Below are 57,671 nucleotides of genomic sequence, written 5' to 3'. Positions count from 1 at the left end.
CGGCTCGGGCACGGGCTCGACCTCCGGGCCGGGCTGGAGGTCGAGGACGCGGCCTGGCGCGCGGTGGCCTTCTCCGGTGACCGCGCGGAGGGCGTGGCCGCGTTCAACGAGAAGCGCCGCCCCGAGTGGCCGGGGGAGTGACCGGCCCCACGGGCGCGGTGCGGGCGGCGGGGCGGTGGTCTCGGGGGTGACTTCGTGGTCGCCCCGCGCTGCGGCGTCCGGGGCGGCGGGCTCGTGGGCGGCTGACGCGGCCGGGCCGGGCCACGCCGCCTCCGGGTCCGGGATCCGCGTTCCCGTCGGGTCCGTCAGGGTGTCGGCCGGGGCCGTCCCGGTGTGCGCCGGGGCCGGCGGGGCGGGTGTGGCCGAGGGAAGCCGGGCCGCTCGGATGGCCTCGGGAGGCACCCCGCTCCCCATTCGCATCATCAATGTCCACATTTTCGTTAAAGCTCCCTAGCCTGGAGTGATGGGTGAGGACAGGCGGCTCGCGGCCGTCGTGGCGTTGGCGCAGGGCATGGCCGCCGCGCACACTTCGCACGAGGTGTGGCGGGCGGCGGCCCTCGGCGCCAGCCGCGCGCTGGGCGGCGGCTTCGCCGCGCTCTCGGTGTGGGAGCGCGAACTGGGCCGCCTCCGGGTGCTGGTGAACGTCGGGGAGCGGGCCGAGGACGAGGAGGAGTTCCCGGAGGACGAGTCCTACCCGGTCCACCAGTTCGCGGAGATCACCGAGTTCCTGCACGAGCGCTGGGCCGGCGGCGGCGAACCCAACGCCTGGGTCGAGACGGCCGAGGGCCCCGCCACCGGGCGCCCCGGCTACGTCCACCAGCGGGTCGCCGCCCTGCGCCGCCGGGGGCGCGGCTGCTGCGTGGTCGCGCCGGTCGTGCTGCACGGGCGGGCCTGGGGCGAGCTGTACGTGGCCCGGCCGGCCGGCGCCCCCGTCTTCGAGCGGGCCGACGCCGACTTCGCCACCGTCCTGGCCGCCGTGGTCGCCGCCGGGATCGCCCAGACCGAGCGGCTGGAGGAGGTCAGACGGCTCGCGTTCACCGACGCGCTGACCGGGCTGGCCAACCGCCGGGCCGTGGACACCCGGCTCGACGAGGCGGTCGAGCGCCACCGCGCGGAGGGCGTCACCGTCAGCCTCGTCGTCTGCGACCTCAACGGGCTGAAGCGGGTCAACGACACCCACGGGCACGCGGTCGGGGACCGGCTCCTCGAACGCTTCGGCTCGGTGCTGTCGCTGTGCGGCGCCATGCTGCCGGGCGCGCTCGCGGGGCGGCTCGGCGGCGACGAGTTCTGCCTGCTGGCGGTCGGCCCGCCGGCCGAGGCCGTGATCAAGGCCGCCGACGAGCTGTGCCGCCGGGCCGCCGAACTGGCGCTGGGGGACGGCGTGGCCTGCGGGGTCGCGTCCACCGAGATCACCGTCGAGCCGGTGCGCTCCGCCCGGCGGCTGTTCCGGCTGGCCGACGCCGCCCAGTACCGCGCCAAGGCCGAGCGGGCGGCCCGTCCCGTTGTCGCGGGGCGGGAGGGGCCCTGCGACCCGGTCGTACGGCTCGCGGACGAGCCCGCCCGCGAGGACGGGGAGCGCCGCCGCTTCCGGGGCCGCCACGCGCCCCACGACGGACCCGAGCCGCCACGCCCCGCGGGGCCGTCCGGCACGGCGGCCCGGTCCGGCCCCGGGCACCGGGAGCCCCGCGGCGGCCCCGACGGCACGCCCGCCCCCGGAGGCGGCGAGTCTCTCGACGGCCCCGAAACCGAGCCCGCTCCCGGGGGCCACGAGTTTCCGGGCGGTCCCGGCGGCACGCCCGCCCCCGGAGACGGCGAGTCTCTCGACGGCCCCGAAACCGAGCCCGCTCCTGGGAGCCACGAGCCCCGCGGCGGCCCCGGCGGCACGCCCGCCCCCGGAGGCGGCGAGTCTCTCTGCGGCCCCGAAACCCCACCCGCTTCCGGGCCCCCGGACGCCCTCGGCCCTCGGAAGGCCCCCGAGCCTTCCGACTTCCCTTCCGACCCCGAGGTCCCGGACGCCCCGGACGCTCCGGGCGGCCCCGGCACCCCCGACGGCCTCGTGACCCCCGATTACCCCTACGACCCTGACTCCCCTTACGACTCTGACTCCCCTTACGGCCCTGATTCCCCTTACGGGCCTGAGACCCCGTACGTCCCCGAGACGCCTTACGGGCCCTCAGCTCCCCATGGCACGGACGCCCCCCCGCACCCCTGAGATCCCCTACGGCACCGGAACCCCCTACGGCTCCGGCAACCCCTACGGGCTCTTAGCCCCTCGCGGGACCGAGGCCCCCCTCATCCCCCCCGGCCCCCCACACCCCTCCCGGCCGTCCCGGAGAACCGGCCGACGCTCCCGGCGCTCCCGGCCGCGCCGGGGATCCGCTGCCCTCGGACCTCCGCGTCCCCCCGGCCGCCGCTCCCCGCCGCCCGCAGGGCCCCCGCCCCGGGCGGCCCCGTCAGGTCTGACGCGTTGCCGCCCCGCGGACGCCGAATCCAGTGGTGACATCATTGAATTCACTGCGTACGCTCCTGAATATGGATATGCACACTGTGGTGGTGGGGACGTCCGGTGTCACCGCGTCCGACGTCCTCGCCGTGGCGCGCGGGGGCGCCCGGGTCGAGCTCTCCGAGGCGGCGGTGGCGGCCCTGGCCGCGGCGCGCGGGATCGTGGACGCGCTGGCCGCCAAGCCGGAGCCCGTCTACGGCGTCAGCACCGGCTTCGGGGCCCTGGCGACCCGGCACATCAGCCCGGAACTGCGGGCCCGGTTGCAGCGCAACATCGTCCGCTCGCACGCCGCGGGCATGGGGCCCCGGGTCGAGCGCGAGGTCGTCCGCGCGCTGATGTTCCTGCGGCTCAAGACGGTGTGCTCCGGGCACACCGGTGTCCGTCCCGAGGTCGCGCGGACCATGGCCGACGTGCTCAACGCCGGTATCACCCCGGTCGTGCACGAGTACGGCTCCCTCGGCTGCTCCGGCGACCTCGCCCCGCTGTCCCACTGCGCGCTCACCCTCATGGGCGAGGGCGACGCCGAGGGCCCCGACGGCACCGTCCGCCCGGCCGGGGAACTGCTCGCCGAGCACGGGATCGCCCCCGCCGAACTGCGCGAGAAGGAGGGGCTCGCCCTCCTCAACGGCACCGACGGCATGCTCGGCATGCTGATCATGGCCCTCGCGGACCTCGGCACCCTCTACACCTCCGCCGACATCACCGCCGCGCTCTCCCTGGAGGCCCTGCTCGGCACCGACCGGGTGCTCGCCCCGGAGCTGCACGCCATCCGCCCGCACCCCGGGCAGGCCGCCAGCGCCGCCAACATGCTCGCCGTGCTCGGCGGCTCCGGACTGACCGGTCACCACCAGGACGACGCGCCGCGCGTCCAGGACGCCTACTCGGTGCGCTGCGCGCCGCAGGTCGCCGGGGCCGGGCGGGACACCCTCGCCCACGCCCGCCTGGTCGCGGAGCGCGAGCTGGCGGCCGCGGTCGACAACCCCGTGGTGCTCCCCGACGGCCGGGTGGAGTCCAACGGCAACTTCCACGGCGCCCCGGTCGCCTACGTCCTGGACTTCCTCGCCGTCGCCGTCGCCGACCTCGGCTCGATCAGCGAGCGGCGCACCGACCGGCTGCTGGACAAGAACCGCAGCCACGGCCTGCCGCCGTTCCTCGCGGACGACGCCGGGGTCGACTCGGGGCTGATGATCGCCCAGTACACCCAGGCCGCCCTGGTCAGCGAGCTGAAGCGGCTGGCCGTACCGGCGTCGGCGGACTCCATCCCGTCCTCCGCGATGCAGGAGGACCACGTCTCCATGGGCTGGTCGGCGGCGCGCAAGCTGCGCACCGCCGTCGACAACCTGACCCGGGTGATCGCCGTCGAGCTGTACGCCGCCGCCCGCGCCGTGGAACTCCGGGAGGGCCTCACCCCGGCCCCGGCCACCCGGGCCGTGATCGACGCCGCCCGCGCGGAGGGCGTCCAGGGCCCGGGCCCGGACCGCTTCCTGGCCCCCGACCTCGCCGCCGCGGACGCCTTCGTGCGCTCCGGACGGCTGGTCGCGGCGGCCGAGACGGTCACCGGTCCGCTGAGCTGAGCGGAGCCGGCCGGGGGCGGCCGCGGGGCGTTCCGCGCGGAGCGGTGCCCCGCGGTGCCCGGCCGCGTCCCCCGGGGTCCGGCGGGGACCGGAAGGTCAAAAATGCCAAAAGAACGTCAAGTGATCTCAAAGCCCCAGGCGTTCGCGGCGCATCGAATACACCACGAAGCCCGCGCCGAGCCCCAGGCACAGGGTGCCCCCGACGACGTACGGGGTGCTGTCGAAGCTGCCGGTGTCGGCCAGGCGGGCGGTCTGCGGGGAGGTGCCCGGGGCGTTCACCGAGACCATCCGGGCCCCGGTGGCGGGTGTCTCGCCGGGGTCGGTGCCGTGCCCGGTGATCTCCTGGTTGACCTGCGAGGACGTGGTCGTGGTGAGGGCCCGTTCGACCGGGCCGTCGGGCGTCGCGTTGGCGGACGGGACGAACCACAGGGCGCACAGCAGACCACCCGCGGCGGCGGCGGTCAGCAGTGGACGGCGAGCGGATGACACGGAATATCGATCCCCTTGTGGCGCTGGCGAATTGGCCGTGTGGGCCGATGTTAGTGAAAGGCGCGGGCCACCGGAAAGCCACCGGGGCGGGTGAGCGCGTTCTCCGGGTCCGGGGCCCTTCGGCATGTCCGGTTTGCCGGATTTCTGCGGAGAGTTGTACCGGAACCGCCCGCGGACGGCGGCGGCGCCACCGTGACCGTACCGTGCGCGCCCGCCCCTCCGTCACCTCCCCGATTCGACCGGCCGGGAGCCGGTGAGCATGATGGGCGGCCGGAGCGACGGCGAACGGGCGGCCCGCGGGTGCGGACCGCCGGTCCGGCCCCCGGTGCGCCGGGGAGGCGGCGGTGCGGGCGGCCGGTGAAATGCGCCACGGACCGGCAACCGCCACCCCGGTTTTCGTCGTCTCACCCGGCGCGCACCGGCCGCCCCGCGCCACCGCCCTCCGCGGCGGACGTGGCGTGGCCCACACCCGCGAGGCGTGTGGAACGGGAGGAACCGGTCGTAGCGTTGAAGGTCTTGACGGGGCAGCTCGGGGTTTTTCGGGAATCGGCAGCGATGGAGAAGCGTGTGATGACGGACGGTAGGCGGCGCAGGGGAATAGTGGCCGCGTCCGCAGTGCTCGGCGGTGTGCTGGTGCTCTCGGCGTGTTCCAACGGCGACGCGGGGGCCTCCGGCGGCGGGGACGACAAGACCTCGCAGGCCCAGGTGGACGAGGCCGCGGCCAAGAAGACCTCCGAGGCCCAGATCAGGATCACGCCCGGCGACGGCTCCGACAACGCCTCCATCAACAACTCCGCCGCCGTCACGGTGAGCAAGGGCACGCTGACCGAGGTGCGGATGACCGCGGCCGACGGCGCCGAGGTGAGCGGGCAGATATCCGCCGACAAGGCGAGCTGGAAGCCCACCGCCCCGCTCCAGCGGGCCACCACCTACAAGCTGACCGCGACCGCGCAGGACTCGGAGGGCCGCGCGGCCCACGAGAACGCCTCCTTCACCACGGTCTCCCCGAAGAACAGCTTCATCGGCACCTTCACCCCGGACGACGGCACCACCGTCGGCGTCGGCATGCCCGTGTCGATCAACTTCGACAAGCAGATCACCAACAAGGCCGCCGTCCAGAAGGGCATCAAGGTCACCACGAGCAGCGGCCAGGAGGTCGCCTGCCACTGGTTCAGCACCCAGCGCATGGACTGCCGTCCCGAGCAGTACTGGCAGGGCGACTCCACCGTCACCCTCGACCTGGCCCTCGACGGGGTCGAGGGCGCGTCCGGTGTCTACGGCGTCCAGCAGAAGTCCGTCACCTTCAGGATCGGCCGCAACCAGGTCTCCTACGTCGACGCCAAGACCAAGCAGATGAAGATCACGCGGGACGGGAAGACGATCAAGACCATCCCGATCTCCGCCGGTTCCCCGGACAACAAGACCTACGAGGGTCAGATGGTGATCTCCGAGAAGTTCAAGGAGACCCGGATGAACGGCGCCACCGTCGGCTTCACCGACGACGACGGCGAGGGCGAGTACGACATCAAGGACGTGCCGCACGCCATGCGCCTGTCCACCTCCGGCACCTTCATCCACGGCAACTACTGGGGCGCCAAGTCCATCTTCGGCAGCGCCAACACCAGCCACGGCTGCGTCGGCCTGTCCGACACCAAGGGCGCCAACGACTCCACCACGCCGGGCGCCTGGTTCTACGACAACTCCCTCATCGGTGACGTCGTCGTCGTCCAGAACACCGGAGACAAGACCATCGCCCCGGACAACGGCCTCAACGGCTGGAACATGGACTGGGCCCAGTGGAAGGCCGGTTCGGCGGCCTGACCCGACTCCGCACGGGACGCCACGCGTTCCCCGGGCGCCCACCGCCCCGCACCCCGGGGCGGCGGGCGCCTCGTCGTTTCCGCCCCCCGGACACCCCCGGAACGGTACGGTGCCCGCGCGGGTTCGGCGCCGCCGCGAAGGGCCGCGCACCCCGAATCCTTCGATCACGTAACGGACTTCGCGCGGAGGCGTAACTTCCCCCCGTTGAGCCGAAGTTTGTCGGCATAATCCGAGATCCGGGGGACGCACATCAGTGCGAGACCGCCCCCGGCCGGGTGAACGGGGATGTCGCCCGGTACTTCCGCAAGGGGGAACTTTGCGCACACAAGTCAACAGGGTCGGCGTGGCCACGGTCGCCGCGGCGGCCGCCGTGGCCCTCGCGGCGGGCATGACCAGCCCGGCCGCGGCCGACACGGCGAACGCGGGCCGGTCCACCGCGCGGACCGGGGCCGTCCCGGCTCCGACCGCGGGTGCGGCCAAGCACCGCGTCACGCTCATCACCGGCGACCGGGTCGTCCTGGACGCCAAGGGCCGGGTCGTCGGCCTGGAGCGGGCCGAGGGACGCGAGAACATACCCGTCCAGATACGCAGGGCCGGCGGGCACACCCTCGTCGTCCCGGCCGACGCGGCCCGCCTGGTCGCCGCCGGCACGCTGGACCAGCGCCTCTTCGACGTCACCGAGCTCAACAAGGCCGCCACCCGCAAGGCCCAGAAGAACGGCCTGAAGGTCATCGTCGGCTACAAGTCCGGTGCCTCGTCCGCCACTCGGGCCGACGTCCGCGAGGCGAGCACGCTGCGGCGCACCCTGCCGGCGCTCAACGCCGACGCGGTGCAGGCCCCGAAGGAGGCCAACGCCGACCTGTGGGACGCGGTCACCACCGGCGGGAAGACGGCCTCCGGCATCTCCCGCGTGTGGCTCGACGGCGTCCGCAAGGCCAGCCTCGACACCTCCGTGCCGCAGATCGGCGTCCCCAAGGCGTGGGCCGCCGGCTACGACGGCAAGGGCGTCAAGATCGCCGTCCTGGACACCGGCGTCGACACCACCCACCCCGACCTCAAGAGCCAGGTCGTGGCCTCCAAGAACTTCAGCGGCGCGTCGAGCACCGCCGACAAGTTCGGCCACGGCACGCACGTCGCGTCCATCGCGGCCGGCACCGGTGCCAAGAGCGGCGGCAAGTACAAGGGCGTCGCGCCCGGCGCCAAGCTGCTCAACGGCAAGGTCCTGGACGACGACGGCTACGGCGACGACTCCGGCATCCTCGCGGGCATGGAGTGGGCGACGGCGCAGGGCGCCGACGTCATCAACCTCAGCCTCGGCGGTTCGGACACCCCGGAGATCGACCCGCTGGAAGCCGCGGTCAACAAGCTCTCCGCCGAGAAGGGCGTCCTGTTCGCCATCGCCGCCGGCAACGAGGGCGAGTTCGGCGACCAGACCATCGGCTCCCCGGGAAGCGCCGCCGCGGCCCTGACCGTCGGCGCGGTCGACAGCAAGGACCGGCTGGCCGACTTCTCCAGCACCGGCCCCGGCCTCGACGGCGCCATCAAGCCCGATGTGACCGCCCCCGGCGTCGACATCACCGCCGCCTCCGCCAAGGGCAGCGTCATCGCCAACGAGGTCGGCGAGAAGCCCGCCGGATACCTGACCATCTCCGGCACCTCGATGGCCACCCCGCACGTCGCGGGCGCCGCCGCGCTCCTCAAGCAGCAGCACCCGACCTGGAAGTCCGCCGACCTGAAGGGCGCCCTCACCGGCTCCACCAAGGGCGGCAAGTACACGCCGTTCCAGCAGGGTTCGGGCCGCGTCCAGGTCGACAAGGCGATCCAGCAGACCGTCGTGGCCGACCCGGTGTCGCTCTCCTTCGGCACCCAGCTCTGGCCGCACACCGACGACAAGCCGGTCACCAAGAACCTGACCTACCGCAACCTCGGCACCAAGAGCGTCACCCTGTCGCTCTCCGCCGCGGCCAGCGACCCCAAGGGCAAGGCGGCCCCGGCCGGCTTCTTCACCCTGGGCGCCACCAAGGTCACCGTCCCGGCGGGCGGCAGCGCCTCCGTGCCGCTGACCGTCAACACCCGCCTCGGCGGCACCGTCGACGGCGCCTACTCCGCCTACGTCACCGCCACCGGCGGCGGCCAGAGCGTCCGCACGGCCGCGGCCGTGGAGCGCGAGGTGGAGTCCTACGAGGTCACCGTCAAGGCGCTCGGCCGCGACGGCAAGGCCTCCGGCAACTACAGCGCCAGCCTGGTCGGCGTGGGCGGCCTCGCCGAGGGCAAGTGGTTCGCGCCCTACAACACCAAGGGCACCGCCACGGTCCGCGTGCCGAAGGGCAACTACGTCCTCGACGCGGCGATCTTCGTCGGCAACAACCCGGACGTCTACAAGGGCGCCGACTGGATCGCCCAGCCGAAGCTGGACGTCACCAAGAAGGCGACCGTCACCCTGGACGCGCGCACCACGAAGCCGGTGAACATCACCGTCCCGGACAAGGCCGCCAAGTCCGAGTTCGCCACGGCCGACTTCGCGGTGAAGAACAAGAAGGGCGACCAGTACGGCTTCGGCTGGCTGCTCGACTCGTACACCAACTTCCGTTCGCGCCACCTCGGTCCGCAGATCACCGACGGTTCGCTGACCCAGCAGTGGGACGGCCACTGGACCAAGGGCGCCACGGAGCAGTGGGACACCGTCGCCGGCGGCAAGGTCAAGCAGCTCGCCACCGGATACACCCGTGCCTACAAGGCCGCCGACCTCGCCACGGTGAAGACCGGCCTCGGCGCCTCGGCCGGCGGCAAGAAGGGCTCCGTCGCCCTGGTCGGCTGGCTGCCGGCGACCAGCGGCGCCTCCGCCGTGGGCATCCAGCAGAAGCTCCCCAGCACCCGCACCAACCACGTCTCCACCGACAACGGTGTGCGCTGGGACCTGGAGTTCGAGCAGAGCGGCGGCCGTGACTCCGAGGGCTTCCCGGTCACCGAGGCCGTGTACCTCATCGGGGCGAAGCAGTACAAGGCCGGCAAGAGCTACTCCGAGACGTTCAACACGGCCGTCTTCGGCCCGCGTCTGAACTCCACGTTCGGCCTCTACCGCGAGGGCAACGACGTCTTCGGCCTGATCCCGCTCTTCGCCGACGGCAAGGGCCACGAGGGCTCCTCCCTCTTCAGCTCGGCCACCACGACCCTGTACCGCAACGGCACCAAGGTCGGCTCCAACAACGACCCGCTGTTCGGTGAGGGCGTCTTCACCGTCCCGGCCGGTGACGCCGCGTACAAGCTGACCACCTCGGTCAAGCGGTCCGGCAGCGTGGCCACGGCCACCAGCCGGATCGACGCGACCTGGACCTTCCGCTCCAAGAAGACCGCCTCCCTGGCCAAGCTCCCGGCCTCCAGCGCCCGCTTCGGCGTCACCACCGGCCTGGACAGCAAGGTCGCGGCCGGCAAGACGGTCAGCGTTCCGGTCACCGTCGAGGGTGCCGCCGCCGGCAGCAACCTGAAGTCGCTGACGGTGTACGTCTCCTACGACGCCGGCAAGACCTGGAAGAAGACCACGGTCACCAAGGGCAAGGCCGGCATCAAGAACCCCGCCAAGGGCAAGGCCGTCTCCCTGCGCGCCAACATCACCGACAAGAAGGGCAATACGTCCTCCATCACGATCTACAACGCGTACTACGGCAAGTAGTCCGCGCATGTAGGGGACCCGCCCCATGAACGGCGGCCCGCCCGGAACTCCTCGTTCCGGGCGGGCCGTCGTCGTGTTCGAGGGCGGTCAGCGGGGGTCGCCGGTGTGGGCTCCGGGCCACTGCGGCCCACCCCCGCCGGGGCCCCGCGCCGGAGCCTGGGGCCGCGGCGCCGCCGGGGCCTGCGGCCCGGTCTCGTCGTAGCCGGGGACCCGGGCGTACGTGTGGGGGCGGCCGTCGCCCTGCGCGGGGCCGTCGTCCCGCATCCCGCCCTGACCGTACGTCTGGGGACGGCCGTACGCCGGCTCCTGGGTGTACGCCGACTCCTGGGGATACGCCGACTCCTGGGTGTACGCCGGTTCCTGGGTGTACGCCGGCGGCTGGACCTGGCCGTACACCCGGGCCGGACCGTAGGGCGGCTCGGCCCGGTCGTAGGACCGCGCCGCGCCCTGGGCGGGCCCGGGGGCGGGCGGTGCGGTGACCGGGAACGGGGCCGGCTCCGGGGCCCGCGCGGCGAACGGGGCCGCCTGGGGGCCGGTCGCGGGGACCGTCCGGGGGGCGTCCGCGGACTCCGGCTCGTCGTCGCCGAGCACCAGGTCGGGGTCGAACATGACGATCGCCGCCGCCAGGACCAGCACCACGACCGGACCGGCGACCATGGCCAGCAGGAACGACATCAGGCCGACCGAGGACTGGGCCGCGGCCGCCGCCCCCTGGTCCAGGTGGACGCTGACGGCCGCCATGCCGGTGTAGTGCATGCCCGTGACGGCGACGCCCATGACGAGGGCGGCGCCCAGGCTCGACCACAGCCCGCGGATGGTGACGGCCGCCCACAGCGCGGCGGTGGCCGCCGCCACGGCGATCAGGACGGACAGGGCCACCGTCATCGTGTCGTAGCGGATCTCGCCGTGCACGCGCATCGCGGACATGCCGATGTAGTGCATCGCCGCGACGCCCAGCCCCATCAGCACGCCCGCGCCGGTGAGGACCTTCGGGCCGGAGCCCAGCCTGCCGACCAGGAAGACGCCCAGCGCGGTGACGACGATGGCGACCAGCAGGCTGAGCACCGTCAGCCGGGTGTCGTACTCGACGGTGGCCCCGTCGATGCTGAACCCGATCATCGCGATGAAGTGCATGGTCCAGATGCCGCAGCCCAGGGACACCGCGCCGAGGAAGAGCCAGCCGTTGCTCCGGGCACGGGCGCGCGGCCCGCCGCGCACGGACCGCACCGTGCAGCGCAGTCCGAGCGCCGACCCCAGGCACGCCATCAGATACGCGGCGATCGGGGTCACCGCCCCGTAGTGGAAGTCGGTCACCGTGGCAGTCACGACCCGATGCCTCTCATGTCATCCCCGTCGGACGCGCCGGCCGGGAAGGTGGAATGAAACGGGCCGAATGATTCAGGCCACATCGCCTAATTAATCACAGGAATCAGGGGCCTCTTGCCAGGAAAGGTGTGCCGTCCGTCACGGAGGGTGCCGTCCGGAGCGGATCGCGGACGACGCGCTCCTGGGCCTCCTCCCGCTCCGGCGAGGGAACGGAACCGGATCGTCCGGCGCCCAAATGGGCCTCCACGGAGCCGAGTTCCGGGAGGTTCCAGCCGCCCGCTTCCGGGGCGGTGGGACCCGGCCGCCGCCGACGGGGTGCGGATGTCCGGCGGGCTTCGTCACCGTCCGTGGTCCCCGGTGGTTCCCGTCCGCCCCCGGGTGGCGTGCCTCCTGCGGCTCCCCGAAGGGTGGCGGTGTACCTCTCGCGCCGAAAGAGGCCAAATCCATTTCCCCATGGCCGACTTGCCGCTGGACCACAGAGAGCCGTACGGCCGGGCCGAATGGGCCGGGCGGCGTGATTCCGGGCGGGGATTCCTTCTTATGGTCCGTCAGGAAATCGCCGAATGAATTTCCCGCCACGCTCCGGTGGTTGGCCGTACGAATGGAGGAAACGTCCCCGTCACCGGCTCCCCCTTTAGTAGGAGGCGGCCGGGGCGCGTGCGGGGGGAGGTTCCGTCACGAAGCCCCGCCGTTCCGGTCGTCCTCGGGGAGGGACGGCCGGAGGATCTCCGGCGCCCGCCCGGTTCGCGCCCGCGGAACCGGGCGCCCGCGCCGGGGCGGTGGCACGTCGGAATGTGAGCGGGCGCCGGGCCTGTCCGACCGGGCGGCCTTGTCCATGTCGTCGGCCGCCCGTCGCCGGCCGTCTTCCGCCCGCCGCCTTCGACCCGCCGTGGGCCACCGACCGCACGCCGTCCCGCCAGGCGGGGGCGGCCCTCGTTTCCGCCTGGGCGCCTTCGCGTCGGGCACGGTCCATGTCCGGGAGGGTCCCTCGGGCGGTACCGCCCTCACACCGGACCCGTCTCACACCCGGGCACCCCGCGCCGCGCCGGGAGGTCGCTCGCTGCGCTGCGCCTGAGCCCTCTCGCGGCCGACGCCGACCCGGCGCCCGGCCGTCGTCACGCCGAGGCGCCTCCGGGTCCAGTCGTCGTCACGCCCGAGGCGCCTCCGGGCCTGGCCGCCGTCGCACCGAGGCACCTCAGGATCAGGCCACCGCCGCGGCGTGGCACCTCCGCGCCAGGCCGTCGTCCTCTCCGGCCCTGTGCGTTCGGGCCGCGCGACGTATAGGGGCCGCCGTCTCGGCGGCCCCTGTACGTCAGCCCTCCGCGGGGGCCACGCCGACGGGGCAGGACACGCCGGTCCCGCCGATGCCGCAGTACCCGGCCGGGTTCTTGTCGAGGTACTGCTGGTGGTAGGGCTCCGCCGGGTAGAAGGGGCGGTCCCCGGCGGGGAGGATCTCCGTGGTGATCGTGGAGTGCCCGGCGGCCGTCAGCACCTTCTGGTAGGCGTCGCGGGACGCCTCGGCGGCGGCTGCCTGCGCGGGGGAGTGGGTGTAGACCGCCGAGCGGTACTGGGTGCCCACGTCGTTGCCCTGGCGGAAGCCCTGGGTCGGGTCGTGGGACTCCCAGAACGTCTTCAGCAGGCGCTCGTACGGGATCACCGCGGGGTCGTACACCACGCGCACGACCTCGGTGTGGCCCGTCAGCCCCGAGCACGCCTCCTCGTAGGTCGGGTTCTCCGTGAAGCCGCCCTGGTAGCCGACGAGGGTGGTCCACACGCCCGCGGGGAGCTGCCAGAACTTCCGCTCCGCGCCCCAGAAGCAGCCCAGCCCGAAGTCGGCGGTCTCCAGGCCCTCGGGGTAGGGGCCCAGCAGCGGCGTGCCGAGCACGGTGTGGCGGTCGGGGACCGCGAACGAGGGCTCGGAACGGCCGCGCAGGGCCTCCTCGGCGGTCGGCAGCCGGGGCGTCCGGTGGTAGAGGAACATGCGGCGGTCTCCAATCGGGGCGACAGTCGTACAACGTGTGCGGAGCGGTGGGAATTCCGGCGGAGTGCCGGGCGGGGCGGCCCGGGGCGGGTCCGCTTCGGGACCGGCCCCTTCCAGGGCGGTCCGCCGCCGCCGGGCGGGGCGCCGGAGGCCCGGCGGGTGGGCGGTCGGTCGGGTGCGGCGGGGTCGGGGCGGATCAGATGCGCGGACCGGCTACGGGGGCGCGGTCCGGCCGGGGCAGGACCGGGTCCTGGTCCTGGTCCGGCAGGGGTGGGACCCGGGCCGGGGTGGGACCCGGTCCCGGGCGGTGGCTCAGGTGCGGCACCGGGACGCCGTTCCTCCGCCGGCACCGGCGAGCCGATCCCTCTCGGGGCGGGGCGCGGTCCCCCCCGTCGTCCTCCGCCGGGAGCCGCTCAGTGCGGGAGCGTCGCCGGACTGCCGCCGTTGGCCTCGTAGCCGGCCACAGCCAGCGCGCGGAACACGGCGAACTCCGCCGCCGGATCGCCGGACAGGACCCATGGCAGGGCGCCGACATGGCCGTCGATCACTATGAGCTGGTTCATGGCCTCCGCCCAGCGCTCACCACTGACCAGGAAGTAGACCAGCAGATGCCGCACATGTGCCTGCATCGGGTCGTCCCGTCGGGCGGAGTGCACCGCGTGCAGCGCGCCGTGGACCGCCTTGGTGACGACCTCGCTCTGGTGGAAGCCGCGCACCAGATTCAGCTCGGGCAGGTGCTCGAAGACCGCGAACAGCGGCATCGCGGCCAGCAGCGAGCCGTGCGGCGCGCGGGCCGCGGCGGCCTCCGCGAAGGAGTACGCCAGCTCGCGGGAGCCGTGCCACTTCTCGCACCAGTAGTGCAGCGCGGCCAGGTGCGCCCCCATGTGGTTCGGCGCCCGGTCCAGGATCCTCAGCCAGAGCTGCTCGAACTCCTCCCGCGAGTAGCCCAGGCCCCGCGCGATCGACAGCTCCACGATGTACGGGACCGGATCGCCGGGGGCCAGCAGGGCCGCCTGGCCGCAGGCCGTCCGCGCCTCCTCCATGATGATCCGGAACTCGTCCGTGCCCGGCGTCGCCGTCCGCCACGCCTGCTGCACCAGGAACTCGGCGTGCACGGCCGCGCCCCCGGCGTCCTTCGGAGCCTCCGTCCGCCACACCCGCAGCCACTGGCCGCCCGGGGTCTCGGAGACCCCGCCCGGCCGCTGCCGGAGCTCCAGCGAGGCGGCGCCCGCGAAGGCCTGCACCCGCTGCCAGCGCCGCTCGCCCTCCTTCTCCGTCCCCGCGAGGAGCTGCAGGGCCGCCCGGTGGTCCTGGGTGCGCTGGACCAGATCCAGCACGTCCAGCAGGTCCTGGTCGGGGCCGGGCATGCGGATGTCCAGCTCCTCCTCCCGCGCGAAGCCGTAGTGCGCGGGGTCCGCCGCGTCCGGGTGGCCGGGCTGGACCAGCCCGACCGCGCCCCGGCGCCGCCGCAGGACAGGGAGCAGCACGAAGCCGAGCATGACCAGTGCCATCAGGACCCAGAGAATCTCCATGCCCACAAGCGAACCAGACGACGCCGACAATTGGCCAACGTGTGCCGCGCCCTGTGGAAAACCCACGGAGGCGCTCGCGGCACTACGCTCTGTGCCCATGAGCGACAGGCACATCAGTCAGCACTTCGAGACGCTCGCGATCCACGCGGGCAACACCGCCGATCCCCTGACGGGCGCGGTCGTCCCGCCGATCTACCAGGTGTCGACCTACAAGCAGGACGGCGTCGGCGGCCTGCGCGGCGGCTACGAGTACAGCCGCAGCGCGAATCCCACCAGGACCGCGCTGGAGGAGAACCTCGCCGCCCTGGAGGGCGGCCGCCGCGGCCTCGCGTTCGCGTCCGGACTGGCGGCCGAGGACTGCCTGCTGCGCGCGCTGCTGAGCCCCGGCGACCACGTGGTCATCCCCAACGACGCCTACGGCGGCACCTTCCGGCTCTTCGCCAAGGTCGCCGCCCGCTGGGGCGTCGAGTGGTCCGTGGCCGACACCGCCGACCCGGCCGCCGTACGGGCCGCCCTCACCCCGAGGACCCGGGCCGTCTGGGTGGAGACCCCCTCCAACCCGCTGCTCGGCATCACCGACATCGCCGCCGTGGCCCAGGTGGCCCGGGACGGCGGGGCCCGGCTGGTCGTCGACAACACCTTCGCCACGCCGTACCTCCAGCAGCCGCTCGCCCTCGGCGCGGACGTCGTCGTGCACTCGCTGACCAAGTACATGGGCGGCCACTCGGACGTCGTCGGCGGCGCCCTGATCGTGAACGACACGGAGCTGGGCGAGGAGCTGGCCTTCCACCAGAACGCCATGGGCGCGGTCGCCGGGCCGTTCGACTCCTGGCTGGTGCTGCGCGGCACCAAGACGCTGGCGGTGCGGATGGACCGGCACAGCCGGAACGCCGGGCAGGTCGCCGAGATGCTCAGCCGGCACCCGCGGGTGGCCGGCGTGCTCTACCCGGGGCTGCCGGACCACCCCGGGCACGAGGTGGCGGCCAAGCAGATGCGGGCGTTCGGCGGCATGGTGTCGTTCCGCGTCCAGGGCGGCGAGGAGGCGGCCGTCGAGGTCTGCAACCGGGCGAAGGTCTTCACCCTCGGCGAGTCCCTGGGCGGCGTCGAGTCGCTGATCGAGCACCCCGGGCGGATGACGCACGCCTCGACGGCCGGTTCGGCCCTGGAGGTGCCGGGCGACCTGGTGCGCCTCTCGGTCGGCATCGAGAACGCCGAGGACCTCCTGGAGGACCTGAAGCAGGCCCTCGGCTAGGGAGGACGCGGCGCCCGGCACCGCGGCCCCGCGCGGGAGGCGGTGCCGGGCGCGGTGTCCCGGGGCTGTGTCCCCGGGGCGCCCCGGCGGGGCCGCGCGCCCTGGCCGGGCTCCCCGTCACCTCGCGGGGCCTGTGGCGGCCGGGTCCTCCGGTGCTCTCACCAGCGGTCCCAGCCGGTCATGGGCGGGACCGTGTCCGAGGGAGGCCGGTCCCAGGGCCGTACGATCGCGGCCCACACCGTGAACGCCAGGGCCGCCGCGCCCAGCACCAGCCACAGCAGCCGCCGTGCCGCGCCCCGGCGCCGCAGCGACCGGCGGCCCCGGCGGACCGCTTCGGCGTGCAGCCCGGTCGGCACCCGGGGCGGGGACTCCGCCAGGATCCGCCGCACGGCGGCCTCCCGTCCGGCCCGGTTCACCGGGCCCGCCCCGGTTCCGGCGCGCGGCCCATGGGCGGCGCGCCTCCCGTGCCGGGTGCCCGTCCTGTGCGGACTCGTCCCGTGCGCGTACCGCCCGTGCCGCTCATGTCGCGGCCTCCGCCCGCGCCGCCGGGCGGAGCGGGGCGGGCGGCGGGGGCGGGTGCAGCAGGCGGGAGACGGTCCGCTCGCAGACCGTCCGGATCCGCTCCACGGGCAGCCCCAGCAGCGCCGCGGTCTGCTCCTCGGCGACGCCCTCGTGGATCCGCAGCACCAGGATCAGCCGTTCGGAGGGGGCCAGCCCGGCCAGGGGGCCCGCGGGCTCCCGCCGGGCGTGTCCGAACGGGCCGGGGGAGGGGCCGGAGGCGTGCGCGAAGCGGGTCGCCAGGTGGAGGCGGGCGCGGTCGTACGGGTCGTCCCCGCGCGCGCTGTCCCAGGACGCGTAGGTGTGCGCCAGACAGCGGACGAGCAGGTCCCGCGCGCGCGGGTTGTCGTCCGGGGGCTCCGCGGTGAGCAGTGTGGCGGTGTGCAGCAGCCGCCCCGCGGCGCCCGCGACGAAGGTCTCGAACTCCTGGTCCCGGTCGGCCTCCCGGGACGCCCGCCGTGCTCGCACCACGCCTCCCGCCCGCGTCCCGGTGGCGGGGTGCCGTGTTCCCCGCCACGGGCCCGCGCTCCACTATCGGGCCAGGGGTGGCCCAGCGGTCAAGGGCCCCGGCGCACCCGCGTGCGCGGGAGGCGCGTCAGGACTCCGAGGGGGCCGGGGCGGTGGCGGCACCCTGGGGGGCCGTACGGGCGGACAGGGCGCCGTTGAACCGGGTCAGCAGGGAGCAGAACGCCTCGCGCTCCTCCGGCTCCCAGTCCTGGGTCAGCTCGGCCATCAGCAGGCGCCGGGAGGCGCGCACCTCGTCCAGCCGGGACACCCCGCGCGGGGAGAGCTGCAGGACGACCGCGCGCCCGTCCTCGGGGTGCGAGGTGCGCTTGACCAGGCCGGTGTCGACCAGCGGGGCCACCTGCCGGGTGACCGTGGACGAGTCGATTCCCATGCTCGCGGCGAGTGCCTTCACTCCCATGGGGCCCTCCCGGTCGAGCCGGTTGAGCAGCAGGTAGGCGGCGCGGTCCATGGAGTTGCGCACCTGGCCGACCCCGCCGAGCCGGGTCTGCTCGGCACGTCGGGCGAAGAGCGCCACCTCGTGCTGGAGCGTGTCGAGAAGACCGGTGTCACCGGTGGTCGTGATGTCCATCGACATTCCAGGTGATGCGGGCATGGCCGGGGGCTCACTTCGTGGAGGCTGCTGGTTGCTGGACAGGGTACGCGGCCCGGCGGCGGGGCGTACCTGCCCTGCGCCAAGCCGGTCCCAGAGCTTGGTCACAACCGCCGCCGCCGCCCGTGAACTGCGATGCTGGACCGCATGAGGCACAGCACGGCCGCCGCCCTCCGCCGGGTCACCCTCGACGACGTGCGCGGGGCCCGGAAGATGCTCTCCGGCGTGGCCCGGGTGACCGCCATGGAGGGAAGCAGGCACCTGACCCGGCTGGTCGGCGCGCCGGTGCACCTCAAGTGCGAGAACCTCCAGCGCACCGGTTCCTTCAAACTCCGCGGCGCCTACGTGCGGATCGCCGGGCTGCTGCCCGAGGAGCGGGCCGCGGGCGTGGTCGCGGCGAGCGCGGGCAACCACGCGCAGGGCGTGGCGCTGGCGTCGTCGCTGCTCGGCGTGCGGTCGACGGTGTTCATGCCGGAGGGCGCCCCGCTGCCGAAGATCAGCGCCACCCGGGAGTACGGCGCCGAGGTGCGGCTGCAGGGCCAGGTCGTCGACGAGACGCTGGCCGCCGCCCAGGAGTACGCGGAGCGCACCGGCGCGGTCTTCATCCACCCCTTCGACCATCCGGACGTCATCGCGGGCCAGGGCACGGTCGGACTGGAGGTCCTGGAGCAGTGCCCCGAGGTGCGGACGGTGGTGGTCGGCATCGGCGGGGGCGGGCTGGTGGCGGGCATGGCGGTCGCGCTGAAGGCGCTGCGGCCGGACGTGCGGATCGTGGGGGTGCAGGCGGAGGGGGCGGCGGCCTATCCGCCGTCGCTGGCGGCGGGCCGCCCGGTCTGCGTGGACCGCCCGGTGACGATGGCCGACGGGATCAAGGTGGGGCGGCCCGGCGACGTGCCGTTCGGGATCGTGGAGGAGCTGGTGGACGAGGTCCGCACGGTCTCCGAGGACGCGCTGTCCACCGCGCTGCTGCTCTGCCTGGAGCGGGCCAAGCTGGTCGTGGAGCCGGCCGGGGCGAGTCCGGTGGCGGCGCTGCTGAGCGATCCGGGGGCCTTCGAGGGGCCGGTGGTGGCGGTGCTCTCCGGCGGCAACGTGGACCCCCTGCTGCTGCAGGGCGTGCTGCGGCACGGGATGGCCGCCCAGGGCCGCTACCTGGCCGTGCGGCTGCGGCTCACCGACCGGCCCGGCGCCCTCGCCACGCTGCTGGGGGTGCTGTCCGCGGCCGACGCCAACGTCCTGGACGTGAGCCACGTCCGCACCGACCCGCGGCTGGGGCTCACCGAGGCCGAGGTCGAGCTGCGGCTGGAGACGAAGGGGCCGCAGCACTGCGCCGAGGTCCAGGGGGCCCTGCGGGAGGCGGGCTACCCGGTCATCGGCTGACCGGTCGCCGGTCGCCGGTCGCCGGGCGGCAGGGCGGGCCCCGGGTGCGGCGGTGCCGCGCGGCCGGTGCCGCTGCGCCGGGACGGCCCGGGCGGTACTCGCCCGTCCGTGCCGGCGGTTCGGCCGGGGCGCGGCGGATGCGGATCCGGCACGTCCGCGCGCGTCGGCCGCGCGCCCGCCACGTCCCGCCGCACGTCCGCTTCCCTCCCCGTGATCCCCACCGGGCCCTTCACGTGCGGGGCCCTTCACGTGCCGGCGCCGCCCACCGGTCGCGGTGCACCGGCCGCACGCGCCGGTGCCGCGGGCCGCTCCCGCCAGACCCCCGTCCGGCCGCCGTTCCCGTTCCCGCCCGGCCCGGCCCCGGTTCCTCGCGCCCGGACGGGGGGCCGCGCGGCGCCCGCTCGGCCCTCCGTCCGGGATCTTCACTCGTTCGAGTAATGCGTTGGCAGACGCGATACATCGCGATACTGTGTGCCGTGTCGCGTACGAGCCGTCGAGTGTGAACCCCGTCGTGGAAGCGCGCGGGGGGAGACGGACGGACGAATACCTGCAAATCTAGTCTTTTCGCAGACTCCCATGACCTGGAGGCCCAAATGCCCGGCGCCATCTACGCCGAAGGACTGGTGAAGACCTTCGGCGACGTCAAGGCCCTGGACGGTGTCGACCTCGACGTCCCGGAGGGCACGGTCCTGGGCCTGCTCGGACCGAACGGCGCGGGCAAGACCACCACGGTGCGCTGCCTCACCACCCTGCTGCGGCCGGACCGGGGCAGGGCCGTGGTCGCCGGGATCGACGTGCTCGAACGGCCGGACGCGGTGCGCCGCTCCATCGGGCTCTCCGGCCAGTTCGCGGCGGTCGACGAGTACCTGACCGGCCGGGAGAACCTGCACATGGTCGGGCAGCTCTACCAGATGCGGGCGAGGGACGCGAAGCGCCGGGCGGATGAGCTGCTGGAGCAGTTCCACCTCGCCGACGCCGGCGACCGGCCCGCCAAGACCTACTCCGGAGGCATGCGGCGGCGGCTGGACCTCGCGGCGGCCCTGGTCGTCTCGCCGCCCGTGATGTTCATGGACGAGCCGACGACGGGGCTGGACCCGCGCAACCGCCAGCAGCTCTGGGAGGTCATCAAGCAGCTCGTCTCCGGCGGTACGACGCTGCTGCTGACCACGCAGTACCTGGAGGAGGCCGACCACCTCGCCCACGACATCGCGGTCGTCGACCACGGCCGGGTGATCGCCAAGGGCACCTCCGACCAGCTCAAGGCGCGCACCGGCGGCGAGCGCGTCGAGGTCGTCGTGCGCGAGCGCGAGCACCTCGGCACCGCGTCCGAGGTGCTGCGCGGCCTCGGCGAGGGCGAGACCACGGTCGAGGAGCACATGCGCAAGCTCACCGTCCCCGTCACCGGAGGCGCCAGACTCCTGGCGGAGGTCATCCGCGAGCTGGACACCAGAGGCATCGGGATCGACGACATCGGCCTGCGCCGCCCCACCCTGGACGACGTCTTCCTCTCCCTGACCGGCCATGTGGCCGAGACCGGAACCGGGGAGAGCGAGAACCGGAACGACAAGGAGCCCGCCAAGTGACCACCGCCAGCGAGACCGTCCGGGCCGGAGTGCCCCGGCACCCGGCCGTCCGCTCCGTCCGGGACTCCCTGGTCGTAGCCAAGCGCAATCTGATCCGGATGACCCGCATCCCCGAGATGGTCATCTTCGGCCTCATCCAGCCGATCATGTTCGTGGTGCTGTTCTCGTACGTCTTCGGCGGGTCCTTGAAGATCGGCGGGACCACGGACTCCTCGGTCTACCGCGAGTTCCTGATGGCCGGCATCTTCGCCCAGACAGTCACCTTCGCCACCGCCGGGGCCGGCGCGGGCATCGCCGACGACATGAGCAAGGGGCTGATCGACCGCTTCCGCTCGCTGCCCATGGCACGCGGCGCGGTGCTGACCGGGCGGACCCTCGCCGACCTGGTGCAGACGGCCCTCACCCTGTTCGTGCTGGCGATGGTCGCCCTGCTCGTCGGCTGGCGCACCCACACCAACCTGGGGCAGGTCCTCGGCGCCTTCGGTCTCCTGCTGCTGCTGGGCTACGCGTTCACCTGGGTCGGCGCGCTGATCGGCCTGAGCGTGCGGACCCCGGAGGCCGCCACCTCGGGCGGGCTGATCTGGCTGTTCCCGGTGACCTTCGTGTCCAACGCCTTCGTGGACTCCAGCCAGATGACCCCCTGGCTGCGTCATGTGGCGGACTGGAATCCGTTCAGCGCCACCGTCCAGGCGTGCCGGGAGCTGTTCGGGAACCCGGGCGTCTCGCAGTCCGACGCCTGGCCCATGCGGCATTCCGTATGGGCCTCGCTGATCTACTCGGTGCTGATCATCGCCCTCTTCCGGTCCCTGGCGGTGCGCAAGTACCGCTCCGCCGCCTCCTGACCGGGTTGGCCGCACGGCGGAGCCCCCGGCGGTCACGGGGACACCGGGGGCTCCTGTCCTGCACGGGGCCGGCGGCCGGACGTCCGGCGGGGCCGTGACGTCCGGGCGGGCGGCGGCCCCGCGTCAGCCGTCGTAGGGGACGGCCTTGAGGATCTTCACCGAAGCGGTCTTGCCGTTGGGCAGCTCGTACTCCGCGTCGTCGCCGACCTTCTTGCCGACCGCGGCGGACCCCAGCGGGGACTGCGGCGAGTAGGTCTCGATGTCGGTGCTCGCGTACTCGCGGGAGGCGAGCAGGAACGAGAGCGTGTCGTCCTCGTCGCCGTCGAAGGCGATCGTCACGACCATGCCGGGCGCCACCGTGCCGTCGGCCACGGCGGGCTCGCCGACCTGGGCGCTCTCCAACAGCTGGGTGAGCTGGCGTACCCGGAGCTCCTGCTTGCCCTGCTCCTCCTTCGCCGCGTGGTACCCGCCGTTCTCGCGCAGGTCCCCCTCCTCACGTGCCGCCGCGATCTTGGCAGAGATCTCGGTGCGCGCAGGACCAGTAAGGTACGCAAGCTCCTCCTTGAGCTTGTTGTACGCCTCCTGGGTCAGCCAGGTGGCGTTCTCGCTGGTCTGGGTCACAGGTGCTCCTCGTCGGTGCTGGGAATACAAATGAACGCCCTACACGAAGGATGGTCCTTCCTGGAAGGGCGAAACCACGAGCCTAACAATTCGTGGACGAAAGGGGGAGGACATAAGCCACCAGATTTATGTCACCGCAGGTCAGGCCCCATGAAGGGAGCGGGATCACTCCGCCTGGCAGCCGAGCAGCTCGGCCGAGGTGCCCCGCGCCTTGGTGCGCAGCGTGACGGTCTGGTCCACCCGGGTGTCGTCCTCGCCGAAGCGGAAGTCGGCCCGGCCGACCTCGTCGCCGTCCTCGGCCTGGGAGCGGACGGTGCAGTAGCCGGAGACCCCGGCGTCCTTGTGGACCTCCAGCTGCACCTGCACCGAGCGGTCGGAGATCTCGAAGGTGACGACCTGGGCGCTGATGCTGCTCTGCCCCACGTAGTGGTAGCCGAACCAGCCGATCAGGGCGACCAGCGCGACGCCGAGCACACCGCCGACGATCTTGAGAGTGCGGTCGGCCCGCTCGTCCGAGGAGCGGCCGTAGCGGCTCGCGGGCGTTCGTGTGCTCGCCGTGCTCATGGTCGTCCTCTCGGCAGGAGCGGGACGGAAGCCGTCCCGAGCGGGGCCCCGGCCCGGGGTACCACCCGCTCCGGAATTTCTCGCCCCCCGATTCGGTCACTATAGAAGCCTGTGACCGCGTCGCCGCACACAGGGCGCCGACTGACTTGAGGATGAGTCTTGACTGACCAGCTGCGACTGATGGCCGTCCACGCCCACCCCGACGACGAGTCGAGCAAGGGCGCGGCCACCATGGCCAAGTACGTGTCCGAAGGGGTGGACGTGCTGGTGGTGACCTGCACGGGCGGGGAGCGCGGCTCCATCCTCAACCCCAAGCTCCAGGGCGACAAGTACGTCGAGGAGAACATCCACGAGGTGCGCCGCAAGGAGATGGACGAGGCCCGCGAGATCCTCGGCGTGAAGCAGGAGTGGCTGGGCTTCGTCGACTCCGGCCTCCCCGAGGGCGACCCGCTGCCGCCGCTGCCCGAGGGCTGCTTCGCCCTGGAGGACGTCGACAAGGCGGCCGGGGAGCTGGTGCGGAAGATCCGCGCCTTCCGGCCCCAGGTGATCACCACCTATGACGAGAACGGCGGGTACCCGCACCCCGACCACATCATGACCCACAAGATCACGATGGTGGCCTTCGAGGGCGCGGCCGACACCGGGAAGTACCCGGAGAGCGAGTACGGTGCCGCCCACCAGCCGCTGAAGGTCTACTACAACCAGGGCTTCAACCGCTCCCGCACCGAGGCGCTGCACAACGCGCTGCTGGAGCGCGGGCTGGAGTCGCCGTACGGGGACTGGCTCAAGCGCTGGGCCGACTCCGAGGGCAAGGACCGCACGCTCACCACGCACGTGCCCTGCGCCGAGTTCTTCGAGATCCGCGACCGGGCGCTGATCGCGCACGCCACGCAGATCGACCCCGACGGTGGCTGGTTCCGGGTGCCGATGCAGATCCAGAAGGAGGTCTGGCCCACGGAGGAGTACGAGCTGGCGAAGTCCCTCGTGGACACCTCCCTCCCCGAGGACGACCTCTTCGCGGGCATCCGGGACAATGCCTGACATGAGCGCAAGCGCAAGCCTGGCAGTCACGCACCTGGTCACTCTCGCCGAGTACGACAAGGACAAGGTCACCCCTGGCGTCCTCGGGTTCATCGTCTTCGCCGTGATGGCCCTCGCCGTGTGGGGGCTGATGAAGTCCATGGGGCGGCACATGGGCAGGGTCGACTTCAAGGAGAGCCCGGACCCGGAGGCCGAGGCCGCCGGCGCCGCGGGCAAGGGCGCCGGAGGGTCCGAGCCCGGGCAGGGCTGACCCCGGCGCACCGGAGCGTGCGCGGGGGAGCCGCGGTACCGCCGGGCGCGGTACCGCGGTTTCCTGTGCGGCGGACCGGACGGAGGCGCGGGACGGCGCCGTGGCACGGCCGGGTTCACGGCACGGCCGACGGCACCGCCGTCCCGTCGTGACCCGGGGCGGGCCGACCTGCCCCGTCCGCCCGCCCCGGGGCCGACCCGATCCGTCCGCCCGTCCCGGGGCCGCCGCGACCCGTCCCGCCGCGGTCCGGGCTGCTGAGATCCCGGGCGCCGCGGTCCGGGACGCCGTGACCCGCCCGGCCGTGATGCGGGACACCCCGGCCGGGACACCGTCATCCCCGTGCCGTCGTCGTCACCGCCCGGCCGGGTGACCCCGTCGTCACCGCCCGGCCCCGTCGCCACCGCCCGTCCCAGCCGTCCCGCCGGTTTCGGCGGCTCCGGGGCTCCAGGGGCTCCGGGCTCCGGCGCGGCCGGGGGCGTCGCCGCGGCGTCACCGGGGGCGTCACTCCCGGGACGGCACCGGGACCCCCATCACCTCCCGCGCGTGCCGGTCCGGGGTCATGCCGAGGCGCCACGCCTGCCAGCCCGCCTCCAGTTGCACACCCCGCTCCAGCAGCAGCCCGTAGGTGCCGAGGAAGCCGTCCAGCTTCGGGTCCCGGGCCGGGTGCGCGGCGCGCGCCAACTGCGCCAGCTCCTCCTGGGCCACGGCCGCGCCGACCTCCACCCCGCCCGGTGCCGCGTACGGCAGCAGCGTGCAGCGCAGGAAGCGGGCCCAGTCCTCCCCGCGCCGGTCTCCGTACGCCGCGAACAGGGCCGCCGCCTCCTCGCACAGCGCCAGCGCCTGCGGTGTGCGGGCGTTGCCCGCGTCCACCACCGCCAGCTCCAGGCAGGTCCACGCCTCGCCGTGGGTGACGCCGATGCGCTGGAAGTCGGCGCGCGCGTCGACCAGGAGCTGCCGGGCGAAGCCCGAGTTGCGCAGCGACCCCGTCATGGCCGCCCGCTGGTCCCGGGTGACCCGCGCCGAATGGTGCCGGGCGCAGGCCAGGCCGTACACGTCGCGCATCCGGGAGAACATGGTCCGCGAGCGCTCCAGCTCGCGCACCGCCCGGTCGGTGTCGCCGCGCTCCTCCAGGGCCTGGCCCAGGTAGTACAGGCTCCACGCCTCGCCCCGCGCGTCCTCGTTGTCCCGGTGCCGGGCCGCCGCGCCGGTCAGCTCCCCGACGGCCTCCACGGCGTCGCCCTCGACCAGCCGGGCCCGCGCCAGCTGGGTCAGCGCCCACGCCTCGCCGCGCCGGTCCTGGGTGCGGCCGTACAGCTCCAGGGCCGCCCGCAGATCCGACCGCGCCCCCGGCACGTCGCCCATCCGCAGCCTGAGCTGGCCCCGCTGGTAGTGGGCCCACGCCTGGCCGTGCACCGATCCGCCGGCGCGGTGCAGCGCCAGCGACTCGTCGAGCAGTTCCCAGGCCCGCGCCAGCCGCGCCCGGTCCCGCTCCACCGCCGCCAGGGCGTGCAGCGTCCACGCCCGGTCGGTGGCCAGCTCCGGCACCGCCTGGAGGTCCAGCGCCTCCAGCAGCTTGGCCGCCGCCTCGGCCAGATTGCCCTGGTGGTGCAGGGTGATGCCCAGCGAGCACAGGGCGCGCGCCACGCCCGCGTCGTGATGGGCCTCCCGGTAGAGGTCGACGACGGAGGCGAGGGTCGTGCGGGCCCGGTCCAGTTCGCCGAGCTGCCGGGCCGCGATGCCAGTGCGCCACTGCACCGACCGCACCAGCAGCCCCTGGTCCACCGACTGGGCCAGTTCGCTGATCTCCCCGAGCCGGTACAGGTCGCCGCGCAGCAGGCAGTAGTCGCACAGCGCCCCCAGCAGGTTGAGGACCGCGCGCCGGTCGACGCCCTCGGTGTGGCGCAGGGCCGCCGTGATGAAGCTGGACTCGTCGTCCAGCCAGCGCAGCGCCTCGTCCAGGGAGGTGAAGCCGTACTGCCCGAACTGGTCGGAGCGGGTGGACATGTTGCCGTCGACCAGCCGCAGGACCGAGTCGGCCAGTTCCGCGTAGTTGGTGATCAGCCGCTCCTGGGCGGCCGTCCGCGCGGCCGGTTCCTCCTCGTCGGCGAGGCGGGCCCGCGCGAAGGCGCGCACCGCGTCGTGCAGCCGGTAGCGGCTGCCGCGCACATGGGTGATGAGCCCGGCCCCGGCCAGGTCGGCCAGCCGCCGGGCCGCCTCGGCCTCGTCCGTGCCGAGCAGCGCGGCGGCGGCAGCGGCGCCCAGGGACGCGCGCCCGGCCAGGGCCAGCCGGCGCAGCAGGCGGCGGGCGGGCTCGCTCTGGTCGGTGTAGCGCAGCCAGAGGGCGCGCTCCACCGGCCCGACCGGGCCGTAGGCGCCGAGGTCGGTGGCGAGGGCGCGGGGGGAGCGCGGGCCCAGCGAGGAGCCCGCGACGCGCAGCGCCAGCGGCAGCCCGCCGCACAACTCCCGGATGCGCTCGGTGGCTTCGGCGTCGTACGGCGCCGAGGCGTCCCGGGCGACGGCGCCGAGCAGTTCCTCCGCGCCCGCCGCGTCCAGCGGTCCGACGGCGAGCTGGTGCACCCGCGCGGGCAGGTCGGCCGGGAGGTGCAGCGGCTCGCGCGCGGTGACCAGGACGAGGCTGTCGGAGCGTTCCGGCACCAGGGCGCGCACCTGGGAGGGGTCGCGGGCGTCGTCCAGGACGATGGTGACGGGGACGCCTGTCAGATGCTGGTGGTACAGCTCGCTCAGCCGTTTGACCTGCTGGTCCGCCGAGGAGCGCTCCCGGAACAGGAGCTGTTCGCGGGGGGCGCCGAGGCGGTTCAGGAGGTGGAGCAGGGCCTCCCGGGTGCTCAGCGGCACCCCGCCGCCGAAGGTGGCGTCGTCACCGGTGGCCGCGGGGCGCCCGGCCGCCGCCGGGCCGCCGGCCCCGGGGGGAGCGCCCGTGGCGGCCGGGCCGCCCGTGCCGGTGGTGCCCCGGTCTCCGGGTGCCCGCACGCCCCCGGCTTCGGCCGGGCCGCCCGCGGGGCCCGAGCCGTCCCCGGCTCCGGTCCTGGGCACGGCCTCCGCCGCACGCCCGGCCCCGGCTCCTCCCGCGCCTTCGGTACCCCCCGTACTCCCGGTACTTCCCGTGCCCCCGGCTCCGTCCGCTGGCCAGGCCCGGGCGGCGGCCCCTGCGGTGGAGCCGCGCAGGTCGACCACGCAGGCGCCCCGGAAGTGGTCCCGCAGTTCATGGGCGGCGCGCACCGCGAGGGTGGTGCGCCCGCTGCCCGGCGGTCCGTGCAGGACGACCACCGTGGGCCGGGTCTCCGTGCTCGCGCGCGCGGCCCGCACCCACTGCCGCAGCCGCTCCATCTCCGCCCGCCGGCCCGCGAGCACCCCCTCCGGCTCGGGAAGCTGTGCGAAGGACTGCTCCAGCACGCTGCGCCCCCGCGCCGCCGCGCTCTTGTCCGCGCCCCGCAGCCTCGGCCCCGGCCTGGCCGGTCCGGTGGACGCGGCCAGGACCCGCTGCTGGTCCAGGAACGGCCGGATGCCCCGTACCTCCAGGGCCGTCAGCCACTGCAGCCGCAACTGCTCGGGCCCGCCCGGCTGGCCCGCCGCCCCGGCACGGTGGTGGGCGGCGGGCAGATGCGAGCCGACCACCTTGACCACCGTGGTCACCGCCCCGGCCAGGCCCACGGCGACCCCCGCGCCCACCGCCGTGCCGGTGCCGGTGTCGAGGACCAGGTCGGCCACCACCGCCGCGACGGCGGCCACGGCGGCGACCAGCAGGGGCGTCCCGGCGCCCTCCCGGGCGTAGCGCCGGCCGAACGTCATCTGCCCGGCCGCGGCCTCGTCCAGGGCGCGGGTGTAGAGCGCGTACTCCTCCTCCGCCGCGACGGCCATCGCGTCCAGCGCCCCGCGCGCCCGCGACAGCAGCACCGTGCCGTCGGTACGTCCCCCCGAGCGCCGCACCTCCTCCTCGACGGCCCGCGCCAGCAGCCGTTCGGCCTCCGTCCGGTGACTGTCCCGCATCCCGCTCCCCCTCCGGCGGTTCGCTCCCCGGGTGGGTCCACCCGGGCCCATTCCGGTACTTCCCCGGCACGGACGCGGTCAAGTCCCGCACGGCGTGAATGCTCTGGGGAGAGGCTCGCGGCAACGGGACGCCGGGTGCGGGGCCGTGGGTCGAATTCGGGCCACGGTGGCCGGGAAGGAGGCGTGTTGGCGTGGGAGTCGGTGCCGGTGGGGCGGGAGGGAAGTGCGGGAGGGAGGCGTGGGTGGTCCACGTCGTCCGTCCGGGAAGGGGTGCTGAGAGTGCGCTCGCCGAACGGTGCGGGGTGCGGGGTGCGGTGCGGTGCGGTGGGACGGCGCCGGGGACAGGGGCGGGGGCGCCCCATCCCGGCCGCCGGGTCGCTCATCCGGCCGGAAGGGGCCGCTCACCGTGACGGTGACGCCCGGGTCGCCGAGTGGGCGCTCCGGGCATCCCGGACGGCTCCCGGAACCCCCACGGCCCCGGACACCCCAGCGCGTCGGTCACCCGGGACACTTCTGGTCACCCGGGCACTTCCGGTCACCCGGGACACCTGCGGTCAGCCGGGACACCTGCGGTCACCCGGGACACCTCCGGTCACCCCGGCCCGTCCCCAACTCGCCCCGGGACGCCGTCCCTGACGCCGCACCGGGTCCGGCCGCCCGGCCGCCCCGCCGTCGGCCCCGCCCCCGCCGTCACCCCTCCGTCGACGCCGCGAGCCGGGCGAACGCCGTTCCGGCCTCCGCCAGGCAGGCCCGGCCCCGGTCGTGCTGCCCGAGGTCGCACAGGGCGTGGCCGAGGGCGGCCAGCGCGTTGGCCCTGCGGTGCTCCAGCCCCACCCGCTCGGCGATCACCAGCGCCTCCTCGGCCGCCTTCAGCGCCCGCGCCGGGTGCCCGGCGGCCCGGCAGGACTCCGCCAGGCCCACCAGCACGCCGGGCATCCGGTCCCGGGACCCGAGCGCGCGCAGCGCGGCGAGGCAGGCCCGGTAGTCCTCGCAGGCCGCGTCGTACTCGCCCAGTCCGTGCAGCGCCGTCGCGCGGGCGTAGAGCATGTGGACCTGGCCGACGAAGTCCCCCAGCTCACGGAAGGCGGCCAGACCCCGCTCGGCCCGGCTCCGTGCCGACCCGTACCGTCCGAGGTCCACGTCGGCCAGGGCCGCCATGCCCTCGACGAAGGCGTGGGAGGAGCGGTTCCCCAGCCCGGCGGCGCGGTCGACGGCCTCGTCGCACCAGGCCGTGACCTCGTCGTCGGCGCGGTGGCCGACGCTGGTCAGCGCGAGGGCGATCAGCGCGGCGGGCAGCAGGGCGGTCTGCCCCGTCCGCCGTCCCAGCGCGATCACCCGGGCCGCCTCCGTACGGGCCCGCGGTGTGTGCCGCATCTCCCGCAGGGCCCACAGCAGTGTGTAGCGGGCGCGGGCCTCGCTGCGCGGCAGGGCGGCGGCGCGGGCGGCGTCGGCGACGCGCCCGGCCAGGTCGCACAGGTCCGGCACGGCCGTGCCCAGGTCGATGAGCTGGATCAGGACCAGCGTCAGGTCCGCGACGAGGGCCAGCGGTCCGTCGGGGTCGCGGCCGGCCTGACCGGCGACGGCCAGGACGGTGGTGATCTCCCGCCGCAGCCAGCGCAGCGCCTCGGCCGGCCCGTCGAAAGCGGGCCCGGCGGCCTCCGGCGCGACCATGTCGGCGAACGGATAGCCGGGTCTGACCACCCGGTACAGGCTCGCCACCGTCACCAGGTAGTGCCGCAGCAGCCGCTCCACCGCGGCCCGCTCGGCGACGGCGCCGTCCTCCTCCCGGACCAGTTGGCGGGCGAACAGCCGCAGCAGGTCGTGGTACCGGTAGCGGCCCGGGTACGGGCAGGACAGCAGCCCCAGATCGGCCAGCGACTCGGCCAGCCGCTCGGCCTGCTCCTCCGGCAGCGCCAGCAGCACCCCGGCCGCGGCCGACGACACCCCCGGCCCGTCGGGCAGCGACAGCAGCCGGAACGCCCGGGCGGTCTCGGGGTCGAGCTGGTCGTAGCTGAGCCGGAACGAGGCGGTGACGGCCAGTTCGCCGCTCTCCAGCTCGGCCAGCCGCCGCCGCTCGGAGGCGAGCCGCTCCACCATGTGCGACACCCGCCAGTTCGGGCGGGCCGCCAGGCGGGACGCGGCGGTCCGCACCGCCAGGGGCAGGAACCCGCAGGCCTCCGCCATCCGGCGGGCCGCGTCGGGTTCGGCGGCCACCCGCGGCTCCCCGGCGATGGCCGCGAGCAGCCGCACCGACTCCTCCGCCGCGAGCGGCTCCAGGCCCACCCGCCGCGACATCGGCATCTCGGCCAGCCACGCCCTGCTCGTCACCAGCACCGCGCACGACCGGTTGCCCGGCAGCAGCGGCCCGACCTGGGCGGGATCGCGGGCGTCGTCCAGCAGGATCAGGACCCGCAGGCCCGCCAGCCGGGACCGGAACAGCGCGGCCCGCTCCGCCGTGTCCCGGGGGACCGCGGCGTCGGCCACGCCCAGCGCGCCGAGGAAGGCGGACAGGACCTCGCCCGGGTCGGCGGGGAAGCGTCCGGCGCCCCGCAGGTCCACATGGAGCTGGCCGTCGGGGAATCGGTCGCGCACCGCGTGGGCGACATGGACCGCGAGCGTGGACTTGCCCACCCCGCCCATGCCGGAGATCCCCACCACCGGCATCGCCGGTCCGTCCGAGCCCAGTTCGGCGCGGAGCGTCGCCACCAGCTCCTCCCGGCCGGTGTAGTCGGCGATGTCGGCGGGCAGTTGCGCGGGCGGGAACGGGACGGAGCCGCCCCCGGCCGGTGTGCCGGGGACCGGGACGGGCGGCACCGAGGGCGCGGCCAGCCCCGGGTCGTTCCGCAGGATTCCCTGGTGCAGTTCGCGCAGCCGCGGCCCGGGGTCGATGCCCAACTGCTCCAGGAGCGCGCGGCGGGCGTCGGCGAACACCCCCAGGGCCTCCGCCTGCCGTCCGCTGCGGTACAGCGCCAGCATCAGCAGCTCCCGCATCGGCTCCAGCAGCGGATGCTGGTTGACCCACATGGTCAGCTCGCCGATCACCTCGGCGTGCCGGCCCGTCTCCAACTCCGCCTCCAGCCAGGCCCGGACGGCGTTCAGCCGCCGCTCGGCGAGCCGGGCCCGGTGGGCCTGGGCGAACGGCCCCGGCAGCCCGGCCAGCGGCTCGCCGCGCCACAGTCCGCACGCCTCCCTCAGCAGCCCGGCCGCGGTGGCCGTGTCGCCCGCGGCGCGCGCCCGGCCCGCGGACGCGACCAGCTCCTCGAACACCTCGGTGTCCAGGGACGGGTCGGGCAGCCGCAGGACGTAACCGCTGCCGGACGAGACCAGGACCGCCGGGCGGGCCCGGTCCGGCTCCAGCACCCGCCGCAACCGCGAGACATAGGTGCGGACGACCGTGGCGGCACGGGCCGGAGGGTCCTCCCACAGGGCGTCCAGCAGCTCGTCGACGGAGACGATCCGGCGCGCCCGCAGCGCCAACGCGGCGAGCAGCGCCCGCTGCTGGGGGGATCCGAGGTCCAGTTCAATCTCGCCGCGCCAGCCCTGGACCGCCCCGAGCAGGCAGAGGCGCGGTACCTCCCCGTCCTACGCGGCGGAGGACGGGGAGATACCGCCCTCCGTGGCGGAGGCGCCGCGCGGCTCCCCGGCGCCGCTCACCGCCGGTCGCGGGGGCGGCCGGAGGAAGCGCCGGGCCGGCCCGCGCGCACCGCGGTCACCGGCGGCGGACCGGGAGTCGCCCGGTCCCCGCTCGTCGTCTGCGGGGTCTTGTCGGTCACGTGTCCTCACGCAGGGACCCGCACACACGCGCGGAACGGCTGGGGGTGCCGATCGTCCTCCCACGGGGGGCGGCGACGCAAGCCGGGCCCACCGGAACGCGTCACCGGCGTCGGATCCGGGGCGGGGCCCTGCGAGCGGCGGACGGTGGATGGCGAGTGGCGAGTGGCGAGCGGGGAGCGGGGAGCGGGGAGTGGCGTTCCGGCGAGCGGGGAGCGGCGTTCCGGTGACCGGAGTCGCGGCGACGGGTGCGCGGCGCCCGGCGGTCGGCGCCCGGCGACCCGCCGTCTCCGGCCCGGAGTCCGTCGCCTCCGGCCGAGCCCGCCGACGGCTGACATCCACCTCCGACGTCCGCCGCCGGAGGCCGCCGGACCGCGGCCGATGACCCCGCACCCGCCGGCCTGCGCCCCCACGCCCGCCGGCCTGCGCCCACCGGCCTGCGCCCACCGGCCTGCGCCCCCACGCCCACCGGCCCCGGCTCGCTGCCCAAGGGTCCACGCCCCATGACGCGGGTGTCCGGGGAGTCGGCCCGGCGGGCGTCCATCAATCTTTTGTTGACGGGCGGCGGCTAGCTTGGCCCGGTGAGCAGGCCCACCGGGCCCCGTCGGCGCGGGAGCCCCCTGCGCCGTCCGGACCGGAGGGAAGGGACGAGGGCGTCCGGGCCGGGGGAGGGGACGACGGCGTCCCGCGCGGCCGATGCCCGCGACCGGTGCCGGAGGGGCGGGTGCCACCGCTCCGGGACGGCACCCGGCCGCCGGGCGAGACGAGAGGAACCCAGCACCGTGCCGCAGTACGCCGAGGACACCCGCGCGACCCACGGGACGGTGACGGTCCGCCGGCCCGGCCGGACGGCCCCCCGAGCCGGGAGCGCGGTACGGGCCGGGCGTGCGGTAGGGGCCGGGCGGAAGGGACGGTCCCGTTCCGCCCCGGCACAGGCATCCGCGCCGGCGCCCGCACCCGCACCGGCGCCCGCGCCCGCGCCCGAGTGCCCTTCCTTCCCGGCCCGGCGGCCACCAGCCGCCGGGCGGTTCCGGGGCCGGGCCCCGCGCCCGCCGGTTCCCTCCCCGGGGAGCCCGTGGGGCGGGCCGGGGCGCTGTTCGCCGTCGGCACGGAGGAGAAGGGCGGGGACGCGGTCCCCCGTGCCTCCCACCGACCGGCGGCGGCCGAACGCGACTGATGGAGGTCCGACATGCACGAGTTCGAGGATGCGTCACCGCTGGCGTCCGACCGGGCGGCCCTGCGCAGAAGGCTCCACCGGGACGGATACCTGTTCTTCCGCGGTCTCCTGGACCGCGGGGCCGTCCGCGGCCTGGCGGACCGGACCGTCTCGGCCCTCGGTGAGCACGGCTGGTTCGTCCCCGGCACCCGGCGGCCCGCCCTGCCGCCGCGCGAGGGACCGGCGGGCAGGCCGCCCCACGGCGACCCGGGGTACGAGGCGGCGCTGGCGTCGGACGCCTTCCAGGGGCTGGGGTACCGCGCGGAGCTGAGGCGGCTCATGAGGACCCTGATCGGCGACGACGCCTTCCCGCTGCCGTCCTGGGCCCCGCACACCCGCCGCAGCGGCCACCCGGCCCGGGGAGGCCAACTCCGCGCCGTGTACCCGCGCTCGATCGTGCCGGTCCACGAGGGCATGTACGAGCAGCAGGACTACCGGGTCTTCGGCGTGGTGGACATGTTCACCGCCTGGGTGCCGCTGGTCCCGGTCGACCGGAGCATGGGCGGGCTCGCGGTGCGGGTGGGCGCGCACGCCAACGGGCTGCTGACCGACCGCCGACTGCTGGACCACGGCAGCGGGTGGGCCACCACCGACTACGAGGTCGGCGACGTGCTGGTGTTCCACGCGCTGACGCCGCACGCGGCACTGCCCAACGACAGCGACCGCCTCCGCCTCTCGGCCGACCTCCGCTTCCAGTCGACGAGGGCGCCGCTGGCCGGGGCCTTCGCCTACGGCATGCGCGGCAGCCCGGAGTTCGTCGACGCCCCGTTCATGCGCCACGCCTGGTGGGAGCCCGTCCCCGACACGGTGCGGCTGGTCGACCGGGACCTCTTCGACTTCGAACCGCCGCTGACGCCCTCCGACTTCGTCCCGGTGCCGGGATACCCGGACGCCGCGCTCCTCGACCGGGTCCCCGCGCTCTGACCACCACCGCCCCCGGGCCCCTCCGCCCCGGCCCCGGCTCCCGCCCCGTGCCAGGGACAGCTCCGGGGGCGGGTCCGGGGGCGGGTTCCGGGACGTGCCCGGGGCGGGGACGAGGCCACCGCGCGGCCTCTCGGCCCGGGGAGGCGTGAACCCGTAGGCCCCGGGCACCGGCCCGGCCGGAGCCACCGTCGTCAGCGAGCGGTTCTACCTGTCGGGGGCGCTCTTCCTCGTGGTTCTCGAAGGAGCGGACGAGGAGGTGCGCGGCCTGTACCGGGCCCTGAGACGTCCTCGATGGCCCCTCTTCCTCGGCCGCAAGGCATTCCCGCCCGGTACTCCCGTCGTACACCCGGACGAGAGCCGTGCGGTACACGACGGTCACGTGGACGACGTGCTGGAGGGCCATCCTTGGCTGGAGACACGTCCAGCGCGGCTGCGCCGTGCACGCGAGCGCCTGGACGCGGGTACACCGCTGCACCTGCGGACCGTGCGCGACACCGTGCCCGTGTTCGTAGGAGCCGAGTTGCGCCACGACCACCCGATCTCATTCTCGGCACGGCGACGGCACGGAACGCGCGCAGTACGTGTCGGTCACGTCCCTCTGACCGCTCCTATGCTCCCACGACAGCCGGAGGCCACCTCGAAGTCCGAACAGGTGGGGACAGCATGAGCCTCTGGCTGACCCGGTTGACCCCCGATCTGCGCAGGGGGGACGTGTTGAACGACCTGAATGACGCCCACTTGATGCACCGCCGCGTCATGTCCCTCTTCCCCGACCACCTCTCCGACACCCCCCGCAGCGAGGTGGGTGCCCTCTACCGGACGGAGCCCGTGCGAGACGCGGTACAGGTCCTCGTGCAGAGTCACGTGCAGCCCGAGATCGGACGCCTGCCCGAGGGATACGCCGAGACGGCGGTGCTGCACCTGAAGCCGTACCTCGACACGCTCGTGGGGGGCATGCGGGTGCGCTATCGGATCGCTGCCAACCCTTCGAAACAGTTGGCCGTTCCTTCGGCGGGAGGCGGCCGGGTCGGGTAGCGGGTGGCCTTGCACGGGGAGGCCGCCGAGGAGTGGTGGAGGTTGCGTGCGGCCAAGGCCGGGCTCCGTCTCCAGTCCGGGCTCGTGCCCCCCGGCATCCGCTCGTCAGCCGACTCCGCGCACGCGCCGGCCTCCGATTTCACCTCGCACAGTTCGACGGGGAGGCCGAGATCCACGACGTGTCCGCCCTGCGGCGAGCCATGTGGGAGGGAATCGGGAGAGGCAAGTCCTACGGTTGCGGGCTGTTGAGTATCCTCCCGATCCGGCAACCCACCAGTGAGCCCGCCGACCACGGACGCTCCCCCACCTGACCGCGGCACGCCGTTCCCGACTGGCGGGCTGGGTGAAGTGGGCGGGGGCATAGGTTGGTGGGATGCCGAATCGACTCGTGGGGGAGACCTCCCCCTATCTGTTGCAACACGCCGACAACCCGGTCGACTGGTGGCCCTGGTCGCCGGAGGCGTTCGAGGAGGCGCGGCGGCGGGACGTGCCCGTGCTGCTGTCCGTCGGGTACTCCTCATGTCACTGGTGCCACGTCATGGCGCACGAGTCCTTCGAGCACGGCGGCACCGCTGCCTATATGAACGAGCACTTCGTGTCCGTCAAGGTGGACCGCGAGGAGCGGCCCGATGTGGACGCCGTCTACATGGAGGCCGTGCAGGCGGCCACCGGGCAGGGCGGCTGGCCCATGACGGTGTTCCTCACGCCGGAAGCCGAGCCCTTCTACTTCGGTACCTACTTCCCGCCCGAGCCCCGGCACGGCATGCCCTCCTTCCGGCAGGTGCTCCAGGGCGTCCGGCAGGCGTGGACCGACCGGCGCGGTGAGGTCGCCGAGGTGGCCGGGAGGATCGTGCGCGACCTGGCCGGGCGGGAGATCGGCCACGGCGGCGGCGGGGCCCCCGGGCCGGCCGAGCTGGGCCAGGCGCTGCTCGGGCTGACCCGCGAGTACGACCCGCAGCGCGGCGGCTTCGGCGGGGCGCCCAAGTTCCCGCCGTCCATGGCGCTGGAGTTCCTGCTCCGCCACCACGCCCGCACAGGCGCCGAGGGCGCGCTGCAGATGGCCAGGGACACCTGCGAGCGGATGGCCCGCGGGGGGATCTACGACCAGCTCGGCGGCGGCTTCGCCCGGTACTCCGTGGACCGGGACTGGGTGGTCCCGCACTTCGAGAAGATGCTCTACGACAACGCCCTGCTCTGCCGGGTCTACGCCCACCTGTGGCGCTCCACGGGCTCCGAGCGGGCCCGCCGGGTGGCGCTGGAGACCGCCGACTTCATGGTCCGCGAACTGCGCACCGCCGAGGGCGGGTTCGCCTCCGCCCTGGACGCGGACAGCGACGACGGCATGGGCCGGCACACCGAGGGCGCCTACTACGTGTGGACGCCCGCGCAACTGGCCGAGGTGCTCGGTCCCGAGGACGCCGGTCTGGCCGCCCGCTACTTCGGCGTCACCGAGGAGGGCACCTTCGAGCACGGCGCCTCCGTCCTCCAACTGCCCCAGCTGGACGAGGTGTTCGACGCCGATCGGATCGCCTCCGTGAAGGAGCGGCTGCTGGCCGCCCGCTCCGGACGCCCCGCGCCCGGCCGGGACGACAAGGTCGTCGCCGCCTGGAACGGCCTGGCCGTCGCCGCGCTCGCCGAGACCGGCGCCTACTTCGAGCGGCTCGACCTGGTGGAGGCCGCCGTGGCCGCGGCCGACCTGCTGGTCCGGCTGCACCTCGACGAGCAGGCCCGGCTCACCCGCACCAGCCGGGACGGCAGGGCCGGTGCCAACGCCGGGGTGCTGGAGGACTACGCCGATGTCGCCGAGGGGTTCCTCGCGCTGGCCTCGGTCACCGGTGAGGGCGTCTGGCTGGACTTCGCCGGGCTGCTCCTCGACCACGTCCTCACCCGCTTCGCCGACCCCTCCGGTGCGCTGTACGACACCGCCGCCGACGCCGAGCGGCTGATCCGCCGTCCCCAGGACCCGACCGACAACGCGGCGCCCTCCGGCTGGACGGCCGCCGCGGGCGCCCTGCTCTCCTACGCGGCCCACACCGGCTCGGAGGCCCACCGCACCGCCGCCGAACGGGCGCTCGGCGTGGTCAAGGCGCTGGGGCCGAGGGTGCCGCGCTTCATCGGCTGGGGGCTCGCCTCGGCGGAGGCGCTGCTCGACGGGCCGCGCGAGGTGGCCGTGGTGGGGCCCGCGCTGGACGACCCCGCCACCCGGGGCCTGCACCGCACGGCGCTGCTGGGCACCGCGCCGGGCGCGGTCGTGGCCGCCGGTGCCGTCGGCGGGGACGAGTTCCCGCTGCTGGCCGACCGCCCGCTGGTGGGCGGGGCGGCGACGGCCTACGTCTGCCGGAACTTCACCTGCGACGCCCCGACCACCGACCCGGAGCGGCTGCGGGCCGTGCTGGGAGGCTAGGGCCTCTCGTTTGGATCATGCTGGGTGCCCGGGGTCCCTCGGGCGCCCGGCCACCGCTGCCGACGGGAGCCCGGGGACGTGAAGTCGATCTCCTCGGCGGCTCCCGTCTCCGCGGTCCCGCCCCCCCACGGGTGCGCCCCGCGAGCAGGAACGTGGCCGCGATCGGCAGGAGCAGCAGCGCGTACGCCCCGGCGAACGCGGGCAGGCGGCCCGTCGGCGCCGTCGAGACCGCCGTGAACAGGGCCGGGGTCACCGCCAGTTCCGGGGTCCGGCCGAGGTTCTGCGCGGTCTGCATCGCCCCGCTCGCGTAGCCCCGCCGGTCGGGCGGGGTGTGCGCGAGGGAGAGCAGGGTGGGCGACGGCCCGGCCGGCGACGGCACGATCCGGCAGGCGCTCACGAGGGCGAGGGCGCGGGCGCGCACCCGGTCCGGACAGGACTGCCCGATGGCCGCGTTGACGGAGACCGCCACCGGGCCCGCGGCGATCCCGTCGGTGAAGCGTCCCAGAGCCAGTCGCCAGACGATGGTGCTGGTCGCGGGGACGAGGAGGGTCACCAGGGTCGGCACCACCCCGGCGGTCGGCGGGGCCCGGGCCCCCGCGCGGTCCGCCCGGCCCCCACCCAGCACCCCGCGCCGAGCAGGCCCGCCGCCACGAACGCCCCGGCCACCAGCGGGTAGAGGCCGATCCCGTCCAGGTCCCGGGCGGCCACCGGCAGCAGCGGCATCACCGCCGGCGCCGCGAACCCGGTCAGGGACATCACCGCGACGAAGCTCGCGGTGGCCGCCAGGCAGGTGCGGGAGAAGAGCCCGGGGGAGGGGAGGGGGTCGGCCGGTCGTCGGAAGTCGCTCGTCACCGACGGTAAGCCAGGGTCCGGGCCCGGTCCGCACCAACGGGTTTTCCCGCGGGCCCCGTCGGCCCGTCGACGGCGCCGGTCGCGCCGGTCGCGGTGCGGGCGCATCCCGGGCGCGGTCCGCGGCGCGCGGCTGCGCAGCTTCCCGGCCATGTTCGTCAACGCGCATGCTCAGCAAGGGCGTTGGCGAAGCGGAGGCATGTACTCGAACGCCCGATTCGAACCCCGCTGATGGGGGCGGGGAAGAGCGGCGGCCGTTCATGTCCGGTGGGCGAATTGTTCAGACGCGGTCGTGATCGCCGGGAAACGCGCTCTTCATCCGAACACCTTATGTGTTTCACAGCTTCCCCCTAGTCTCGTCACCGTGACACGGCGGAGCCCCCGGTGCGGGCGCCCCCCATCGGCCCCCGCACCGGGCGCTCCGCCGTGTCCGGGGGAGTTCCGGGATCTGGGGGGATCTGTTGCTGACGTCCGTCTTCATCGCGGCCACCTCGCTCGCCCTCTTCTGGATGGCGGCGTTCACGCTCTGGTGGCAGATGCACGCCTGGCGCACTCCGGAGGTGCTCGCCTCCACCCGCTTCAGCAGACCGGACGGCGCCCCGCACGTGGCGTTCTCGCTGCTGCTGCCCGCGCGCCACGAGCAGGCCGTCCTCGACCACACCATCCAGCGCCTGCTGACCTCGACCCACACCCGGTTCGAGATCATCGTCATCGTCGGGCACGACGACCCGGAGACCGCCGCCGTCGCCGAGCGGGCCGCCCTGCGCGACCCCCGGGTCCGGGTCGTGGTCGACACCCACGAGAAGAAGAACAAGCCGAGGGCGATGAACACGGCCCTGCCGCACTGCCGGGGCGACGTCGTCGGGGTCTTCGACGCCGAGGACCAGGTCCACCCCGCCCTGCTCGCCCACGTCGACCACGCCTTCCGCACCACCGGCGCCGACGTCGTCCAGGGCGGCGTGCAGCTGATCAACTTCCATTCGAGCTGGTACAGCCTGCGCAACTGCCTGGAGTACTTCTTCTGGTTCCGCTCCCGGCTCCACCTGCACGCCCAGAAGGGGTTCATCCCGCTCGGCGGCAACACCGTCTTCGTCCGCACCGGGGTGCTGCGCGAGGCCGGCGGCTGGGACCCGGACTGCCTCGCCGAGGACTGCGACCTGGGCGTGCGGCTGTCCAGCACGGGCCGCAAGGTCGTCGTCGCCTACGACTCCGACATGGTCACCCGGGAGGAGACCCCGGGCAGCCTGGTCTCCCTGCTCAAGCAGCGCACCCGCTGGAACCAGGGCTTCCTCCAGGTGTACCGGAAGAAGGACTGGAAGCAACTGCCCACCTTCACCCAGCGGTTACTCGCCCGCTACACCCTGATGACGCCCTTCCTCCAGGCCTTCACCGGACTGGTCATCCCGCTCAACATCGCCGTCGCCGTCCTCCTGGACGTGCCCGTCGGCATCGCCTTCGTCACCTTCCTGCCCGCCGTGACCGCGCTGGTGACCTTCGTCTTCGAGGTCGTCGGACTGCACGACTTCGGCCGCCAGTACGGGCTCGCGGTCCGCTTCCCGCACTACGTCAAGCTGATCGCCGGCGGCCCCTTCTACCAGGTGCTCCTCGCCGGGGCCGCCGTCCGCGCCGTCTGGCGCGAGCAACGGGGCCGCGACGACTGGGAGCTGACCAGCCACGTCGGGGCCCACCTGGCGCCCGCGGACCGAGAGGACGTTCCCGCGTGACCCCCGCCCCGACCGCGGCGACCCGGGTCAAGGTCCCCGCACAGCGCCCGCCCGTCCACGACACCGGCGCCGCCCGGCCCGGCGGTGCCCCGCCCCCGGTCCGGCCCCGCCGCTCCCGGGCCGACCTGCTGCTGTGCGGGGCGGTGCTGGCCGCCGTCCTGGTCGTGCAGGGCTGGAACATCGCCGCCTACCCCGCCTTCAGCGACGACGAGGGCACCTACCTCGCCCAGGCCTGGGCCGTCCAGCAGGGCGAGGGGCTCGCCCACTACACCTACTGGTACGACCACCCGCCGCTCGGCTGGCTCCAGCTCGCGGTGCTCACCTGGATCCCCGCCCTGTTCAGCCCCGGCTCCATGACCGTGGGCGGGATGCGGGTGGTGATGCTGCTGGTCTCCGCGGTCTCCGCGGTCCTCGTCTACGCCGTCGCCCGCCGCCTGTCCCTGCCCCGCTGGGCCGCCGGGCTCGCCATGGCCCTGTTCGGGCTGTCCCCGCTGTCGGTGGTGCTCCAGCGGGAGATCTTCCTCGACAACCTCGCCGTCCTCTGGATCCTGGTCGCCTTCGTGCTGGCCGCCTCCCCGAGCCGGCACCTCTGGCACCACTTCGGCGCGGGCGTCGCCGCCGCGACGGCGGTGCTCACCAAGGAGACGATGCTCCTCGTCCTGCCCGCCCTGCTGGTCACCATGTGGCGGCACGGCCACCGCGACACCCGCAAGTTCGCCCTGACCGGCGCCGTCACCGCGTGCGCCCTCATCGGCCTCGCCTACCCCCTCTTCGCCCTGCTCAAGGGCGAGCTGCTGCCCGGGAGCGGGCACGTCTCGCTGTGGGACGGCATCAGCTACCAGATGACCCGGCCCGGCTCCGGCTTCCTCCTCGACCCCGGCTCCGGCTCCCACGAGGTCCTGCGTTCCTGGCTGTACTACGACCGGGTGCTGCCGCTCGGCGGCCTCGCCGGGGCCCTGCTGCTGCTCGCCACCCGGCGCTGGTCGGTCACCGCCCGGGCGCTGGCCGGGCCGGCGCTCGCGGTGGCGGTCCTCGCCGCCCTCGCCCTGCGGCCCAACGGCTACCTGCCCGCCATGTACGTCGTCCAGGCGCTGCCGTTCCTCGCCCTGGTGCTGGCCGGCGGCGCGGCCAGTGTCGTCCACGCCGTGCTGCGCCGGTGGCGCGGCCCGGCCGAGCGCCGGGTGCCGGTCGCCGCCCGGTACGCCCTGGTGACCGTCCTGGTGCTGGCCGCCGCCGGGCACGTCCTGCCGCGCTGGTACGACGGCGCCCGCACCGCCCTCACCACCGACGCCAACGCCCCCTACGAGGCCGCCGCCGACTGGCTCGCGACCGAGGTGGCCGACCCGGCGGGCACCCGGGTCCTCGTCGACGACGCCCTGTGGCTGGACCTGGTGCACGCCGGATACCGGCCCGGTCTCGGCGTCATCTGGTTCTACAAGGCCGACCTCGACCCGGCCGTCACCCGGACCCTGCCGCGCGGCTGGCGCGACCTCGACTACGTGGTCGCCTCCCCGACGGTGCGGCGCGACGCCGCCGACCTGCCCAACGTCCGGGCGGCGATGGAGCATTCGGCCCCGGTCGCGGTCTTCGGCAGCGGCGCGGACCGCATCGAGATCCGCCGCGTGGAGAACCCGGGGTCCGCCCGGTGAGCCACCGGCCCACCGCCACCGCCACCGCGCCCGGTCCCGCCCCGGCCACCCCGGCCGCCCCTGACGTCCCCGTCGCCCCTGACGCCCCCGTCGTCACCCGCGCCCCGCGTCCCGCCGGGACCGCGGCGCGGGCCCGCCTCCCGCGCAGCCGCCGAAGCCCCAGGAGGACCGCATGAGACACCGCCACCGAACCGGCCACCGCCCCCGCCGGGGCCCCGGACGCCGGAGCGCCGCCCTGCTCGCGGTGGGCGCGCTCACCACCGGACTGCTGCTCACCGCCCCCCAGTCCGCCGCCGCGGCCAACCTGATCAGCAACCCGGGCTTCGAGACGCCCGGACCCGACGGCATGCCGTACTGCTGGGAGAAGTCCGGCTGGGGCGACAACGACTTCACCTTCACCACCACCTCCGACGCCCGCACCGGCACCGCCGCCATGAAGGTCGAGCTGACCCGCCGCGCCGACGGCGACCGCAAGGCCCTGATCACCGAGTCCGCCGCCTGCGCGCCGGTGGTCGCCGCCGGGCGCCAGTACGACCTGTCGCTCTGGTACAGGTCGACCACCCCGGACGCCTCCCTGACCCTCTTCCGGCACGACGCCGCCGGCGGCTGGCAGTACTGGACCGACCTCAAGACCCTGGCCCCGGCCGCCGACTGGACCGAGGCGGGAGTGCGCACCCCCGAGGTCCCCGCCGGCACCGACCGCATCAGCTGGGGCGTCTCCGTCCACGGCACCGGCTCGGTCACCACCGACGACTACGCCATGGAGCAGGTCCCCCTGCCCGACCCCGACCCCGGCTGCACCGCCCTCGCCGAGGACTGCGCCGACGGCCGCTGGGAGGTGCTGCCCACCGAGAACCCGGTCCGCTCCATGCACTCCGTGGTCCTCCACAACGGCAAGGTGCTGCTGATCGCCGGCAGCGGCAACGACCCGGAGATGTTCAGGGCGGGCACCTTCACCTCCGCCGTCTACGACCCGGCCACCGGCGCCTACCGGACCGTGCCGACGCCCAAGGACATGTTCTGCGCCGGGCACGTCCAGCTCCAGGACGGCCGCGTCCTCGTGATGAGCGGCAACGCCGGATACCCCTCCGCCGACGGCACCGTCGGCTACCAGGGCTTCAAGGACTCCTACGTCTTCGACCCCGCGACGGAGACGTACACGAGGACCAACGACATGAACGACGGCCACTGGTACCCGTCGGCGACCGTCCTCGGCAACGGCGACGTCCTCTCCTTCGGCGGGCTGCGCGAGGACTCCACCGGCTCGGTCACCGCCGAACGCTGGTCCGACCGGGACCAGAAGTGGCTGCCCACCTGGCAGGTCAACCAGACCTGGTCCTACTGGGGCCTCTACCCGTCGATGATCCTCATGCAGGACGGCCGCCTCTTCTACTCCGGCAGCCATGTCTTCGGCAACAACATCCCCGGCACCGGCGCCGCCGTCTACGACTACGACGCCAACACCGTCACCCAGGTCCCCGGACTCCAGGACAAGGACGTGCGGGACCAGTCCGCCAGCGTGCTGCTGCCCCCGGCGCAGGACCAGCGGGTGCTGACCATCGGCGGCGGCAACATCGACTCCAACCCGGACGCCAACCGGCTCACCGACATCATCGACCTCAAGCGCCCCGACCCCGCCTACACCCCCGGGCCCCCGCTCCCGCAGGGCACCGTCGACCTCGGCAACGGACCCGTCCCGCAGACCGGCGCCCAGGGCAAGATGTACGTCTCCGCCGTGCTGCTGCCCGACGGCAGCGTCCTGGAGACCGGCGGCGCCCTCCACAACCGGGCCGACCCCGTCTTCGAGTCCTCCCTCTTCGACCCGGCGACCGGGACCTTCGACCCGGTGGCCGCCGACCCCCAGGCCCGCGGCTACCACTCGTCGTCGTTCCTGCTGCCCGACGGCCGGGTCATGTCCACCGGCGACAACCCGGGCAACGGCTCCTGGAACCACAACGTGTCCGTCTACAGCCCGCCCTACCTCTTCCGGGGCGAACGGCCCGTCATCACCTCGCTGATCGACACCGAGTGGACCTACGGCGACACCCAGCGCATCACCGTCGACCGGCCCATCGCCAAGGCCGAGCTGATCCGCCCGGCCGCCGTCACCCACTCCTCCGACCCCAACCAGCGGTTCGTGGACCTGCCGCTCTCGGTGGACGGCACCACCGTCGACCTCAATGTCACCGCCAACCCCGACCTGGCCCCGCCCGGCTGGTACATGCTCTTCGCGGTCGACGCCAACGGCGTGCCCTCGGTGGCCAAGTGGGTCCACCTCCAGGGCCCGCCCGCGCTTGCCGCCGCGCAGCCCTCCGGGCACGCCCACGACTTCGCCGGGGCGCTCTCCGGCAAGGTGACCGGGCCCGGCCGCGAGCGCGCCTCCCAGCCCGTCAGCCCCACCGTCTCCGGCTGCGACCGGCACTACGGCTCCGCCAACGTCTGCGTGCCGACCGCCTTCCCCGACGAGGTGGCGCCCACCGCCGCCGCCCGCTGCGACTGGCTGCGGCGCAACGACTACGGCGTCCTGAAGGTCAACGGCGACGACCCGCTGCGCCTGGACCGCGACCGCGACGGCACCGCCTGCGGCCCGGGGGACGCGCGCGGCCGGAGCTAGGGCCTCCCGTTCGGATCGGGCCGGGCGCGCGGGGTCCGGCCCGATCCAGACGAAAGACCCCAGGACCCGGGGCCGCCCGTGCTCCCTCAGGGGGACCCGGGCGGCCCCCGGCCCCCGGCCCCCAAAGCTCAGCCCCGGCCGCCCTCCCGGGGCGGCCCTCAGCCCCGGCCGCCCTCCGGCGCGAAGGCCGTGACGGCGCGCTCCACGATGGCCTCCAACTGCTCGTGGTGCGCGCCCTTCCAGTAGGCCCGCCCGCAGTCGCCGCACCGCGCGAACACGTCGTACGAGCGCCGGGTGCCGCCCTTGAGCTGACCGGCCACCTCCTCCGGGGTGGCCCGCCGCAGCAGACCGTTGCAGGCGGTGCAGCGGGTCCACGGGCGCAGCTCGGGCCGGAACCGGTCCAGCACCTCGTCGAGCTGCTCCTCGGGGCGGGTGCTGTAGACGAAGGCGCCCGCCCACGGCTCGCGGCGGCGCAGCAGCCCCCGGTCGCGGCTGAGCAGGACCCGCTTCTCCGCCGCCGACAGCGCGGCGAGCGCCGGGTCGCCCAGGTCCGTCGACTCGTACGCGGTGTCGACGCCGAGCAGGCGGAGCCGCCGGGCGAGGGTGCCCAGGTGCACGTCGAGGAGGAAGCGCAGCGGGGCGCCCGGCACCCGCTGGGGGCGCGGCACGGTGTCGACCTCCACCGACTCGCCGCCGGAGGGCACATGGCCGCGCGGCACCTCCCGGCCGTCGCACCGGATCGCGCCGACCTCGGTCAGCGGGACACCGAGGGACTCGACGACATGACCGAGGGTGGAGACCCCGTCGGCGGCGACGGACGCGGTGCCGTCCCGCCGGGCCGCGGGGGCGAACACGAGCAGTCCGGGGGCGAGGGCGACACGGATCTCGGAAGGCTTCACCCGGCCCAGGATGCCATGGGGGCGGGCGGCGGCACGCGGGTGCCGCACGGGCGGGCGGTCAGCCCCCGACGAGCGGGCGGTCAGCCCCCGGGGTGGCCAGCCCGTCCTCCAGGACGGTCAGCGCGCGGTCGACCAGGCCGCCGAGGTCGTCCTCGTGGCCGTGCTCGGCCCAGTACTGGGAGACCTCCAGCAGGCCGCCGACCAGGGACATCGACAGCACCCGCACCTCCAGGCCGTCCGGGTCCAGCCCGGTGCGGTCCCCGACGGCGCGGGCCAGCAGCCGCCCGGTGACGGACACGCTCTGGAGCATCCGGGAGCGCACCGCCGGGACCTCGGCCATCAGCCGGGTGCGCATCCGGGTCAGCTCCGGCTCCTCCTCGACGCCGCGGACGACGGCGCTGCGCAGCACGTGCCGCAGCGAGGCGCGCCACGGCTCACCGGCGGGGCGGGCGGTCAGCTCGGCTACCAGCAGCGGGTCGTGCTCGTCGGTGAGGACGATGTCCTCCCTGGTGGGGAAGTAGCGCAGGACCGTCGACGGCGAGACCTCGGCGCGCTCGGCGATCCGCTCCACCGTGGCGGCGTCGTACCCCTGCTCCCGGATCAGCGCGTAGGCCGCGGCGCGGATGGCCAGGCGGGTCTTGGTCTTCTTCCGTTCCCGCAGACCGGGCTGCGGACGGTCGGCGGGGGAGAGCGGGGAGCGTGCGGCCGTCATGCGGTCATTGTCGGGCATCGGGCGCGGGCGGGGCCACGGCCTGAACGGCCGGGGCGCACCGGCCCGGGAGGGGGCGCGGGCGCACGCGAGGGGCCACGGCGGGGAGACCGTGGCCCGGGGGAGAAGGGGGACGGGGTGGGTGCCGCCGGATCAGTACGCGACGAGGGAGATGCCCACGTAGTGCGCGATGAAGGCGGCCAGGGTGAAGGAGTGGAAGACCTCGTGGAAGCCGAACCAGCGCGGTGACGGGTTGGGGCGCTTGATGCCGTAGATGACGCCGCCCGCGCTGTAGAGCAGGCCGCCGACGATCACCAGGACCAGGACGGCGATGCCGCCGGTCCGCATGAAGTCGGGCAGGTAGAAGACGGACGCCCAGCCCATGGCGAGGTAGCAGGGGGTGTAGAGCCAGCGCGGGGCGCCGACCCAGAAGACGCGGAAGGCGATGCCGGCCGCCGCCGCCGCCCAGATTCCCCAGAGCAGCCACTGCCCCTGGGCCTCCGGGAGGAGAAGGATCGTCAGCGGGGTGTAGGTGCCGGCGATGATCAGGAAGATGTTGGCGTGGTCCAGCCGCCGCAGGACGCCGTCCATGCGCGGGGTCCAGTCGCCCCGGTGGTACAGCGCGCTCACGCCGAACAGCAGACAGGCCGTCAGGACGTAGATCCCGCAGGCGACGCGGCCCCTGGTCGTCTCCGCGAGCGCGGTGAGCACCAGGCCGGCGACGAGGACGGCCGGGAACATCCCGAGATGGAGCCAGCCGCGCAGCTTCGGCTTCACCGGGTGCGGCGGGGGGAGCGGAACGGGGGCGGGGCCGGCGGCCGGCCTGTCCCCGGGAACGTCGTGGGCGGGCGCAGTCATGGCCGCATCGTACCTACGCCACCGTAGGTTACGCGTCAGTACGGCCGTGTGATCCATGCCGGGCGGCGTGCGGTGCCGCGCCATTCTTCCACGGGCCGCCCCGGAGCCCGGCGGGCAGGGGGGTGTTCGCCGCCGCGGGTAAAAGAAGTTTCAGCCGAAGGTCGGGTGAACGCAAAAAAACACGGAGAAGTGCCCAGGTCCGTGGCGATCGTCACGCCGCTCAAGTGTGAGGCCCTCTGGACATATGGGCGCGGGCGTCGGATGATCAAATGAGTGCGGTCGGCACCGGATGAGCGGCATGGGGTCTCGGCGGGAACCCATGGGACGCATCCGGGTCGCAGCCCCCACGGGGCCTCCCACCCGAAAACCCTCATCAAGGAGCAATCGTGGCGCCCGACATCGCGGCTCCCCCCGTCCTCCCCACCCGGCACCGGGAACTGGCCTCATGGGTCGACGAGATCGCCGGACTGACCCAGCCGGACCGCGTGGTCTGGTGCGACGGTTCCGAGGCCGAGTACGAGCGGCTGTGCGAGGAGCTGGTGGAGAAGGGCACCTTCGTCCGGCTCGACCCGGTCAAGCGCCCCAACTCCTTCTACGCCGCCTCCGACCCCTCCGACGTCGCGCGGGTCGAGGACCGCACCTTCATCTGCTCCGCCGAGGAGGAGGACGCGGGCCCGACCAACCACTGGAAGGACCCCGCCGAGATGCGGGAGATCTTCACCGGCGCCGACGGGCTGTTCCGGGGCGCCATGCGCGGCCGGACCATGTACGTCGTCCCCTTCTGCATGGGTCCGCTCGGCTCCCCGCTCTCCGCGCTCGGCGTCGAGATCACCGACTCCGCCTACGTCGCCGCCTCCATGCGCACCATGACCCGCATGGGACAGCCGGTCCTGGACGAGCTGGGCGAGGACGGCTTCTTCGTCCGGGCGGTGCACACCGTGGGCGCCCCGCTGGAGCCCGGCGGGCAGGACGTGCCCTGGCCGTGCAGCACCACCAAGTACATCTCCCACTTCCCCGAGGACCGCGAGATCTGGTCCTACGGCTCCGGCTACGGCGGCAACGCGCTGCTCGGCAAGAAGTGCTACGCCCTGCGCATCGCCTCCGTCATGGCCCGTGACGAGGGCTGGCTCGCGGAGCACATGCTGGTGCTGAAGCTCACCCCGCCCACCGGCGAGGCCAAGTACGTCGCCGCCGCCTTCCCCTCCGCCTGCGGCAAGACCAACCTCGCCATGCTGGAGCCCTCCGTCCCCGGCTGGACGGTGGAGACCATCGGCGACGACATCGCCTGGATGCGCTTCGGCGAGGACGGCCGCCTCTACGCGATCAACCCCGAGGCCGGCTTCTTCGGCGTCGCGCCCGGCACCGGTGAGCACACCAACGCCAACGCGATGAAGACGCTGTGGGGCAACTCCGTCTTCACCAACGTCGCCCTCACCGACGACGGCGACGTGTGGTGGGAGGGGATGACCGAGGAGACCCCGGCCCACCTCACCGACTGGAAGGGCCAGGACTGGACCCCGGCGTCCGGCACCCCGGCCGCCCACCCCAACGCCCGCTTCACCACCCCCGCCGCGCAGTGCCCGATCATCGCGCCGGAGTGGGAGGACCCCCGGGGCGTGCCGATCTCCGCGATCCTCTTCGGCGGCCGCCGCGCCTCCGCCGTCCCGCTGGTCACCGAGTCCTTCGACTGGAACCACGGCGTCTTCCTCGGCGCCAACGTGGCCTCCGAGAAGACCGCCGCCGCCGAGGGCAAGGTGGGCGAGCTGCGCCGCGACCCGTTCGCCATGCTGCCGTTCTGCGGCTACAACATGGGCGACTACATGGGCCACTGGATCGACGTCGCCAAGGACAAGGACCCGGCCAAGCTGCCCCGGATCTACTACGTCAACTGGTTCCGCAAGGACGACCAGGGGCGGTTCGTCTGGCCCGGCTTCGGCGAGAACAGCCGGGTGCTGAAGTGGATCGTCGAGCGGCTGGAGGGCCGGGCCGAGGGCGTCGGGACGCCGATCGGCGTGCTGCCGACCAAGGAGTCCCTGGACACCGAGGGGCTCGACCTGCCCGAGGCCGACCTGGACTTCCTGCTCAGCGTCGACAAGGAGGTCTGGCGCGAGGAGGCGGCGCTCGTCCCCGACCACCTGAACACCTTCGGCGACCACACCCCCGCCGAGCTGTGGGAGCAGTACCGGGCGCTGGTGGAGCGCCTGGGCTGACCTCCCGCCACCCGCTCCGCGGCCGGTCCGACTAGCCCTGACCCGCGAAGTCGTCACGAAGGCCGGCCGCGAGGGGGCCGCTCCCCGCTCCAGTGGCTCGAACTTCCCCGGAGCGGAGGCGGCCCCGCACCACGGGCCGGGGCCCCGCACAACGGCGTGCGGGGCCCCGGCCCGAGAACGTTTCCGGGCCCGCCGCGGCGGGCCCCGGCCCTCAGGCCGCCAGCTCCCGGCGCTCCCCGGCGGCGGCGTGGGCGTCCATCCGCTCGGCGGCCAGGATCGCGGCGGCGGTGTCGGCGCGCGAGGCGGCCACCACCAGGGCGCGGCCGGCCAGGGTGTGCGCCCTGCGGTGCAGGGCGGCCGGGCGCCGCGCGGCGGGCGCGGACGGCAGGGGTGCGCGGACCGGCGCGCGGCCTCCCCGCAACCGGGCGACCTGCTCGGCGAGCCGGTCGGCGGCGGTGTCCAGATCACCGGAGGGCGCCATCGCGCGCAGCTCGTCCGTGGCGGCGAGCAGCGCGGAGAGATGGCCCGCGAGCTGGATGTCCAGCTCGTCCTCACGGGACCGGCCGGGGAAGTCCGCGGGGGCGCCGGCCGTGCTGTGGACCGATGTGCTGCGGATCGGTTCGTACATGGAACGGCCTCCTGACTGCTTTCAGGAAACCATCCTACATTGGATCGAGTCTAAAATGAGGGCCGTGTCGGGCCGTGCGGGGTCCGGGACGTGGTGGACCGGGCGTCCGGCGGCGCGGACCGGATGTGCGGCGGCGCGGCCCGGGGGCCCGGGGCCGCGCGGGCCGGGCGCCTGGGCCGCGCGGGCCGGGACGCCCGGCCGTGCGGGGGGCTTCAGACCTGGCCGTAGCCGTCGAGGAAGGTGCCGATGCGCTCCACCGCGTCCCGCAGGTCCCCGGCGGCCGGCAGGGTCACCACCCGGAAGTGGTCGGGATCGGGCCAGTTGAAGCCGGTGCCCTGGACGACCATGATCTTCTCCTGTCGCAGCAGGTCCAGGACCATCCGCCGGTCGTCCTTGATCTTGTACACCGCGGGGTCCAGCCGCGGGAACAGGTACAGCGCGCCCTTCGGCTTCACACAGCTCACCCCGGGGATGCGGGTCAGCGCCTCGTAGGCCGCGTCCCGCTGCTCGCGCAGCCGGCCGCCGGGCAGGACGAGGTCGTCGATGGTCTGCCGTCCGCCGAGCGCGGCCACCACCCCGTGCTGGCCCGGCATGTTGGCGCACAGCCGCATGTTGGCCAGGATCGTCAGGCCCTCGATGTAGGACTCCGCGTGCGCGCGGGGGCCCGAGATCGCCATCCAGCCCACCCGGTACCCGGCCACCCGGTACGCCTTCGACATGCCGTTGAAGGTCAGGGTGAGCAGGTCGGGGGCGACGGAGGCGGTCGGGATGTGGACGGCGTCGTCGTACAGGATGCGGTCGTAGATCTCGTCGGAGCAGACCAGCAGGTTGTGGCGGCGGGCCAGGTCGGTCAGCCCGCGCAGCACGCTCTCGTCGTAGACCGCGCCGGTGGGGTTGTTCGGGTTGATGATGACCAGGGCCTTGGTGCGGTCGGTGATCTTCCGCTCCAGGTCGGCCAGGTCGGGCATCCAGTCGGACTGCTCGTCGCAGCGGTAGTGCACCGCGGTGCCGCCGGACAGGGAGACGGCGGCCGTCCAGAGCGGGTAGTCCGGGGCCGGTACGAGCACCTCGTCGCCGTCGTCCAGGAGGGCCTGCATGGCCATCACGATCAGCTCGGAGACGCCGTTGCCGATGAAGACGTGCTCGACGTCGGTCTCGATGCCGAGGGTCTGGTTGTGCATCACCACGGCGCGGCGCGCGGCCAGCAGGCCCTTGGCGTCGCCGTAGCCGTGCGCGGACGAGACGTTGCGGAGGATGTCCTCCAGGATCTCGGGCGGGCACTCGAAGCCGAAGGCCGCCGGGTTGCCCGTGTTGAGCTTCAGGATGCGGTGACCGGCCGCTTCCAGCCGCATCGCCTCCTCGAGCACCGGGCCCCGGATCTCGTAACAGACGTTGGCGAGCTTGGTCGACTGGATCACCTGCATGTCCGTGAGCTTACGGCCCGGCCGCGGCGCGCGGGCCGTGTTGTCCGCCACGTGGAACCGGACGTTTCGCCGGATTCGTCACCCGGCCGGGCGGTGGGGGCGGGGGAGCGGGGGCGGGGAGGGGTCCGGAAGTGACCCGTTCGCCTTCTTGTGGGGTGCGCCGGTCATGTCAAAAATGTGCATGACAAAAAGGCCGCCGGAAGATCTCCGGTGCCCGCCTCAGAGGGGACCCCCACATGAAGAAGCCTCTCCTGGCCGTGCTCACCACCCTGGCCCTCACCGGCCTCGGCGCGGCACCGGCGCTCGCGTCGTCCGTCTCCCCCGCGCCCGCCCCGGCCCCGGCCGCGGCCGCCGTGCCCCGGGCCCACGCGACCTCCACCACCGCACAGCCCGCCGGCGCGCAGGCCGTCTCCTTCGCCGGGACCGTCGCGCTCAGCAACTGCTCGGGCGCCCTCGTCCGCCTGCCCTCCTCCGGCGACAACGACCCGGCGCTGGTGATGTCCAACGGCCACTGCCTGGAGACCGGCTTCCCGGCCGCCGGCCAGGTCCTCGTCGACCGCGCCTCCAGCCGGACCTTCAGCCTCCTCAACGCCGCCGGGACGCGCGTCGCGACCCTGCGCGCCGCCAAGCTCGCCTACGGCACGATGACCGACACGGACGTCTCCCTCTACCAGCTCACCAGCACCTACGCGCAGATCCGCACCTCCTCGGGGATCTCCCCGCTCACCCTCGCCGACACCCGCCCGGCCGCCGGGACCGCGATCACCGTCGTCTCCGGCTACTGGACGCGGACCTACTCCTGCTCGGTCGACGGCTTCGCCTACCGGCTGAAGGAGGGGCAGTGGACCTGGAAGGACTCCATCCGCTACACCTCCGCCTGCCAGACCATCGGCGGCACCTCCGGGTCGCCGGTCGTCGACAACGCCACCGGCAAGGTCGTCGCCGTCAACAACACCGGCAACGAGGACGGGGCCCGCTGCACCGACAACAACCCCTGCGAGGTCGCCGCCGACGGCACCGTCACCGTCCGCCGGGGCATCAACTACGCCCAGCAGAGCTACCAGATCCCCGGCTGCTTCGGCGCCGGCAACAAGCTGGACCTCACCCGCGCCGGATGCGCCCTGCCCAAGCCGTAACGGGAGCGGCCGGGCCCCGCGCCGGACGCGGAGCCCGGCACCCGCGACCCGGGCGCCCGCCCGCGCCGCTCACCGGGGCGTCCGCCTCACCGGGGCGTCCGGCGGACCGAGCGGCCCGCCAGGACGTCGGTGCGGCGGCCGTCCTCCACGGCGAACCGCCCGTCGACCAGGACGTGCGGGATGCCGACCGGCGGGCGGCGCGGCTCCTCGTAGGTGCTGCCCGCCGCGACCGTCACCGGGTCGAACAGGACCAGGTCGGCGCGGTACCCCTCGCGGACCAGGCCCCGGTCCGGCAGCCGCAGCCGGGCCGCGGGCCGGGAGGTGAGGTGGGCGACGCACTCCTCCAGCGAGAGCACGCCCAGCTCGCGCACGTAGCGCCCCAGATAGTGCGGGAAGGTGCCGTACGCCCGCGGATGGGGCCGGGTGCCCCGCAGGATGCCGTCCGAGCCGCCGGTGTGGACCCGGTGGCGCATGATCGCCCGGACGTTCTCCTCGTGGCCGACGTGCTGGAGGATCGTCGGCCCGAGCCGGTCGGCGAGCAGCAGGCGGCGGGCGACCGTCCAGGGGCTCTCCCCGCGCCGCCGCGCCGACTCCAGCACGGTGCGGCCGGTGTACCCGGCGAGCGCCGGGTCGGTCACGCCGGAGACCTCGATCGTGTCCCAGTCCACCGGCACCCCGTGGCAGCCGTCGGAGCCGGTCACCTCCAGGTCGTGCCGGATCCGCGCGGCGGTCGCGTCGTCGGCCAGCCGCCGCAGCGTCTCGGCGGGACCGCCCTCGCCCGCCCAGCTCGGCAGCAGCGCCGCCAGCGTGGTGCAGCCGGGGGTGTAGGGGTAGGTGTCCAGCGTGATGTCGGCCCCGGCGTCCAGGGCCCCGTCCAGCAGGGCCAGCAGCTCGGGGGCGCGGCCCTCGTTCTCGCCGAAGTTCATGGTCGCGTGGGCCAGGTGCAGCGGGCAGTCCGCCCGCCGGGCCAGCCGCACCATCTCCTCGTACGCCGCCAGCGCCCCGGCCCCGTAGGAGCGGTGGTGCGGGCAGTAGTAGCCGCCGTACCCGGCGACCACCCGGCACAGCTCGGTCAGCTCGGCGTCCTCGGCGTACATGCCGGGCGTGTAGGTCAGCCCGGAGGACATGCCGACCGCGCCCTCCTCCATGCCCCGCGCCACCAGCCGCCGCATCCGGTCCAGCTCGGCCGCGGTCGCCGGCCGGTCCTCCCAGCCGACGACGAGGGCGCGGACGGTGCCCTGCGGGATCAGGTAGGCGGCGTTCACGGCGATGCCCCGGTCCAGCCGGTCCAGGTACTCGCCGACCGACCGCCAGTCGAAGTCGATGTCGTCGCCGGGGCCGTTCCACCCGGCGATGGCGCTGCGCACCTCCCCGAGGGTCCGGTCGTCGACCGGCGCGTAGGACAGCCCGTCCTGGCCGATGACCTCCAGGGTGACGCCCTGGGCGACCTTGGCCCGGTGGTCGGGGTCGCGCAGCAGCGCCAGATCGCTGTGGGCGTGCATGTCGACGAAGCCGGGCGCCAGGACCAGGCCCTCGGCGTCCAGTTCGCGGCGGGCCCTGGGGCGCATGCAGCCCGCGGCCGCCGCCTCCTTGACGATGCCCGTGATGCGGCCGCGGTCGACGACGACGTCGGCGCGGTAGGAGTCCCCGCCCGAGCCGTCCACGACGTCGGCGTCCCGGATGACCAGCTCTTCCACCGGAACCTCCCCTCTTCCTAGAAGAACGTACGGATGTAGTCCACGACCGTCCCGTCCGCCCGGACGACGGGGATCAGCGGCCACTTGTCGAAGGCCGTGCAGGGGTGCGACAGGCCCATGCCGAGCCAGTCCCCGGGCGCCAGGACGGCTTCGGGCCCGGTGCGCAGCCAGGTGTGCTGGTCGGACAGCCCGCTCACCGCGATCCCGTCCGCCGGGCGCTCCGTGCCGTCGTCCCCGCGGACCACCTGGGCGGACGGCAGGTCGAGGTCGTAGGCGGCGTCCCGCTTGCCCGCGTTGGCGAACGCCTGCTCCGGGGAGGGCCGGGAGACCACCTGCGCCCAGAGGCGCAGCGCGGGCAGGAGCGCGCCCTCGTCGGGGACGCGGTTGAAGGGGGTCAGCTCCTTGTAGTGGCCGTCGTCGTGGGAGACGTACGCGCCCGAGCGGAGCAGCTTCAGCACCGGCCGGGACAGCTCGGGCACCTCGGCGAACACCTCGGCCACCGCGTCGAACCAGGCGCTGCCGCCCGCGCTCAGCACCACCTCGTCCACCCCGTCGAACCGGCCCGCCGCGTCCAGCTCCGCCGCCAGCGCCACCAGCCGCCGCAGCCAGGTGCGCACCCGCTCCGGGTCGGCCGCGGGCACCTCGCCCTCGTACCCGGCGACCCCGGCCAGCCGCAGCGTCCGCGTCCCGGCCACCGCGTCGGCCACCGCGGCGCACTCCGCCGCGGTGCGCGCCCCGGTGCGGGCGCCCTCCCCGGCGGCCAGCTCGACCACCACGTCCAGCGGGCGGACGGCCCCGGCCGCGGCCAGGGCGGCGTCCATCAGCTCGACGCCGCGCACCGAGTCGACGTAGCACAGGAAGCGGAAGTCCGGGTCGGCGTCCAGCTCGGCGGAGATCCGGCGCAGCGCGGCGGCGTCCACCACTTCGTTGGCGAGGAAGATCCGGCCGACGCCGAAGGCCCGCGCCACCCACACCTGGTGCGGCACCGCCAGGGTGACGCCCCAGGCGCCGTGCCCGATCTGGCGGTGGAAGAGCTGGGGGGCCATGGAGGTCTTGCCGTGCGGCGCGAAGGCCAGTCCGTGCCGGGCCGCGTAGGTCTCCATCAGCGCCAGGTTGTGCTCCAGGCGCTCGGCGGACAGGGTCAGGACGGGGGTGGTGAAGCCGCCGGTGAACAGGTTGCGGCGCTGGGCTGCCAGCTCCCCGACGGTCAGCCCGTCGGCGTCCGGCGGCAGCCCCTTGAAGCGGTGGTCGACGGGCTCCGCGGCCAGCCGGGCCAGGAGGGCGGGAGACTCCGGGCGGGTGGCGGGAGACTCCGGCCGGGTGGCGGGGGAGCCCGCACGGTCCGCCGGGCCGGGGCCCGTCCCGGGCGGTGCGCCCGTGCCGGGGTGTGCGCCGGTGTCGGTGTCGGTGCCGGTGGCGTCGCGGCCCATGGGCCTGCCCTCCTGAAGTGAGGCGTTGCAGTGTCCGCAACACTCATTGCGTATGTCGCTCACTGCTGTCTAACATCTCGCCCGATGCGTGGTCAACGGATTCGCCGGGCCCCGCGAGAGGACAAGGAGCCCACACCATCGTGACCGCCGACGGCCCCCGTGACACCACCCCGGACGTCGTCGTCGACGTCGTCGCGCTCGGCGAGTCCATGGTCACCTTCCTGCCCACGCGGCCCGGCCGCCTCGCCGACGTGCCCTCCTTCGACCGGGCCATCGGCGGCGCCGAGTCCAACGTGGCCTGCGTGCTGGCCGCCGCCGGACACCGCGTCCGCTGGGTCGGCCGGGTCGGCGCCGACGGCTTCGGCGACCACCTGGTGCGGGCCATCGCCGCCTACGGCGTCGACGTCTCCGCCGTGCGCCGCGACCCCGAGCGGCCCACCGGCATCTACTTCCGCACCGCCGGGGACCGCGCCACCGCCGCCCACGAGGTCGCCTACTACCGGGCCGGCTCCGCCGCCTCCGCCATGTCCCCGGACACCCTGGACCTGGCCGCCGTCCACTCCGGGCGCGTCCTGCACCTGTCCGGCATCACCGCGGCCCTCTCCCCCGACTGCCTCGCCCTGATGCGCGAGCTGACCACCCGCCGCCCCGGCCGCCCCCTGGTCTCCTTCGACGTCAACCACCGGCCCCGGCTGTGGCGCGGCGGCGACGGCCCCCGGGTCCTGCTGGAACTGGCCCGCGGCGCCGACGTCGTCTTCGTCGGCGAGGACGAGGCCTGGGGCGCCGGCGGCCCCCACGCGGTCCGGGCCGCCCTGCCCGAACCGGAGGTCCTGGTCGTCAAGCAGGGCGCCACCGGCGCCACCGCCTTCCACGGCCCCCACGTCACCACCGTCCCCGCCCTGAGCGTCGACGTCGTCGCCGCCGTCGGCGCCGGGGACGCCTTCGCCGCCGGGTTCCTCTCCGCCACCCTGCGCGGCCTGCCCGTACGGGACCGGCTGCGCCACGGCCACCTGATGGCCGCCGCCGCGCTCACCGTCCCCGGCGACCTCGCCGAGCCGCCCGCCCGCGACCTCGCGGACCGCCTGGCCGCCCTCGACGACGACGCGTGGGGCAGACTGCGACTGGGCCCCGGCTGGACCCGGACCGGCGAGGGAACCGGCCAGGGGGCCGACGAGGAGGTACGCACACCATGAGCCAGACCGTCGACCGCGCGCTCAGCATCCTGCCGCTGCTCGCGGAGGGCCCCGCCGACCTGGGCCGGGTCGCCGGCCGCCTCGGCGTCCACAAGTCCACCGCGCTGCGCCTGCTGCGCACCCTCCACGACCACGGCCTCGTCTACCGCCAGTCCGACCAGCGCTACCGCCTCGGCGCCCGGCTGATCGCCCTCGCCCAGGAGGCGATGGAGAACCTGGACGTCCGCGAGATCGCCCACCCCCACCTCGTCCGCCTCAACGAGCAGTGCGGGCACACCGTCCACCTCGCGGTCCAGGAGGACGGCGAGGTCCTCTACATCGACAAGGTCGAGAGCCGCTACCCGGTCCGCATGTACTCCCGGATCGGCAAGCCCGTCGCCATCACCGTCGCCGCCGTCGCCAAGCTGCTCCTCGCCGACCTCCCCGAGAGCGAGCGCCGGGCCATCGCCGACGACCTCGACTACCCCCTCTACACGGCCCGTTCGACGCCCCACGCCGACGCCTTCCTCAAGGAGCTGGCGGCTGTGCGCGACCAGGGCTGGGCCACCGACCTCGGCGGCCACGAGGAGTCCATCAACTGCATCGCCGCGCCCATCCGGGGCGCCGACGACCGGGTGGTCGCCGCGATGTCGGTCTCCGCGCCGAACGTCGTCGTCACCGCCGAGGAACTCCTCACCCTGCTCCCGCTGCTGCGCCGCACCGCGGACGCCATCAGCGGCGAGTACTCCGGCAGGACCCCCGTGCAACACCCCGAACACCGCTTCGAGAAGGACAGGGCATGACCGACAAGACCGCTCTCACCCCGGCCACCCACACCACGCCCCCGGCGAAGTTCTCCCACGGCGTCCGCAAGGGCAACATCCTCCAGGTCGCCGGTCAGGTCGGCTTCCTGCCCCACGAGGAGGGCAAGGCCCCGAGCCCGGCCGGCCCCACCCTGCGCGAGCAGACCCTCCAGACCCTGGCCAACGTCAAGTCCATCCTGGAGGAGGGCGGCGCGGGCTGGGACGACGTGATGATGATCCGCGTCTACCTGACCGACGTCGACCACTTCGCCGAGATGAACGCCCTCTACAACGCGTACTTCGAGGAGCAGGGCCTCACCCAGCCGCCCGCCGCCCGCACCACCGTCTACGTCGGTCTGCCCGCCGGGCTGCTCATCGAGATCGACGCGCTCGCCGTCCTCGGCTGACCG

At 74.4% G+C, this 57,671-nt stretch carries 39 protein-coding genes and 4 pseudogenes (1 of these 43 only partly in view); 24 read left to right on the top strand and 19 right to left on the bottom strand.

The genetic code is table 11. The features are described from left to right. From ACZ7LB_RS11720 to hutH, 3 genes and pseudogenes are all read left to right on the top strand, one after another. Positions 1 to 141, top strand: partial view of an enoyl-CoA hydratase/isomerase family protein gene (locus ACZ7LB_RS11720; RefSeq protein WP_265295849.1) — the end only. The gene continues 660 nt to the left of window position 1, outside the view; the window shows 141 of its 801 coding nt (coding positions 661–801); the start codon falls outside the window, past its left edge; the stop codon is at positions 139 to 141. A 322-nt stretch (positions 142 to 463) separates the two neighbouring features. Then, a pseudogene (locus ACZ7LB_RS11715) lies at positions 464 to 1,606 on the top strand (GGDEF domain-containing protein); the annotation flags it as partial. Between the two features lie 932 nt (positions 1,607 to 2,538). After that, positions 2,539 to 4,077, top strand: a complete 1,539-nt coding sequence (hutH, locus tag ACZ7LB_RS11710; RefSeq protein ID WP_471467615.1) for a histidine ammonia-lyase — start codon at positions 2,539 to 2,541, stop codon at positions 4,075 to 4,077. A 126-nt stretch (positions 4,078 to 4,203) separates the two neighbouring features. Here hutH and ACZ7LB_RS11705 read toward each other — a convergent pair whose 3' ends face one another. After that, the gene (locus ACZ7LB_RS11705) at positions 4,204 to 4,566 is read right to left on the bottom strand and encodes a hypothetical protein (RefSeq protein ID WP_471467318.1); all 363 of its coding nucleotides are present in this window, start codon (positions 4,564 to 4,566) and stop codon (positions 4,204 to 4,206) included. A gap of 570 nt (positions 4,567 to 5,136) precedes the next feature. Between ACZ7LB_RS11705 and ACZ7LB_RS11700 the strand changes: the two genes are divergently transcribed. Together ACZ7LB_RS11700 and ACZ7LB_RS11695 are read left to right on the top strand one after the other, a co-directional pair. Then, positions 5,137 to 6,387, top strand: coding sequence for a L,D-transpeptidase (locus ACZ7LB_RS11700; protein WP_471467317.1), 1,251 nt, complete (start codon positions 5,137 to 5,139; stop codon positions 6,385 to 6,387). A gap of 388 nt (positions 6,388 to 6,775) precedes the next feature. After that, on the top strand, positions 6,776 to 10,057 hold the full coding sequence (locus ACZ7LB_RS11695; protein ID WP_471467613.1) for a S8 family peptidase: 3,282 nt from the start codon (positions 6,776 to 6,778) through the stop codon (positions 10,055 to 10,057). 543 nt (positions 10,058 to 10,600) lie between these two features. Here the strand turns inward: ACZ7LB_RS11695 and ACZ7LB_RS11690 are convergent. The 3 genes and pseudogenes from ACZ7LB_RS11690 to ACZ7LB_RS11680 form a co-directional block, all read right to left on the bottom strand. Then, positions 10,601 to 11,383: pseudogene (locus tag ACZ7LB_RS11690) on the bottom strand (MHYT domain-containing protein); the annotation flags it as partial. Between the two features lie 1,312 nt (positions 11,384 to 12,695). Further along, positions 12,696 to 13,364: a peptide-methionine (S)-S-oxide reductase MsrA gene (gene msrA / locus ACZ7LB_RS11685; RefSeq protein WP_471467315.1), complete on the bottom strand. Its 669-nt coding sequence runs from the start codon at positions 13,362 to 13,364 to the stop codon at positions 12,696 to 12,698. 413 nt (positions 13,365 to 13,777) lie between these two features. Further along, complete coding sequence (locus tag ACZ7LB_RS11680; RefSeq protein ID WP_471467313.1) at positions 13,778 to 14,896, bottom strand: hypothetical protein; 1,119 nt, start codon at positions 14,894 to 14,896, stop codon at positions 13,778 to 13,780. A gap of 97 nt (positions 14,897 to 14,993) precedes the next feature. Here ACZ7LB_RS11680 and ACZ7LB_RS11675 point away from each other — a divergent pair, with 97 nt between their 5' ends. After that, positions 14,994 to 16,148 (top strand): cystathionine gamma-synthase, encoded by a 1,155-nt coding sequence (locus ACZ7LB_RS11675; RefSeq protein WP_471467311.1) that lies wholly within the window; start codon positions 14,994 to 14,996, stop codon positions 16,146 to 16,148. A gap of 158 nt (positions 16,149 to 16,306) precedes the next feature. On the opposite strand, the gene ACZ7LB_RS11670 is transcribed toward ACZ7LB_RS11675, so the two are convergent. From ACZ7LB_RS11670 to ACZ7LB_RS11660, 3 genes are all read right to left on the bottom strand, one after another. Continuing rightward, positions 16,307 to 16,564: a hypothetical protein gene (locus ACZ7LB_RS11670; RefSeq protein ID WP_471467309.1), complete on the bottom strand. Its 258-nt coding sequence runs from the start codon at positions 16,562 to 16,564 to the stop codon at positions 16,307 to 16,309. 103 nt (positions 16,565 to 16,667) lie between these two features. Further along, on the bottom strand, positions 16,668 to 17,174 hold the full coding sequence (locus tag ACZ7LB_RS11665; protein WP_471467307.1) for a sigma factor-like helix-turn-helix DNA-binding protein: 507 nt from the start codon (positions 17,172 to 17,174) through the stop codon (positions 16,668 to 16,670). 127 nt (positions 17,175 to 17,301) lie between these two features. Continuing rightward, positions 17,302 to 17,802: a MarR family winged helix-turn-helix transcriptional regulator gene (locus tag ACZ7LB_RS11660; protein WP_471467305.1), complete on the bottom strand. Its 501-nt coding sequence runs from the start codon at positions 17,800 to 17,802 to the stop codon at positions 17,302 to 17,304. Positions 17,803 to 17,970: 168 nt separating this feature from the next. Here ACZ7LB_RS11660 and ilvA point away from each other — a divergent pair, with 168 nt between their 5' ends. The 3 genes from ilvA to ACZ7LB_RS11645 all read left to right on the top strand — a co-directional run bounded on the left by ilvA (position 17,971) and on the right by ACZ7LB_RS11645 (position 21,625). Then, positions 17,971 to 19,200 carry a threonine ammonia-lyase gene (gene ilvA / locus ACZ7LB_RS11655; protein WP_471467303.1) on the top strand — a complete coding sequence of 410 codons (1,230 nt, stop codon included), beginning with the start codon at positions 17,971 to 17,973 and terminating at the stop codon, positions 19,198 to 19,200. 593 nt (positions 19,201 to 19,793) lie between these two features. After that, a complete protein-coding gene (locus tag ACZ7LB_RS11650; protein WP_471467301.1) occupies positions 19,794 to 20,783 on the top strand; it encodes an ATP-binding cassette domain-containing protein in 990 nt (329 codons plus the stop codon). Continuing rightward, entirely contained in the window at positions 20,780 to 21,625 is an 846-nt protein-coding gene (locus ACZ7LB_RS11645) for an ABC transporter permease (RefSeq protein ID WP_471467299.1), read from the top strand. Before ACZ7LB_RS11650 ends, ACZ7LB_RS11645 begins: the two co-directional genes overlap by 4 nt. Positions 21,626 to 21,748: 123 nt before the next feature. Here the strand turns inward: ACZ7LB_RS11645 and greA are convergent, their stop codons facing one another. Further along, positions 21,749 to 22,246 carry a transcription elongation factor GreA gene (greA, locus tag ACZ7LB_RS11640; RefSeq protein WP_471467297.1) on the bottom strand — a complete coding sequence of 166 codons (498 nt, stop codon included), beginning with the start codon at positions 22,244 to 22,246 and terminating at the stop codon, positions 21,749 to 21,751. 165 nt (positions 22,247 to 22,411) lie between these two features. Then, positions 22,412 to 22,810, bottom strand: a complete 399-nt coding sequence (locus ACZ7LB_RS11635) for a DUF4307 domain-containing protein (protein ID WP_471467296.1) — start codon at positions 22,808 to 22,810, stop codon at positions 22,412 to 22,414. Positions 22,811 to 22,969: 159 nt separating this feature from the next. On the opposite strand from ACZ7LB_RS11635, the gene mca reads away from it, so the two are divergent. Together mca and ACZ7LB_RS11625 are read left to right on the top strand one after the other, a co-directional pair. Next, positions 22,970 to 23,851 carry a mycothiol conjugate amidase Mca gene (gene mca / locus ACZ7LB_RS11630; protein ID WP_471467294.1) on the top strand — a complete coding sequence of 294 codons (882 nt, stop codon included), beginning with the start codon at positions 22,970 to 22,972 and terminating at the stop codon, positions 23,849 to 23,851. Continuing rightward, entirely contained in the window at positions 23,844 to 24,101 is a 258-nt protein-coding gene (locus tag ACZ7LB_RS11625; RefSeq protein ID WP_161229316.1) for a hypothetical protein, read from the top strand. The genes mca and ACZ7LB_RS11625 overlap by 8 nt, the downstream gene beginning before the upstream one ends. 501 nt (positions 24,102 to 24,602) lie before the next feature. On the opposite strand, the gene ACZ7LB_RS11620 is transcribed toward ACZ7LB_RS11625, so the two are convergent. Then, entirely contained in the window at positions 24,603 to 28,109 is a 3,507-nt protein-coding gene (locus ACZ7LB_RS11620) for a tetratricopeptide repeat protein (RefSeq protein WP_471467292.1), read from the bottom strand. Between the two features lie 690 nt (positions 28,110 to 28,799). Continuing rightward, positions 28,800 to 31,628 (bottom strand): AfsR/SARP family transcriptional regulator, encoded by a 2,829-nt coding sequence (locus ACZ7LB_RS11615; protein WP_471467611.1) that lies wholly within the window; start codon positions 31,626 to 31,628, stop codon positions 28,800 to 28,802. A gap of 1,441 nt (positions 31,629 to 33,069) precedes the next feature. Here ACZ7LB_RS11615 and ACZ7LB_RS11610 point away from each other — a divergent pair. From ACZ7LB_RS11610 to ACZ7LB_RS11590, 5 genes and pseudogenes are all read left to right on the top strand, one after another. Next, entirely contained in the window at positions 33,070 to 34,020 is a 951-nt protein-coding gene (locus ACZ7LB_RS11610; RefSeq protein ID WP_471467290.1) for a phytanoyl-CoA dioxygenase family protein, read from the top strand. 187 nt (positions 34,021 to 34,207) lie between these two features. Then, a pseudogene (locus ACZ7LB_RS11605) lies at positions 34,208 to 34,687 on the top strand (type I-E CRISPR-associated protein Cas5/CasD); the annotation flags it as partial. Then, on the top strand, positions 34,684 to 35,055 hold the full coding sequence (locus ACZ7LB_RS11600; RefSeq protein ID WP_471467288.1) for a type I-E CRISPR-associated protein Cas6/Cse3/CasE: 372 nt from the start codon (positions 34,684 to 34,686) through the stop codon (positions 35,053 to 35,055). The pseudogene ACZ7LB_RS11605 and the gene ACZ7LB_RS11600, both read left to right, overlap by 4 nt. Before the next feature lie 32 nt (positions 35,056 to 35,087). Next, the gene (locus tag ACZ7LB_RS11595) at positions 35,088 to 35,366 is read left to right on the top strand and encodes a type I-E CRISPR-associated protein Cas6/Cse3/CasE (protein ID WP_471467286.1); all 279 of its coding nucleotides are present in this window, start codon (positions 35,088 to 35,090) and stop codon (positions 35,364 to 35,366) included. Between the two features lie 62 nt (positions 35,367 to 35,428). Further along, complete coding sequence (locus ACZ7LB_RS11590; RefSeq protein ID WP_471467284.1) at positions 35,429 to 37,459, top strand: thioredoxin domain-containing protein; 2,031 nt, start codon at positions 35,429 to 35,431, stop codon at positions 37,457 to 37,459. A 358-nt stretch (positions 37,460 to 37,817) separates the two neighbouring features. Here ACZ7LB_RS11590 and ACZ7LB_RS11585 read toward each other — a convergent pair. After that, a pseudogene (locus tag ACZ7LB_RS11585) lies at positions 37,818 to 38,215 on the bottom strand (MFS transporter); the annotation flags it as partial. A 554-nt stretch (positions 38,216 to 38,769) separates the two neighbouring features. Here ACZ7LB_RS11585 and ACZ7LB_RS11580 point away from each other — a divergent pair. The 3 genes from ACZ7LB_RS11580 (at position 38,770) to ACZ7LB_RS11570 (ending at position 44,295) form a co-directional block, all read left to right on the top strand. Continuing rightward, positions 38,770 to 40,032, top strand: coding sequence for a glycosyltransferase (locus tag ACZ7LB_RS11580; RefSeq protein WP_471467282.1), 1,263 nt, complete (start codon positions 38,770 to 38,772; stop codon positions 40,030 to 40,032). Next, positions 40,029 to 41,681 (top strand): ArnT family glycosyltransferase, encoded by a 1,653-nt coding sequence (locus ACZ7LB_RS11575; protein ID WP_471467280.1) that lies wholly within the window; start codon positions 40,029 to 40,031, stop codon positions 41,679 to 41,681. The genes ACZ7LB_RS11580 and ACZ7LB_RS11575 overlap by 4 nt, the downstream gene beginning before the upstream one ends. Positions 41,682 to 41,853: 172 nt before the next feature. Continuing rightward, the gene (locus ACZ7LB_RS11570; RefSeq protein WP_471467278.1) at positions 41,854 to 44,295 is read left to right on the top strand and encodes a galactose oxidase-like domain-containing protein; all 2,442 of its coding nucleotides are present in this window, start codon (positions 41,854 to 41,856) and stop codon (positions 44,293 to 44,295) included. A gap of 158 nt (positions 44,296 to 44,453) precedes the next feature. Here the strand turns inward: ACZ7LB_RS11570 and ACZ7LB_RS11565 are convergent, their stop codons facing one another. The 3 genes from ACZ7LB_RS11565 to trhA form a co-directional block, all read right to left on the bottom strand. After that, on the bottom strand, positions 44,454 to 45,194 hold the full coding sequence (locus tag ACZ7LB_RS11565) for a Mut7-C RNAse domain-containing protein (protein ID WP_471467277.1): 741 nt from the start codon (positions 45,192 to 45,194) through the stop codon (positions 44,454 to 44,456). Between the two features lie 58 nt (positions 45,195 to 45,252). Continuing rightward, the gene (locus tag ACZ7LB_RS11560) at positions 45,253 to 45,906 is read right to left on the bottom strand and encodes a TetR/AcrR family transcriptional regulator (RefSeq protein WP_471467275.1); all 654 of its coding nucleotides are present in this window, start codon (positions 45,904 to 45,906) and stop codon (positions 45,253 to 45,255) included. Positions 45,907 to 46,056: 150 nt separating this feature from the next. Next, positions 46,057 to 46,761: a PAQR family membrane homeostasis protein TrhA gene (gene trhA, locus ACZ7LB_RS11555; RefSeq protein WP_471467274.1), complete on the bottom strand. Its 705-nt coding sequence runs from the start codon at positions 46,759 to 46,761 to the stop codon at positions 46,057 to 46,059. Between the two features lie 386 nt (positions 46,762 to 47,147). Between trhA and ACZ7LB_RS11550 the strand changes: the two genes are divergently transcribed. Then, complete coding sequence (locus ACZ7LB_RS11550) at positions 47,148 to 48,971, top strand: phosphoenolpyruvate carboxykinase (GTP) (protein WP_471467272.1); 1,824 nt, start codon at positions 47,148 to 47,150, stop codon at positions 48,969 to 48,971. 211 nt (positions 48,972 to 49,182) lie between these two features. Here ACZ7LB_RS11550 and ACZ7LB_RS11545 read toward each other — a convergent pair whose 3' ends face one another. Then, positions 49,183 to 49,599, bottom strand: coding sequence for an SCO4983 family protein (locus tag ACZ7LB_RS11545; RefSeq protein WP_471467270.1), 417 nt, complete (start codon positions 49,597 to 49,599; stop codon positions 49,183 to 49,185). 212 nt (positions 49,600 to 49,811) lie between these two features. Continuing rightward, complete coding sequence (locus ACZ7LB_RS11540) at positions 49,812 to 51,023, bottom strand: pyridoxal phosphate-dependent aminotransferase (RefSeq protein ID WP_471467268.1); 1,212 nt, start codon at positions 51,021 to 51,023, stop codon at positions 49,812 to 49,814. 236 nt (positions 51,024 to 51,259) lie between these two features. Between ACZ7LB_RS11540 and ACZ7LB_RS11535 the strand changes: the two genes are divergently transcribed. Next, positions 51,260 to 52,159, top strand: coding sequence for a S1 family peptidase (locus ACZ7LB_RS11535; RefSeq protein ID WP_471467266.1), 900 nt, complete (start codon positions 51,260 to 51,262; stop codon positions 52,157 to 52,159). Positions 52,160 to 52,245: 86 nt separating this feature from the next. Here the strand turns inward: ACZ7LB_RS11535 and ACZ7LB_RS11530 are convergent, their stop codons facing one another. Both ACZ7LB_RS11530 and ACZ7LB_RS11525 read right to left on the bottom strand, forming a co-directional pair. Next, entirely contained in the window at positions 52,246 to 53,856 is a 1,611-nt protein-coding gene (locus ACZ7LB_RS11530; RefSeq protein ID WP_471467264.1) for an N-acyl-D-amino-acid deacylase family protein, read from the bottom strand. Positions 53,857 to 53,873: 17 nt separating this feature from the next. Then, the gene (locus ACZ7LB_RS11525) at positions 53,874 to 55,286 is read right to left on the bottom strand and encodes a type III PLP-dependent enzyme domain-containing protein (RefSeq protein ID WP_471467262.1); all 1,413 of its coding nucleotides are present in this window, start codon (positions 55,284 to 55,286) and stop codon (positions 53,874 to 53,876) included. Between the two features lie 140 nt (positions 55,287 to 55,426). Between ACZ7LB_RS11525 and ACZ7LB_RS11520 the strand changes: the two genes are divergently transcribed. From ACZ7LB_RS11520 to ACZ7LB_RS11510, 3 genes are read left to right on the top strand one after another with little or no spacing between them, the layout of a single operon-like run. After that, the gene (locus ACZ7LB_RS11520; RefSeq protein WP_471467261.1) at positions 55,427 to 56,479 is read left to right on the top strand and encodes a sugar kinase; all 1,053 of its coding nucleotides are present in this window, start codon (positions 55,427 to 55,429) and stop codon (positions 56,477 to 56,479) included. Beyond that, complete coding sequence (locus tag ACZ7LB_RS11515; protein WP_471467259.1) at positions 56,476 to 57,261, top strand: IclR family transcriptional regulator; 786 nt, start codon at positions 56,476 to 56,478, stop codon at positions 57,259 to 57,261. Before ACZ7LB_RS11520 ends, ACZ7LB_RS11515 begins: the two co-directional genes overlap by 4 nt. Beyond that, positions 57,258 to 57,668 (top strand): RidA family protein, encoded by a 411-nt coding sequence (locus ACZ7LB_RS11510; RefSeq protein WP_471467257.1) that lies wholly within the window; start codon positions 57,258 to 57,260, stop codon positions 57,666 to 57,668. The genes ACZ7LB_RS11515 and ACZ7LB_RS11510 overlap by 4 nt, the downstream gene beginning before the upstream one ends. Positions 57,669 to 57,671: the final 3 nt, after the last annotated feature.

It is taken from the genome of Streptomyces sp. NPDC107521 (assembly GCF_055598485.1).
The sequence above is the reverse complement of the archived record's forward strand: the minus strand, read 5'-3'. Positions and strand labels throughout refer to the sequence as shown.

What these genes read in the sequence shown, in the direction of transcription:
- hutH (WP_471467615.1), top strand. Translation starts at nt 2,539, where the DNA reads ATGCACACTGTGGTGGTGGGGACGTCCGGTGTCACCGCGTCCGACGTC.
- ACZ7LB_RS11700 (WP_471467317.1), top strand. Translation starts at nt 5,137, where the DNA reads ATGACGGACGGTAGGCGGCGCAGGGGAATAGTGGCCGCGTCCGCAGTG.
- ACZ7LB_RS11695 (WP_471467613.1), top strand. Translation starts at nt 6,776, where the DNA reads ATGACCAGCCCGGCCGCGGCCGACACGGCGAACGCGGGCCGGTCCACC.
- msrA (WP_471467315.1), bottom strand. Translation starts at nt 13,364, where the DNA reads ATGTTCCTCTACCACCGGACGCCCCGGCTGCCGACCGCCGAGGAGGCC.
- ACZ7LB_RS11680 (WP_471467313.1), bottom strand. Translation starts at nt 14,896, where the DNA reads ATGGAGATTCTCTGGGTCCTGATGGCACTGGTCATGCTCGGCTTCGTG.
- ACZ7LB_RS11675 (WP_471467311.1), top strand. Translation starts at nt 14,994, where the DNA reads ATGAGCGACAGGCACATCAGTCAGCACTTCGAGACGCTCGCGATCCAC.
- ACZ7LB_RS11660 (WP_471467305.1), bottom strand. Translation starts at nt 17,802, where the DNA reads ATGGACATCACGACCACCGGTGACACCGGTCTTCTCGACACGCTCCAG.
- ilvA (WP_471467303.1), top strand. Translation starts at nt 17,971, where the DNA reads ATGAGGCACAGCACGGCCGCCGCCCTCCGCCGGGTCACCCTCGACGAC.
- ACZ7LB_RS11650 (WP_471467301.1), top strand. Translation starts at nt 19,794, where the DNA reads ATGCCCGGCGCCATCTACGCCGAAGGACTGGTGAAGACCTTCGGCGAC.
- ACZ7LB_RS11635 (WP_471467296.1), bottom strand. Translation starts at nt 22,810, where the DNA reads ATGAGCACGGCGAGCACACGAACGCCCGCGAGCCGCTACGGCCGCTCC.
- ACZ7LB_RS11625 (WP_161229316.1), top strand. Translation starts at nt 23,844, where the DNA reads ATGCCTGACATGAGCGCAAGCGCAAGCCTGGCAGTCACGCACCTGGTC.
- ACZ7LB_RS11620 (WP_471467292.1), bottom strand. Translation starts at nt 28,109, where the DNA reads ATGCGGGACAGTCACCGGACGGAGGCCGAACGGCTGCTGGCGCGGGCC.
- ACZ7LB_RS11610 (WP_471467290.1), top strand. Translation starts at nt 33,070, where the DNA reads ATGCACGAGTTCGAGGATGCGTCACCGCTGGCGTCCGACCGGGCGGCC.
- ACZ7LB_RS11600 (WP_471467288.1), top strand. Translation starts at nt 34,684, where the DNA reads ATGAGCCTCTGGCTGACCCGGTTGACCCCCGATCTGCGCAGGGGGGAC.
- ACZ7LB_RS11590 (WP_471467284.1), top strand. Translation starts at nt 35,429, where the DNA reads ATGCCGAATCGACTCGTGGGGGAGACCTCCCCCTATCTGTTGCAACAC.
- ACZ7LB_RS11570 (WP_471467278.1), top strand. Translation starts at nt 41,854, where the DNA reads ATGAGACACCGCCACCGAACCGGCCACCGCCCCCGCCGGGGCCCCGGA.
- ACZ7LB_RS11560 (WP_471467275.1), bottom strand. Translation starts at nt 45,906, where the DNA reads ATGACGGCCGCACGCTCCCCGCTCTCCCCCGCCGACCGTCCGCAGCCC.
- trhA (WP_471467274.1), bottom strand. Translation starts at nt 46,761, where the DNA reads ATGACTGCGCCCGCCCACGACGTTCCCGGGGACAGGCCGGCCGCCGGC.
- ACZ7LB_RS11545 (WP_471467270.1), bottom strand. Translation starts at nt 49,599, where the DNA reads ATGTACGAACCGATCCGCAGCACATCGGTCCACAGCACGGCCGGCGCC.
- ACZ7LB_RS11540 (WP_471467268.1), bottom strand. Translation starts at nt 51,023, where the DNA reads ATGCAGGTGATCCAGTCGACCAAGCTCGCCAACGTCTGTTACGAGATC.
- ACZ7LB_RS11535 (WP_471467266.1), top strand. Translation starts at nt 51,260, where the DNA reads ATGAAGAAGCCTCTCCTGGCCGTGCTCACCACCCTGGCCCTCACCGGC.
- ACZ7LB_RS11525 (WP_471467262.1), bottom strand. Translation starts at nt 55,286, where the DNA reads ATGGGCCGCGACGCCACCGGCACCGACACCGACACCGGCGCACACCCC.
- ACZ7LB_RS11515 (WP_471467259.1), top strand. Translation starts at nt 56,476, where the DNA reads ATGAGCCAGACCGTCGACCGCGCGCTCAGCATCCTGCCGCTGCTCGCG.
- ACZ7LB_RS11510 (WP_471467257.1), top strand. Translation starts at nt 57,258, where the DNA reads ATGACCGACAAGACCGCTCTCACCCCGGCCACCCACACCACGCCCCCG.